The sequence below is a fragment of the Paenibacillus dendritiformis genome (assembly GCF_015845845.1).
GTDB lineage: Bacteria > Bacillota > Bacilli > Paenibacillales > Paenibacillaceae > Paenibacillus_B > Paenibacillus_B dendritiformis_C.
Map to the genome: position 1 here is coordinate 1 of NZ_LDIG01000103.1, position 47696 is coordinate 47696.

A 47696-nucleotide genomic window follows, 5' to 3' on the forward strand; every position below is an offset into this window, starting at 1 on the left:
TTCGAGAAGCATGCCAGCCTGAAGTATAAATATGGCAATCGGAAATTTTGGGCGGAGGGCTACTACGTCAGCACAGTAGGCTTAAACGAAGCAACTGTCGCAAAATATATACGTGAACAGGAAGCACATGACCAAGCAGTTGATAAACTGAGTGTGAAAGAGTATGAAGATCCGTTCAACAGAAACAGTAGCAAGAAGAAGTAAACCAGTTTAACTGGTAAGTGAAAGTGACAAGTTACACTGAGCCTGAACAATTTAATTGTCAGGCTAGCGTCTTTAGGCGCAGTTTGGCAACAGGGGGTTATACCCCAAGTGCAAACCACCCGTTGGACGGGTGGTTTTGATTGTGCGCCTTATTCCTTGCCTGTCTAGCCATGGTGTTGCAAAACAACGAGGGGGAGTGACAAAGCGGCGGGCCGCACTCGAAAGCGCGGCCCGCACCGTTGGTCCCAAGCCGGGGGAAATTATGATTATCCGGCTTAGGGAATTTATTTGCTCAAGGTGTCTGTCAGCACAGGCACGATTTGCTTCTTGCGGGATACGACGCCCTTCAGAAGCGCGGTGTTGTTTTCGAGGTTAACATTGTATGCCTTCTCGACGGCGTCCGCCTTGGAGCCGAGCGCAATGGCCACGGAATTGCTGTTTAAAATATCGGTCACGACGAACACGAACAGATCGAGGCCTTTCTTCGCGATAATGTCGGACAAGGCCGCTTCCACTTCCGCTTGGCGAGACAGCACATCGTTCACGTCCACCGCATTCACTTGCGCGATTTCCACCTTCGCGCTGCCCATGGTGAATTCCTTCGCGTCAAGCGAGAGCAGCTCCTCGATGCTCTTGTCGCTCAGGTTCGCGCCCGCTTTCAGCATTTCGAGGCCGTATTGCTCCGCATCGACGCCGGCGATGGCGGCCAGCTCGCGGGCAGCAGCCACGTCTTGCTCCGTGCAAGTCGGGGATTTGAACAGCAGCGAGTCGGAAATGATGGCAGACAGCATCAGGCCGGCAATATTTTTGCTGATCGTTTTCCCGTTCTCTTTATACATTTTATTCAAGATCGTAGCGGTGCAGCCAACCGGCTCCGCGCGATAGTACAGCGGACCGCTCGTCTCGAAGTTCGCGATGCGGTGATGGTCGATGACTTCCAGCACCTGAACCTGATCAATGTCGTTGGCGCTTTGCTGCCGTTCGTTGTGATCGACGAGAATAACGCCGTTCACTTCGTTCGCCACGGTCTCTACCAGGCGCGGCGCTTGCGCTTGGAACGTATCCAGCGCGAATTGCGTTTCCCCGTTGATGCTGCCGAGGCGAACCGGCTCGACATCGAAGCCCAATTGTGTTTTCAAATCTGCATACGCAATGGCGGAACAAATACTATCTGTGTCTGGATTTTTATGTCCGAAAATAAGAACTTTTTCCATGATGTTTACTCCCTTACATCTATATTCTGGCGAGAAAAGTATACCTTAGAATCCATTTAACAATCAAGGTTACAGCGAATGGCAGACGAGATAATACAATTTGGAAAGAGCCTGACCCCGGCGTACAATGATGTGTTGGCGGTATAGCAATCCTTTACCCCCCACCCAATGACGAATGAATCGAGCGGCCCAGACCAAAGCCGATGACAAGTAACAACCCAAATAACTATAGCTTGTTACAATCCATTCGCTTGTTGTTCTCCCCATTTATTATGAAATATTAGATTTTCAAGAGATTTTCGTTTTTCCCACTTCACTTGTTCTAAAATGGGAGCAGAGGGGTAGTCGTCCGTATATCCAATGGAAATTAAAGCAACAGGGTCAATGTGCGGAGGGATTTGCAAAATATCTCGAACATCATTTTTTTTGTAAAAACTTACCCATCCCATGGCTAAACCTTCTACACACGCCGCTAACCACATATTTTGGATTGCGCATGCTGTAGAAAGAATATCCGTCTCCGGAATCGAATTTCGTCCGAGTACATGCGAGCCCCCGCTTGTTGGATCACAGGTGACACAGATCGTTAAGGGCGCCTCTTTAATTCCTTCAATTTTTAAACTTAAAAATTGGGTAGCGCGCTCTTCTTCGTAATGAATCGCCAAAGCTCGTCTTTCTTTTTCTGTCGCCCAAGCTAATCTCTCTTTGACTTCCATAGAATCCACTATAATGAAATTCCATGGCTGCATAAATCCTACAGAGGGTGCATGGTGTGCCGCTTGTAAAATTCGGCCGATAATCTCTTTAGGTACAGGATTCGGAAGAAAATTCCGAACGTCTCTTCTTTTATAAATGACATTATAAACTGCTTCTTTTTCGATCTCATTAAACATGTGATGCGCCTCTTTCATTCTGTATCGTGTCTCCATCATCCACTGCAGCTATCCTTTGATAATGTGGATTTTTTCTTTCTCTACGTTGTTTTGAAATCGGAAACATCTCGAATTATCTACTCCTCGATCCGTTCACCCTCTAAAGATATCATAGATTCCACATATTCGACAAATTAGATCAATTTTCTACTTATTTTTGATTCTACATTTGAGTCGAGCGACGAGTAACGTCGTGTTTTCATGGACATTTTCATCACACTTCCCTTCGGTAACATTACGATGTAAATGAACGGTACTTCTTATTAGTAACATTTCAACTGAGTGATCGCGCCCTCTTGTCAATCCGCTTTTTTATGCTATAATGATGTCGAATGGACGCCCATTCACGTCATGCACAACAGAAGAAGTTATAGGCAATGGAAGTTTGGTGCAAATCCAACGCGGTCCCGCCACTGTGATAGACCGAATCGGTCTTAAGTCAGGTCTTTTGCCTAGTAACTTTGAAGGACCAGTCATTTCGAGGCGAAAGTGGCTGGTTTACAAGTCTAGTGACGATTACCGCCTCGCTAGGCTTTTTTTACGTTGCAGGAAGGCAGCCGACATTGCTGTCGGCACAGCCGGGTGGTCGCCGCCGAACAGATACGATGAAGTATAGCTTGGCAAGCAGGGACGTTCTTCAAGGCCGAAGAACGGATGCACAGCGGCGTGCAGGTCCCTTTTTTTACCGCCTGCCGATAGCGGCGCCGTGATCGGACGGGTTGACGAATGTCCGGTTTACGGTGTACAGTGTTGGTAGACAATTGAATGATGGCGAGTTGCACAATGGCGTGCACCTATATCATAAGCGAAGAGGCTTTTAAAGGAATCCGTTCTTTTAAAAGTCTCTTTTTTTATTGCCAACGACTTCATTGGAGGTGCCTGTTTATGGACAAAATATCGATGAACACCGACATTTATCTGGGGCGAGGCGCGCTGGATCGCCTGATGGAATGGCGGAACCAACGAATCTTTATCGTCACCGACCCGTTCATGGTCAAGTCGGGGATGATTAACATGCTGTTCGAACGGCTGCATGAGAGCAATGAGCAGTACATTTTCAGCAACATCGTGCCCGATCCGCCGATTGAAATCGTGACGGAGGGCGTTGAAGCGCTGGGCGCGTTCCAGGCCGATCGGATGATTGCGATTGGCGGCGGCTCCGCGATCGATGCGGCCAAGGCGATGAAGATTTTCGCCCAAAAAATATTGAATCAGCACGATATGCCGTTCGTGGCGATTCCGACGACGAGCGGAACAGGCTCGGAAGTGACGTCTTTCTCCGTGATCAGCGACAAGAAGAAAAATATCAAATACCCGCTCGTGTCCGATGACATGCTGCCGCAGGAAGCGATTTTGGACCCGGAATTGGTCAAGAGCGTGCCGGACTTCATTACCGCCGATACGGGAATGGACGTCCTGACCCACGCGATCGAGGCGTATGTCTCCACCAAAGCGAATGATATTTCCGACGCCTTGGCGGAGAAAGCGATTAAGCTGGTCTTTGCGTATTTGCCGAGAGCGTACAAGGACGGCAACGACCTGGAGGCGCGGGAGAAAATGCACAATGCCTCCTGTCTGGCGGGCATGGCCTTCAATATCGCGTCGCTCGGGCTCAATCACGGCATCGCCCATGTGGCCGGCGCGAAGTTCAAGATTGCGCACGGGCGCATGAATTCCTTGCTGCTGCCGCACGTGATTGAATTCAATGCCGACTACAAGCCGGGCTACGGCAAGGAGGAAAGCAATGCCGCGGCGGTCAGATACGCCGAAATCTCCAAGAGCCTGGGACTGTCGGCGCCGAATCCGAAGAGCGGCGTTCGCAGCCTGGTTCAGGCAATCAAGCAGCTCCAGAAGCAATTGCGCATGCCGCAGTCGCTGCGGGAATGCAATGTCGACGAAGCACTGCTCGGAGAAATGAGCGCCTCGATTGCCGAGGGAGCGCTCAAGGACGGCTGCACCGCCACGAATCCGCGCGTTCCGACTGTGTCGGATGTTGTCGAAATATTGAACAAAATGTTTCAATATTAAGTAATCAAATAAATACCATGCGCGTTCAGGTTGACAACGTTTGCAGCTACAAAGTATAGTAAAAGTAACACAAAGGCGTGTTGCATATCAGTCAAAGCAAAGAGGCTTCTTAAAAATTCCACGTGAACTTTTAAGGGGTCTTTATGTGTTTTTATGGCTAATCGATGTTTTATAGGTCCGTGTTCAAAAAGGTCGGTTTTCAGCACCGAGAAGGTTGCAAGAACTCGAAGCGGATCCTTTCGTAGCGAGTTTTGCTGCGCAAAACTTGTAAGGAGCAGCGGAGTGTAGGCGATTACATGAGCAGCTCAAATGTTTCCGCAGGAAACATACTTCGGAAGCATACGCTTTTCGAGAGTGAATGCAAGATTCGATGCCGAGTTCCTTCCTGAATCACTTCGTGATCAAAAGCGGACTTTTTGAACAACCTCTTTCCACGAAATGAGATGATGAGAGTATGGACCAACACAACGAAAAACAACGCGTCATTCAGGAGTACGTGCCAGGGAAGCAGGTCACGTTGGCGCATATTATCGCGAACCCGAACCCGGATATTTACAAGAAGCTGGGCCTGGGGAGCGATGCGCAGGATGCCATCGGCATCATGACCATCACGCCAAGCGAAGCCTCCATTATTGGCGCGGACATCGCGACCAAGGCGGCCGGCGTGCAGATCGGCTTCGTCGACCGCTTCAGCGGATCGCTCGTCATTACAGGCGATGTCTCATCCGTGGAATCGGCCGTGAATGAAGTTCTGCTGGGCCTGCAAAACATTCTCGGCTTCTCGGCTGCGAAGATTACGAGAACGTAGGAGAAGCGCTCATGAAGACCATTATTTTCGCCGGCAGCACCGGCTCGGGCAAGACGACGCTGTGCCAATGGCTGCACGGCCAGGAGATTGCCTACAAAAAGACGCAAGCGGTGGAGACCTTCGACCAAGCGATCGATACGCCGGGGGAGTGCATCGAGAATCGTTATTTGTACAAGATGCTGCTTGTCTCGAGCGTCGACGCCGATGTCATCGGCCTTGTGCAAGATTGCACAAAGGAAGAAAGCTATTTTCCGCCGGCCTTCGCGACAATGTTCGCCAAGCCGGTCATTGGAATTGTGACCAAAACCGAGCTCGCCCGTACTGAGGAGGATATCGCGCAAGCGAGAGCTTTTCTGCAAGCGGCGGGTGCAGAGCGCATTTTCGAGGTCTCAACGGTGGAGAACGTAGGAGTGGACGCTCTTCGGGCTTACTTGGAGGAGTAGGCGGTTGGTTAGCCGGATACAAGCAAATATCGACATAGAGGTGCATGACACATGAATGGAAAAATTGTAATAGTCGACGACGAACCTATTACAAGAATGGATATTCGTGAGATGCTGGAAGAGGCGGCCTACAACGTAGTAGGCGAAGCTTCTGATGGGTTTGAAGCCATCGAATTATGCAAAAAGCATCTGCCCGATCTGGTCATCCTGGATGTTCAAATGCCCATCCTGGATGGGTTGAAGGCGGGTAAACGAATCATTTCAGAGCAGCTGGCCGGCGGAGTTATTCTCCTGACCGCGTTCAGCGACAAGCAGACGATTGAAAAAGCAACCTCTATCGGTGCGCTTGGTTATCTGGTGAAGCCGCTAGACGAAAAGTCGTTCATTCCTATGGTCGAAGTGACCATCGCCAAAGGCAAGGAAATACGCAAGCTGGAACAAAATCTATCGAAGCTGTCGCAGAAGATGGAAGAGCGGAAAGCGGTCGAAAAGGCAAAAGGGATTCTGATGAAGGAAAATGGCTGCACCGAAGAAGAAGCCTACCAGACCTTGCGCAAACTTAGCATGGATCGACGGTGTCCGATGATCGAAATTGCAACAACCATCGTCATTTCCTATGATTGAGATCAAGGAACGGATTCGGCGGCTGTGCAAGCGGCACACGGCACTGACGGAGGCGGATATTATCCGGCTGACGGAGATTGCCGAGTCGTTCGAAATGTCCGAAGTGAAGGATGATGTGTTCATCGACGTCCTGTCCAGCATGGGCAATGAGGCGATCGTGGTGTATCACCGCCGTCCGGATGACGGCAAATCGCTCTACCAGCGCCCGGTCGAAGGCGAGAAGGCGCTGCGCGAGAACGAGCCCGGCGTCTTGCGGACGCTGGAGACCGGAATCATGTCGCAGGGTCTCATCGCCAATACGCAGGAAAATCATCTGGTTCGGCAGACGGTGTATCCGATCAAAAATCAAGACGGCGTCATTGCGGTCGTCATCTATGAAAAAGATGTGAGCGACAATATTCAAGCCCACTTCAATGTGACGGGATCGCAATACGAAGACGGCGAGATGTCCTCGATGCTGACCGCCATGCTGCGGTTCAAGGATTCGATCATCAACCAGCTTGAGGATGCCGTTCTCGTCTTCGACAAGCACGGGTTTTTGAAGCTGAAGAACAAGAAGGCGGACGCCTATTACCGGAAGCTTGGTTATCTGGAGGATATTCAGGGCCTGCATTATGACAACCTGTCGCTGGATCAGACGACGTTCTCCGACGTGATGAAGCAGTATTCCACCTCTCCTTCCTGCCCGTTGACGGCAGACGTGAAGGTGGCCGGATCCTACTATCAGGTGAAGCGGCTGTTCATTGCGGAGCGGGATCTGTGCATCGGCGTCATCCTGCATGACGTCACGGAGATCAAGCATAAGGAAGCGGAGATTGTCTCCAAGTCGGTGGCTATCCGCGAGATTCATCACCGGGTCAAGAACAATCTGCAGACCGTGGCGTCCCTGCTCCGCATTCAGTCGCGGCAGTGCGACAGCCCGGAAGCCAAAAAATGCTTGAACGACAGTGTCAGCCGCGTGCTTGCCATCGCGGCGACCCATGAGCTGCTGTCGACGGAGATCGATGCGCAGGTGGACTTGCTTGACGTCATTCGGCTTATCGCTTCGAATATCGAGCGCTGCTTCGTCGATTGCAGCAATGTCGCCATCCGGATCGAGGCTTCGCAGAGCATCTGCCTGGACAGCGACCGCACGGTCGCGATCGCGCTCATCGTGAGTGAGCTGCTCCATAACAGCTATGAGCACGCGTTCGGAGATTGCTCGTACGGCACGATTACGGTGAACGCGCAGCTGGATGGCGGATTGGTTACCGTGGTCGTGGCGGATGACGGCGTCGGCTTCCCCGTGAAGGACGTGTCCAACAAAAGCTTGGGCTTGTCCATCGTCCGCAGCTATGTGAAGGACAAGCTGAAGGGCAAGCTTGACATCGAATCCGGCCCGTCGAAGGGCACCATCGTGACGTTCACCTTCAAAAAATAAATACGAAACCGGGCTACAAGGATGTAGTTCTGTAAGCAAAGAGGCTTAAGGTTACCCATTCCCGTCCAAGCGGGAGGGGGATATAACTTTAAGCCTTTTTGCGTGCATATATGTGTATCAAGCGACGGGAGGGGAGAGACGTGAACGAGCAACTGCTAAGCGTAGGCATCGATATGGGAACCTCGACGACCCAGCTCGTGCTGTCGAAGCTGCATATTCAGAACCTGGCATCGTCCTTTTCGGTGCCCCGCTTGGTCATTACGGACAAAGAAGTAGTCTACCGGAGCGATATCTGCTTCACGCCGGTGCTGGCGGACAACCGGATCGACGCCGGGCAAATCCAGGCGTTCGTGCAGGAGCAGTACCGGAAAGCCGGCATCCGCAAGGAAGACATCCAGACCGGCGCCGTCATCATTACCGGCGAGACGGCCCGCAAGGACAATGCCAATGAAGTGCTGCAGTCGTTAAGCGGCTTCGCCGGAGATTTCGTGGTCGCCACCGCGGGCCCGGACCTGGAAAGCATCATTGCCGCCAAAGGCGCTGGGGCTCATACGTATTCCAAAGAGCACTCGACGTCCATCGTCAATATCGACATTGGCGGCGGGACCAGCAATCTGGCCTTGTTCGCCGACGGGGAGCTGCTGGACACGGGCTGTCTCGACATCGGGGGCCGCCTGATCAAGGTTGACCAACGGACGCGCGAGATTACGTATATCGCGCCGAAGATCAAGCAGCTTGCGGAGCGCAGGGGCATAACCCTCGCGCTTGGACAGCAGGTGACGCCGGCCGCGCTGGAGCCGATCATCGGGGAGATGGTGAAGCTGCTTGAGGAAAGCGTCGGTCTTCGGCCGCCAGGCGATTTCTACGACACGATCATCACCAACAAAGGGCTGAAGCTCGACCGGGACATTCCGTGCATCTCCTTCTCCGGAGGGGTGGCCGATTATGTGTACCAGGAAGCGGCGGGCGATGTGTTCCAGTATGGAGATATCGGGATTCTGCTGGGGAGAGCGATTGCCGCTTCCCCTTTGACGCAGCGGTTGACCGTGGCGCGCTCGGCCGAGACCATCCGGGCGACCGTAGTCGGAGCCGGCTCCCATACGACGGAGATTAGCGGAAGCACGATTACCTACACGGAAGAGAGCTTCCCGATCAAAAACATTCCGATTCTGAAGCTTGCGTCGGCGGATGAATCGGGGAGCGCCGAGGCGCTGGCCCAGGCTATCGCCGACAAATTGAACTGGTTCAAGCTCAACAATGATCTGCAGCGGGTCGCCATCGCCTTGGAAGGGAAAAAGAACCCAAGCTTCCATGAGGTGCAGAAGTATGCGCGCGGCTTGCGCGAAGGCATGGCGGAGCTGCTGGAAAGGGAGTACCCGCTTATCGTGATTGTCCACCACGATATGGCGAAGGTGCTGGGACAGACGCTGTACGCCCTGCTGGATTACAAGAAGGATGTCGTCTGCATCGACAGCGTGCAGGTCGACAACGGCGACTATATCGACATCGGCAAGCCGATTGCGGAGGGCAAGGTATTGCCTGTCGTCATCAAAACGCTTGTCTTCCATTAATCGAGGTTGAATCAATCCAAGGGGTCGCATTTGAAAGGAGGAGCTTTTGTGATTTTAAAAACGAGACTGTTCGGCCGCACCTATCAGTTCAAAACGCTGATGGAAGTGATGGCCAAAGCGAATGAAGAAAAATCGGGGGATATGCTGGCCGGACTCGGGGCCACGTCTTCGGAAGAGCGCGTAGCCGCCAAGGTGGTGCTGTCCCAGATTACGCTGAAGGACTTGCGCAACAATCCCGCCGTTCCTTATGAGCAGGACGAGGTTACCCGCATAATTCAGGACCAGGTGAACGAGCGCATTTACAGCGAGATTCAGAACTGGACCGTGGAAGAGCTGCGGGAGTGGATTCTGGACGATAACACGACCGAACAAGACATCAAGCGCGTCTCCCGCGGGCTGACCGCCGAGATGATCGCCGCGGTCGCCAAAATTATGTCCAACCTCGACCTGATGTACGGGGCGAAGAAGATTCGGGTGACGGCCCGGGCCAATACGACGATCGGCCGTCCAGGCACGTTGTCGGCCCGCCTGCAGCCGAACCACCCGACCGACGATCCGGACGGCATCATGGCTTCCCTGATGGAAGGCTTGACGTTCGGCATCGGGGACGCGGTATTGGGGCTGAATCCGGTCGACGACTCCGTCGAGAGCGTAACGCGCGTCCTGAAGCGGTTCGAGGAGTTCCGCCAGAAGTGGGAGATTCCGACGCAGACCTGCGTGCTGGCCCATGTCACCACCCAGATGGAAGCCGTCAAGCGCGGAGCGCCGACCGGCCTTATCTTCCAATCGATCGCCGGCTCGGAGAAAGGCAACGCGGCATTCGGCTTCAACGCAGCCACGATCGAGGAAGCGCAGCAGCTCGTGCTGAAGCATGGCCAAGTGTCCGGTCCGGACGTGATGTACTTCGAGACGGGCCAAGGCTCGGAGCTGTCTTCCGAAGCCCACCACGGAATCGACCAGGTGACGATGGAAGCGCGCTGCTACGGCTTCGCCAAGCGGTTCAATCCATTCCTCGTCAACACCGTCGTCGGGTTCATCGGGCCTGAATATTTGTACGACGCGAAGCAGGTTATCCGCGCCGGGCTGGAGGACCACTTCATGGGCAAGCTGACGGGCATCTCCATGGGCTGCGACGCTTGCTACACGAACCATATGAAGGCCGATCAGAACGACCTGGAAAATCTGGCGGTGCTGCTGACGACGGCAGGCTGCAACTTCTTCATGGGCATCCCGCACGGCGACGATGTCATGCTGAACTATCAGACGACCGGCTATCACGAGACCGCGACGCTGCGCGAATTGCTTGGCCTGCGTCCGATCCGGGAGTTCGAGCAGTGGATGGAGAAAATGGGCTTCATCGAAAATGGCAAGCTGACGAAAAAAGCCGGAGACGCGTCAGTGTTTCTCAAGTAAGGAAAGGGGGAAGCTCTCATGAATGAAAAAGACCTGAAATCGATGATTGAATCGATTCTGAACGAGATGGTAGGCAACCTGCCGCAGGAAGCCGCGAAGCCGGCCCAAGCCGAGGCGCCTGCCCAGCAGACCGCCCAGCCCGCACCTGCCCCGCAGACGGCAGTGTCCGAGCCGGTTCCGGCCGCGGCCATGCAGATGGCGCTGCCTGAGGAAGAGCCAGAGGACAGCGGCGAATGTCTGGACGATATTACGGAGATCGACCTGCGCAAGCAGTTGCTCGTTCCCGAACCGGCCGATCGCGAAGGCTACATGAAGATGAAGGAAAAGACGCCGGCCCGCCTTGGCGTATGGCGTGCGGGTCCGCGCTACAAAACCATTACGTCGCTGCGGTTCCGCGCTGACCACGCCGCCGCCCAGGATGCCGTATTCTCTTACGTGTCCGAGGATTTCGTGAAGGAAATGAATCTGGTGGCGATCGAGACGATGTGCCGGGACAAGGATGAATACATTACCCGGCCGGATCTGGGGCGCCAGTTCTCCGCAGAGACGATTGAATATATTAAGCAGCATACGGCCAAGGGCGCCAAGGTGCAGATTATGGTTGGCGACGGCCTGAGCTCGGCCGCGATCGAAGCCAATCTGCGCGACATCGTGCCGGCAATTACCCAAGGTCTCAAGATGTATGGGATCGAGACGGGCAATATTTTGTTCGTCAAGCACTGCCGCGTGCCGTCGATGGACGTCATCGGCGACGTCACCGAGGCTGACGTGGTCTGCCTCCTGGTCGGGGAGCGTCCGGGTCTTGTGACGGCGGAATCGATGAGCGCCTACATCGCCTATAAGCCGACGGTCGGCATGCCGGAAGCGCGGCGCACGGTCATTTCCAACATTCACTCGGGCGGAACGCCTGCGGTTGAAGCGGGCGCGCATATCGCCGAATTGATTAAGACGATGATTGACCGCAAAGCGTCGGGGATTGATCTGAAACTGTAGAGGTTGTTCAAATAAGTATTCGCAAGGAGGCTCGTATGAGAAACGATCCGATTCATGCCAAGGTGTTAGGCGTCAAGCTGATTCCCAACGTAAGTCCGGATCTGGCTGGCACGCTGGAGCTGAAGCCGCATCATAAAAGTCTGGGGATCCTGACCGCCGACATTGACGATGTCACCTATACGGCCCTGGACGAAGCGACCAAAGCGGCTGCCGTCGATGTCGTCTATGCGCGAAGCATGTACGCCGGTTCGGCCAATGCTTCGACGAAGCTGGCGGGCGAGGTCATCGGGATATTGGCCGGCCCCAGCCCGGAGGAAGTGCGCAGCGGCTTGAACGCCGCCGTTGATTACATCGAGAACGGCGCTCATTTCGTCAGCGCCAACGAGGATGACAGCATCACGTATTTCGCCCATTGCGTCTCCCGTACAGGAAGCTATTTGTCCCAGACCGCCAACATCAAGGAAGGGGAAGCGCTGGCGTATCTCATCGCTCCGCCGCTGGAAGCGATGTACGCGCTCGATGCGGCGCTGAAGGCCGCCGATGTATCGCTGGCCGCCTTCTTCGGCCCGCCTTCCGAGACCAACTTCGCCGGCGCCTTGCTGACGGGCAGCCAGTCTGCCTGCAAGGCGGCATGCGACGCGTTCGCGGATGCTGTCCAGTTCGTCGCCGACAACCCGGCGAGCTATTAAGGTAGCGGCCCATGAGACATAACGCGTTAGGGTTGGTGGAAGTCAGAGGCTATCTGGGAGCCATCGCCGCGGCGGATGCCGCCTTGAAAGCGGCGAGCGTCACCTGCATCGGCGCTGAGATCGTCAAGGGCGGATTGGTGACGGTCAAGCTGAGCGGCGACGTCGGCGCCGTGCAGTCCGCCGTGGAAGCGGGAGCCGAGGCGGCGAAGCAGTTGAACGTGCTGCTGACCAGACATGTCATTGCGCGTCTGCATGAAGAGACGGCCGCCATGGTGGCGGGCCCGATTGACGCAGACGCCAATGAACCGCAGGCTGCCGCCGACAAGGCAGCTCCCGCCGGAGGCGAAGCGCCGGCGGCCGGGCAAGCCGCGGCGGCGCCTGCAGCGGCTGAGGAAGCAGCGGAAGCTCCTGCCATGGCGGAAGTGAGCGCGGCTAAGGGCAAGGCTGAGGCAGAGTCCGAGGCGAGCGCCCCAGCGCCGGCAGGCAAGAACGCGGAGGTTAGTCCGGCGGAAGCCGCGGTCCAACCGGGTTCCGGCCGGATCGAGAGCGCATCTGCGGCCGCCGCCAAGCCCGAAGCTTCTGCGCCGGCTGCCGATATGAAGGCCGTTGGGCCAAACGCGCAGTCAAGCGCGCAGCCAAGCCGCAGCAATGCGCCCGCGCCGCGCAAAGAGACGGCCGCCGTGCCGGCAGCCAAACGAGCGAAGAAAACGAAGAAAGCCACCTCGTAATAAAAAAAGTAACGGAGAGAAGGAGTATTGATGGAAGCATTGGATAAAGACCTAAGATCCATTCAAGAAGTCCGCAATCTGATCAAAAAAGCCAAAGAGGCGCAAGCCCAGCTGGCCGCGATGTCGCAGGAGCAGATCGACGCGATTGTCAAAGCGATCGCCGATGCCGGCTATCAGAACCGCGAGAAGCTGGCGAAGATGGCCAATGAAGAAACGGGCTTCGGACGCTGGCAGGACAAGATCATCAAGAACGCATTCGCTTCGAAGCAAGTATATGAGTCGATTAAAGATATGAAGACGGTTGGCGTCCTCAAGGAGGACAAGGTCCACAAGGTGATGGAAGTGGCCGTGCCTGTCGGCGTCATTGCCGGCCTGATTCCATCCACCAACCCGACTTCGACGGTCATCTACAAAGCGCTCATCGCGCTGAAAGCCGGGAACAGCATTGTCTTCTCCCCGCATCCGAACGCGCTGAATTGCATTCTGGAGACGGTGAAGATTATTAGCGAGGCGGCTGTGCAGGCAGGTTGCCCGGAAGGCGCGATTGCGGCCATGACCGTTCCGACGATCCAAGGAACCGATCAATTGATGAAGCATGATGATGTATCCTTGATTCTCGCTACCGGCGGAACCGCTATGGTCAAAGCGGCTTACTCGTCCGGCACGCCGGCTATCGGCGTCGGTCCGGGCAACGGCCCTGCCTTCATCGAGAAGAGTGCGAACATTCCGCTTGCCGTCAAGCGCATCATGGACTCCAAGACCTTCGACAACGGCACAATCTGCGCTTCGGAGCAATCTGTCGTCGTTGAAGCCTGCAGCAAGGAGGCGGTAATCGCCGAATTCAAGAAGCAGGGCGCTTATTTCCTCTCCGCAGAGGAAGCCGCGCAGCTTGGCAAATTCATCATGCGGGCCAATGGCACGATGAACCCGCAAATCGTCGGCCGCAGCGTAGAGCATATCGCGAAGCTGGCGAACCTGGATATTCCGGCGGGCACTCGCGTCCTGATCGCCGAAGAGACCCGCGTCGGCCGCAACGTTCCGTATTCGCGCGAGAAGTTGGCCCCAATCCTGGCGTTCTACACGGAAGAGAACTGGGAAGCGGCGTGCGAGCGCTGCATCGAGATTTTGAACGGGGAAGGCGCCGGACATACGATGGTCATCCATTCCGAGAATGAAGAGATCGTCCGTGAGTTCGCTCTCAAGAAGCCGGTATCCCGCTTGTTGGTCAATACGCCGGGCACGCTTGGCGGCATTGGCGCGACGACGGCGATTGCCCCGGCGCTTACGCTCGGCTGCGGCGCTGTCGGCGGAAGCTCGACTTCCGACAACATCAGCCCGCTCAACCTGCTTAACATCCGCCGGGTCGCTTACGGGCTGAGAGAAATCGAAGACCTGACCGAGAAGCCGGCAGCTCAATCCGAAGCGGCAAGCATCGATCTGGGCGATAAAGAGCAGTTGATCAATTTGATCGTCAAACGCATCCTGGCAGAAATGTAATTCGAAAGGTAGTTCAATAAGCCGCTTTTGATCACGATGTGATACAGAAAGCAACGCGGCATCGAATCTTTTCGTTAACCCGGTTTTTCACAACATTTCATATAAACTATACAACTCATTAGGAGGAATTTAATCATGGCAAACGCAAACGCATTGGGAATGGTAGAAACAAAAGGTCTGGTAGGCGCAATCGAAGCGGCGGACGCAATGGTCAAAGCGGCTAACGTTACTTTGATCGGCAAAGAGCAAATCGGCGCAGGTCTCGTAACGGTCATGGTTCGCGGCGACGTAGGCGCGGTCAAGGCGGCAACGGATGCAGGCGCGGCTGCGGCTGAGCGCGTAGGCGAATTGCTGTCCGTACACGTTATCCCAAGACCGCACACGGAAGTGGATGCTATCCTTCCTAAGGCCAAAGCGGAATAATAAACGATTCCGGACAAGCCTGACGGGTAAGAGGGAGCGGAGATGCGGCGGGTGCCGCATCTTCTTCCCCGCCTGCCGGCCCATCGCCAGCGGCGCGGACGCCCGCGTGTAACCAAAGATGCACGCAATAAAAGGATGTGAAAACATGGCTGTGATTACGGAAAGCGAGCTGCGCAAGCACTTTCGGAATCAGAATCTGAAAGAGGTTGCCGTATATGAGGCTCCGGCGGGCGCGATTCTGACCCCTTCCGCCAAAAGCTTTTTGAGCGATCATCAGATTGAGCTTCGTTATGTGGGAGCCCCCGCTGCAGACAGCCCGGCGCCCAAAAAGGAAGTCAAACTTCAAATCACCAAAAACCTGGATACTCAGCAAGAACCGGCCGAAGGAAAAAAACGTTTCCGCACGCTGTACGGCGGTTTTCTGGAGACGAAGCCGGAGCATATGACCCATTTATATGGCAATATGCTTGTTTTTAAAGATCATCCTCGGATTTTATTCCGCGGGAAGCTGGATTCATTGGAAACCAAAATTTTAGAAGCGCAAATCAGCTGCTCCAAGCTGAACATGACCAAGCTGGTCGACGATTTGGAAGAGATTTTACAGTTCGTGCGAAAGATTGTGCGCTGTGAAGTGTTGAACGAAAGCATCGAGGAATTTCATTTGCTTGGGATGACACCGAAGGAATTGCGCGAGCAGTCCCATTTTCCCAAGAAATACTTTGGATTGGAACATTTTCAACCCAGCTATGATATGGGCGAAGCGGTTGTTGTCATAAATGCGTTGCGCACATTGACGAGGGAGACGGAGCTGCTGGCTTATCAAGCCTTCAAAACGGAGCACGGAGGCGCCGAGCGCGAGGACATCATTCGGACGCTGAACCGGCTGTCTTCATTGTTCTGGATCATCATGTTCCGAATCCGCGTAGGACAGTACAATTCTTGAGGTGAGAATGGTGGATAATCAACTGGTAGAAAGCATCGTGAACGAAGTGGTCAAGCGGGTGCGGGACGAAGCCTGCATCGAAATCGAGGCATCCGGCAAGCATGTGCACTTGAACCGGGAAGCGATTGATGCATTGTTCGGCCCAGGCTATCAACTGACGAAGGCGAAGGATCTGTCCCAGCCGGGTCAATACGCTTGCAAAGAGCGCGTCACGCTGATCGGGCCGAAGGGCGCTCTGCACAACGTCGTCGTGCTTGGGCCGGAACGCAAGGAATCGCAGGTGGAGGTCTCGCAGACGGATGCCGTCGTGCTGGGCATCCCGGTTCCCGTCAGAGAGAGCGGCAAGCTGGAAGGAACCCCGGGCATCGTCATCGCTTCGGGCAGCAACATGATTCGGCTGGAGCGGGGCTTGATCGCGGCGCAGCGCCATATTCACGTGAAGGCGGAAGACGCGGCCAAGTACAACGTGGAGAACGGCGAAATCGTGCAGGTGAAAGTGTACGGCAAGCGTCCGCTTATTTTCGACGACGTGCTGGTGCGGGTGAGCCCGAACTATGAAACGTATATGCATATCGACTATGACGAAGCGAATGCTTGCGGCTTTGTAAAAGGCACGAAGGGCAAGATTTTGAAAAAGACCAACTAAGACTGGGTCTAGGAGTGTGAAATAATGAACATGGAAGCTCCGGATCGGGCAGCGCTGATCGAAGCGGTCGCGGCCGAAGTGTTGAAAAGGCTGCGGCAGGCCGGCGAAGCCGGGACTGCCGCGTCCAGGAAGCAAGCGGTTCTGCTCGCTGCGGAACCGGTCCCGGCACTGGAGAGCGTCCTCCAGCCGCATTATGATGTGCGTTATTACGACGAGACGCTCCGGGATTGCGATCTGCTCCTCATTCCGAAGACATGCATCCAACTCCTGTCCAACCTGGCCCATGGCATCAGCGCGGGCCCGCGCGAGCGGTTCGTGCTGACGATGCTGCTGAAGGGAAGAAAGGTCGTCTTGCTGGAGGAGGGGCTGGCTTACCGGAAATACAAGCCGACAGCGCCTGTCCTGCTGTACAAGCTGTATGACGGCATGGTGGACAAGCTGCGCGGCTGCGGCATCCGTGTGGTCAAGCAGACGGAGCTGCCGGCGGCTTGCCTGGAAGACGGAGCAGCGGGAGCGGAGATTCTGTCCCCGAAGGGGAACGAGACCGCGTGTTCGGAGGCTGAGGTGCTTTCCCAGCCGAAAGCGCTGACCGGCAAAGTCATTACCGAAGCCGAGCTTAAAAAATGCCGTCTCCAAAACAAGACGGAAATCGTCATTGATCGGCGCGCGATTATTACGCCGCTGGCGCAGGATTACATGCGCACGCAGCAGATGCGGGTGCACAGAAGATAACGGGCGAGGTGAACCTATGATCGTGGGAAAAGTGGCGGGCAGCCTATGGGCTACCCGAAAAGACAATAAGCTGAGCGGGCTGACCTTTTTGGTGGTCAAGCCGTTATCGGTGGACGGCGCGCCGGTTCAGCGCGACCATTTCGTCGCCGCGGACAACGCGGGAGCAGGCATCGGCGACACGGTGCTCGTCACGACGGGAAGCGCTGCCCGGGCATCGATAGCCAATCCGGACGTGCCCGTTGACGCGGTCATCGTGGGCATCGTCGATTCGATCGAGGTGGCCCGTCATGAGTAGCGCGATTGGCGTAGTGGAGCTTCGCAGCATCAGCAAAGGATACGAAACGGCGGATCGCATGCTGAAGACCTCGCCCGTGGACGTGCATCATTTGAAGCCGATCTGTCCGGGCAAGTTCCTCATCATTATGAGCGGCGATACCGCTGACGTGCAGGCGGCGATGGATTCCGCGAAGGCGGAAGCGGGCGAATTCCGGATTAGCGATTTTATGCTGCGCGGCGTGCATCCCGGGCTCGTGGACGGCTTGAAGAAGCGCTATTCTTCCCAGCCCGTGGACGCCGTCGGCATTTTGGAGACGTCAACGGTCTCTTCCGGGATTTATGCCTTCAATGAGGCGTTGAAGCAGTGCGATATTTATGTGAAAAGGATGAACCTCGGCATGGCGATTGGCGGCAAGTTCCTCGCCGTGTTCACGGGAAGCGTGAGCGACGTGGAACAAGGGATGAAGGTGATCGCTTCCTCCATGGATGAAAAGCGGATTGTTCATTGCACCGTGCTTCGTTCCCCGAGCGAGGAAATCAAACAGCATTTCCGATAGGCAGTTCAAAAAGCCCGCTTTTGACATAAAAACCGCCTTTTTGAACATTTCCGATATATAGTTCGATACGAACGCTAACACGCATTTCAACACGCACAATAAGAATGGAGGAGCACGTTCGTGGAGATTAACGAAATCATCATTTACGGCATGGTTATTTTCATGATTCTCGGCGCCATCGACAAGTGCCTCGGTTACAAATTCGGGCTTGGCCATCAATTCGATGAAGGTCTTATGGCGATGGGCTCGCTCACGCTGGCGATGGTCGGAATCATCTCGCTGTCTCCCGTGCTGGCCAAGCTGTTAAGTCCGATTGTCGTCCCGCTGTACAGCGCGCTGGGGGCAGACCCCGCGATGTTCGCGACGACGCTGCTGGCCAACGACATGGGCGGATTTTCACTGGCGCAGGAATTGGCGCAGACGCCGGAAGCCGGTTTGTTCGCCGGTACGATTCTCGGCGCCATGCTCGGGCCGACTATCGTATTCATCATTCCGGTTGCGCTTGGCATCATTAAGAAGGAAGATCACAAATATTTGGCTACCGGCGTCTTGGCCGGCATTGTCACGATCCCGATCGGCTGCTTGCTCGGGGGATTGGCGGCAGGTTTTCCGATTATGATGATTGTGTCCAACCTGGTGCCGATTCTGCTGTTCGCCCTGCTGATCGTGCTTGGCTTGTGGAAGTTCCCGCAAGGCATGATCAAAGGCTTCACTATCTTTGGACAGTTCATCGTTATCGTCGCGACGCTGGGACTGGCGGCCGGCATTACGCAGCAGTTGACGGACATCACGATTATTCCCGGGCTCGCGCCGATTGAGGAAGGAATCAAGATTGTCGGCGACATTTCGATTGTACTGGCCGGCGCCTTCGCGATGGTCTTTGTCATCACGAAGGTATTCAACAAGCCGCTGATGAAGCTGGGCAAAATGCTCGGCATGAACGAGATTGCGGCGGCGGGCATGGTTGCCACGCTCGCCAACGTCATCCCGATGTTCGGGATGATGAAGGACATGGATGCCCGGGGCAAGGTGATCAACGTGGCCTTTGCCGTGTCCGCGGCATTCGTATTCGGCGATCACCTCGGCTTTACGGCCGGGGTCGCCAAGGACATGATCTTCCCGATGATCGTCGGGAAGCTGGTCGGCGGCATTACGGCCATCTTCGTCGCCGTATATTTGGCGAAGAAAATGGCGCCGGAACCGAACGAAGGGCAGCAGGAGGCCGCATAAAGGCCGGCTTGCCTGGCAAGCCGCTGCTCGGTAGTGCAACGTTTTCTCTCAATACTGAGCTCTCATATATATATTTGATGCCTCGCAGGCCGATCGATCGGCTGCGGGGCTTTTTTTGCATGGAAAATGAAAGGGAAATCCGCAGCAGTTGCAGTTCAACGCAAGCGGCCTGCTGCTCCGTCTCTTTTCGCATTGCAGCAATTCCGTGCCTCGAAACGATATTCATGAATATATAGGTCTTGGTACCTATGGAATATTGTAAAAAATATGAAATAATAAAAATGACTAAAATTATTAAATATTTACATAACGGAATGACTGCCACGCCTTGTACCTTGTACCTTGTACATCACCTCATTGCCATCCAAGAGCCAACTCCACCCCCTTTTCACGCTAATTACAGCATGCCAAGAGCCAACTGTTAGTGGCAAATTATGACCTTCCTGCATGAAGACAGACCAAAGCTTTTTTTCGACTGCCGGGATTGATATGAAATTCAGGACACGTGACGTTTGCGCAGCAAGCAGTGCATTGAAGATGGGTGACAGATTTTTTAGTTTCAAAACAATAATAAAAGGAGGAGTTTTTGAATGAGGAGTAAGTCGATAGTTGCTGTTTTCATGGTCATAACATTGCTTGCATCAGTTCTTTCGACCAGTGTATTTGCTGAAACGGCAGAGGTTGACAACGGATTAGCTGTAAGTTCAACAAAGCTACTTCCGCACAGCGATGTCATGAAGATCGTTGATATGAATCTGCAAGGATATTTAAGTACGGATATTCAGACACAAGGCAAGACTCTTACAGCTTCTGAAGATTTTATTCCACTGTATGATTTGCAAAATAATATGTTTGCATATATGGTTCCTCTTTTGGAAAACGGAGAGGATATCGGGTACATGACAGTAGGAGCTATTGAAGATGGATATGCCACCTACAATATTTTCATTGAAGATAATATTATTTCCAACATTCTCAGCGAGCTGAATGCAACGAACGCTTCCGACGCAGGCTCCGCTCAACTCGTATTTATACCGCCAATGCAGTACTTGATAAAAAGAGAACTGAATCAAACTGTGCAATATTTTGATATAACGAATATAAGGCAAATTCATGAAGTAACAACTATTATTGAGAAGAATCAATCCGTTATTCAAGATGCTTATAAAAACATCAGAAATGAAGAAAATAGAGAACATATGAGGAACTTGCAACAGGCAAGTCCGAGCTACTCGACGCTTGCAGCCAAAGAAGACGTCAGCTTATATTCGGAACGGACGTATGGAACTTTTGTACCGGTAGAGTTATCTAATCGTGTGTATAGTTATGGAGGCGACCAAAGGTGGTGGGCGGATACTAATAATGAACGAGCAGAACGGGGATGTGGTCCTGTCGCTGCAGCAAATATTACAAACTACTTAGCTAAATTCACAAACTCGTGGAGATACGGGAAATTATATGATGGATATACGTCATATACAGACTTTATGGAACATATGAATACTTTATACGATTATATCAATCCGGGTATGTTTGGTGAAGTGTCTGTTAAGGACTTTGCTTCTAAAGTGGAACGTTATGCCCAGGATAAAGGCGTTTCCTTGAGCCGGGTTACGGACAACTCTTCTTTTACATTAGATAATACGGCAAATTATATTAAAGCGGGGTTGTCGATTGATTCTCCGGTTGCGACACTGAATACAAAAAAATGGTCGAATTATGAATATGAATGGCATTGGATGACGATAACGAAATATTATAGAGATCCTAATGACAACCGATGGATTGCCGTGTCCACTTGGGGGGGACGTCGCAGTATCGATTACCGGGTTCATTTTGATGCAATGAAATACGGATGGTGGCAAGGCGGATTGATATACTTCGAATGACGCTTCTATGTAATGCCATGAAGGGTTGCAATGGCGAATGGAGGTGGATAATGAGAAAGTGGTGCTTGGTTTGCTCGCTCATTGTACTCACACTGTTAGTCGGATGCACCAGTTTCAAGAACGTAAATTCACCGCTTGTGGATGAATTCCGGCAGCGCATGCTTGCTCAATACAGTGAAATTGATCAGGTGAAAGTCAGTTCTGCTCCAATATTGATACATTTTTTATACACGATGAAGAAGCCACATAGTGCGAGCGAGACGAAAGAAATATTTCTGGAAACGAGGGAGTTTGTGAAAACTCCTGGTTTTGACAGCGAAGTCATACACGGGGAATACTTTAAAGCTTATAAAGGGGAACAAAATTACCCGCGAATCGTGATCAGCTTTGCTACCAAGGGGAATAAGGAGAGTGATTATGCATACCGTTCGGACTATGATGTGAAAACAACTTCTGGCCCGGAGCAAGACTCAACCGGTTATTCAACCTGGTATTACAATCCTAATAATGGAGAGATGCCTGTTGAAGTGCCTTAATTCAACGGCCCCTTCAATCGAATCGCAGCGATGAGCAGCACAAAAAAACACCCTTTTGGGGTGTTTTTTTGCTGCCCGATCCGTCCTGCAAGGCCGGCCTCCGAATTTGGTGCGGGGAGAGGGCGAGAGGCAGGAAGCTACGCTTTGCCAGCGGAGCCCAGTTCTTTTATCTTTTCTTTCACTTTGGCAACCAGCGCTTCCTTGGCAGGCATCATGATAGCTCTAGGCTCGCACAGAGACGGGTTCTCTTCCAGCACCGTTCTGATTGCTTCGGCCCAAGCCGTCACCAGCTCCGTATTGTAGTTCACTTTGGCGTGTCCCAGGTCAATCGCCCGCTTCAATTGCGGAAGGGGAATGCCGGATGCGCCGTGAAGCACGAGCGGAATGCGCACCGCTTCCGCAATGGCTTGCATCTCCTTGAAGCCGAGCACGGGCTCGCCTTGATATTTGCCGTGAACGGAGCCGAGCGCGGGGGCGAGGGCATCGACGCCGGCCTCTCTGACGAGGCGCTCGCATTCGGACAGATCGGCATATCGGATCCCACCGACGAGTCCGTCCTCCATTCCTCCGACCGAGCCGACCTCAGCCTCGACGGATACGCCGTGCGCATGGGCGTAAGCGGTTACTTTTTGCGTATTGGCAATATTGTCTTGAATCGGCAGTTGGGAGCCGTCATACATGACCGAGCTGAACCCGGCATCAATCGCTTGCACGCAGCGGGAGAAACTGGAGCCATGATCGAGATGAAGCGCGACCGGCACGGTAATCTCCAGCTCTTCCTTCACCGTCTTCACCATGGATGCGATGGTGGCGAATCCGCCGAGATACTCGATCAGTCGATCGGAGGCGGCCAGTATGACTGGAGAGCGCGCTTCCTCTGCCGCCTGCAAAATGGCTTGCACCCACAGCAGACCATTGATATTGAACTGCCCTACGGCATAGTTCTCCTTCAGAGCGCGTTGAAGCATCTCTGTCATCGGTACGAATGTCATTTTTGTTCCCCTCTTTGTCTATATATAGTCGACCCTTAAAAGAACATCCCCAGCACGAGCACGCTGCCCAATCCCGTTACGGAGAGGACGGTGGTCAGTACGGTCCATGTCGAGAACGTCTCCTTCATCGAGAGGCCGAAGTACTCCTTCACCATCCAGAAGCCGGCATCGTTCATATGGCAGGCGATGACGCTGCCCGCGCCGGTGGCCAGCACCATCAGGGCCGGGTTGACCGTGCTCGCGGCCATCATCGGGGCGACCAGCCCGGCGGTCGTAAGCGCCGCCACCGTGGCGGAGCCCAGACACAGCCGCAGGATGGCGGCGATAATCCACGCGACGAGCAATGGAGACATGCTCGTATTATTGAACAGGGTCGCTACATCGTCGCCGACGCCGTCATCGACCAGCACCTGCTTGAACGCGCCGCCGCCGCCGATAATGAGCAGCATCATCGCAATTTGCGAGATCGATTGGGTTAAGGTGTTGTCGCGATACCCATGAAAATGACAGGGAAGAGGGAAGTCAGCGCGCTGATGCCGAATCCCGGCGTCTCTTCGAGCTTGAATTCCTTTCGCGGACCCAAGGCGCTCAGATTCCCGTCACGTTGATAGACGCCCGGCATCCATTTCATCGCGAATTTATTGAAGACAGGTCCGGCTACAATGGTCGTCGGAATTCCGATAATGATGCCCAGCAGCAAGACTTGCCCGACATTGGCTCCATATGCGACCGAGATCGCGGTCGGAGCAGGATGGGGCGGCAGGAAGCCGTGGGTGACGTTCAAGGCCGCCGCCATCGGGATTCCGAGATACAGGAACGATACCTGCCGATAGCCACAATTACAATGGGCATAAGTCTACCTCCTGACAGAGCAAAGATGTCGATAATGTTAGGTAGATTTACTAAAATTAAAGCGTTTTCGCAAATCGAAAAGATGAATTATAGGAGGGCGTCGTTATCTTCGCCATTCCGGATCAAGCGGCAATGCCGGCAAGGAACCGGTTTGCCGCCGATCCGCAAGGCTCTTTCTGATTACGCGTTGGCACGGATAAGCGCTTCAATCTCCTCAACCGATGGCATCGCTTCGGAGGAACTGTGCCGGCTGACGACAATCGCTGCCGAAGCGCTGCCGTATTGGAGAGCGGTTTCAATATCTTTGCCGGACAGGAGGGCATAGAGGAAGGCCGCGGCATAGGAATCCCCTGCGCCGAATGTTTTCAGCACCTTGCTCTTATAGGCTCGTCCGCGGTACACCTCGCCGGATTTCGTATACGCATAGGAGCCTTCCACGCCGTGCTTGATGACGATCAGCTTCGGCTTGTGCCGGAACAGATATTGAACCGTCGCTTCATTCTCGCCCTTGCGGTTCTCCATTACGTCGAACTCGTCCCGCGTTCCGATGACGATATCCGCTTGCTCCGCGACCAGCGTATAGTACACGGATGTCTCGTGGACCGATGTCCAGGTATAAGGGCGGTAATCCAATTCGAAGATAATCTCAATCTCATGCTTTTTGGCATAATGAATCGCTTGCAGGACCGCTTCCCGGGACGGGCTTTGCGCAAGCGCGGTCCCGGATACCAGCAGCGTCTTCGCTTGCTGAATATAAGCTTCGCTCACTTCTTCGGGCTTCAAATACAAATCGGCCACGTTGTCGCGGTACATCAGGATGCTGCATTCTTCCGGGCTTTTAATCTCCGTGAAGGCCAGTCCGGCTTTGCGGCCTTCCGTATCGACCACCATATGGGAAGTGTCGACGCCCGCCCCGGACATGTAATTGCGAATGAACCGCCCATGCTGGTCGTCGGGAATTTTGCCGATGAACCCGGCCTTCAAGCCCAGTTTGGCGCTTCCGATCGCGATATTAGCGGGGGAGCCGCCGACATATTTGGAGAAGGTCATCGTCTCTTCCATCGGACGGTTATATTCCACTGCATTCAAATCAAGACAGGCGCGACCAATGGCGATAATATCGTACTTCTTGGTGTTATCCATGGCATGAGGCATAGCAAGGACTCCTTTTTTTGATCTTAAAATGCAGAACCGGCTTTATTCAAATGCAGGTTTTGGATATCGTGCCGTCACGACTTTCTTTCTCGTATAGAAATCGACGCTGTCCTTGCCGTTCGCGTGCAAGGTGCCGTAGAACGACGATTTCCAGCCCGAGAATGGGAAGAAGGCCATCGGCGCAGGGACGCCCAGATTGATTCCGAGCATGCCGGCATCGATATTTTCGCGGAAGTACCGGATGGCGGACGCATTGGTCGTGAACAGGCACGCCCCGTTGGCGAACTCCGATTGATTGGCGATCTCGATCGCTTCCTTTAAATTTTTGACGCGAATGATCGAGAGCACCGGAGCAAAAATCTCTTCCTTCCAAATCGTCATCTCGGTCGTAACTTGGTCGAAAATGGTCGGCCCGACAAAATAACCGTCCTCCGAAACCGATTCGCGGCCGTCGCACAGAAGGTTGGCGCCTTCCTCGATTCCTTTCTCGATATACTGATGGGTCCGCTTCAAATTTTCTTCGCGGATAACGGGTCCGAGGAACACGCCGTCATCGAGGCCGTTGCCGATTTTGATGCCGGCCGCGCGTTCGCGCAGCAGCGCGATGAACTCGTCGGCAATGTCCTCCTCGACCGTGACGACGGCGCAAGCCATGCATCGTTCGCCGGCCGATCCGAAGGCAGCGGAGATGACATTCGTCACGGTCTCTTCCAAATTCGCATCCTTCAGCACAATGGTATGGTTTTTCGCTCCGGTCAACGCTTGTACGCGCTTCAGGTTCTCGCTTCCTTTTTTATACACATATTCGCCTACCGGCTTGGAGCCGACGAAGGATACCGCTTTGACGTCAGGATGCTCCAGGATGCCGTTCACTACGTCATGAGCGCCATAGACAACGTTGAAGACGCCTTTTGGCAGTCCGGCTTCCGTGAACAGCTCGACCAGTTTCTCCGTCAGGAGCGGCGTTCTCTCGGAAGGCTTGAGGATGAACGTATTGCCAAGCGCGATCGCCATCGGGAACATCCAGCATGGCACCATCATCGGGAAGTTGAACGGAGCGATGCCGCCGATGACGCCGATCGGATACCGGTAGTTCGCCGCTTCTACATCCGTCGCAATAGAGGAAAGGGAATCTCCCATCATCAGCGTGGGCGCCCCGGCGGCGAACTCGACATTTTCAATGCCGCGCTGCACCTCGCCGCGCGCTTCCGTAAGGTTTTTGCCGTTTTCGATCGTAATCAGGCGCGCCAGCTCTTCCCGATGCTCCATGAGCAACTGTTGGTAGCGGAAAAGAATTCGGGCCCGGCGGGGAACGGCTACGTTTTTCCATTCTTCGAATGCCTTCGCCGCGGCGGCTGCCGCCGCATCCAATTCGGCTCTCGTCGACAGGGGAACCTGCGCTATCACTTCCTTGGTAGCCGGATTATATACGCTTTCATACTGGGCCGTGCTGCTTTCTACCCATTCGCCGTTGATGTAGTTCTTGATTCTTCGGATCTCGTTCATGGTGCTCCTCCTCCGTATAGCAGATCAAAGATATCCAAGAAACCGACAGCTCCATCAAATAAGAAGGCGCTTTCGAAATACGTGCAAAAAATGAAACAAATGCCTTTGTATTAAAGGCCTGTAAGTGTTGTTATGTTTTTGATGAACTCATATCATTTCTTGGTTATCTTTCGAGTACATATTAAGCCTGATATGGGTAGTTGTCAATCAATTTTTTGGTCATCTCATGATTACATTGAACCGTAAATCTATTTTAAAAGTGATTGTTTAGTATGTAATTTGGTAATTGTTGATTAACTTTTGGTTATGTGTTATATTTTTTTGTAAAAGAATAAGGGGGAGGAGCCGATGCGGGAGAAACGGCTGCAGGATATCGAAGACTATATCCATTCGGTGGGAACGGCTTCGTTGGACGAGCTGTGCGAGCACTTCAATGTTTCGAAAAACACGATTCGCCGTGATATTAACAATATTTTGGATAAGGGGACAATCCAGAAGGTCTATGGCGGCGTCACTTCGATGTCCAGCCATTTGGTTCCGTTTGAGAACCGGGATATTACGAATTCATCGGCGAAGACGGCCATTGCCAAATGCGCGGCTCAATTTGTGGAAGGAAATGAACTGATATATATCGATTCCGGCACGACGACGCGCAGTATCGTGGAGCATTTGCCGCGGGTGCCGAAGTTGACCATTTTGACGAACAGTCTTGACATTATCAATGCCGCAGCGAATCTGGAGCATATCACGCTCTTGACGGTCGGCAATTGCTATAAGCGGGATACGAAATCGTTCGTCGGCAACGACAGCCTTCATATTCTCGACAAATACAATATCAACAAGGCGTTTATGGCGGCTACAGGCGTTTCGATTGAGAGCGGATTGACGAACTCGGATATTTTGGAATACGAGATTAAGAAGAAGATCGTGGATAAGGCGCAACGGGTCTACTTGCTGGCCGATGCCTCCAAATTCGGGCGCTCGACGCTGTTGACCTATGCCCCGTTCGATCAAGTCGACACGCTGATCACGTCGGAGCCGCTGCCGAAGGAATATCAAGAGTATTGCGACGAACATGGAATTTCCGTCGTGACGGCGGAACAGGAATCGGGGACGAGGGGGATATAAGCTATGCCAATGCTGCGTTTTGATGTTATCGAGGGCCGGAACGAACAAGAATTGAGACAACTGCTGGATGCAGCCCATGAAGCGATGGTGGAGGCATTCGATGTGCCGTACAACGACCGTTACCAGATTGTGCATCAGCATCCTGCCCATGAGATGATTATCGAGGATACGGGCCTTGGCCTCAAGCGAACCAAGAATCTGGTCATTATCAGCCTCGTCAGCAAAGCGAGAACGAACGCCCAGAAGGAACGTTTATACGCGCTGCTAACGGAACGGCTAGAGTTGGCCTGTGGAATTTCGCCGGATGAGGTGATGATTTCCATTACGGAAAACGGACCGGCGGATTGGAGCTTTGGCCGCGGAGAAGCGCAATTTTTAACGGGTAAGCTGTAAACGAAAATGGAAAACGGGCCTTCAAGCAAAAAAACTCCGGTGACGGAGTTTTTTTTATTTTCCATATAGGTGTTCTGCAAGCAGATACCTCATTCTTTTACTTAGGAAAAGAGAAATGCAGCGCAAACCAAATAATAAAGATAAGGGAAACGCCCCATATCATAAACATGGCCAACAAATGAACCACTTGTTTGTCGCATTCGAGGATGGAGGCCTCGTCATCGCATTCCGACTTTGCTTTCAGCTTGAAGAGCGATCTGAATATCGTAACGCCCATAAATATATAGATCGTAATGAAAGCGACACTCAGTGCCGTATGCATTTTACTCATCCCCTTGACACATAATTGCTATTATTTTGGCCCAAGAAGGATGCGTTTATTCGCTGGAGCCCAGGAAAACATGTCTCCGATCATCAAAGCGGAGGGGGAGGAAGACATCCCCGCTAAGGCTTCCCGCATGGAGATGTCTGTCCCTTGCCGTACTACTCCTCGGCCAACTCGCGGAACGATTTCACTTTGCCGTGGGAGTGCGGAGTTTGTTTGCGGATTTTGTCCGCATTGACACGCCGGTGCTTCGGAGAGGTCATCGGCTCATCCTCCTTCATGATAATGGAACTATAAGGGCGATAACATACGTCATTCGATAGGCCGCTGCACAACCGTAGCGGCCTGCCCGCCATCTGTCGGACAGGCTTCTCCCCATCGAATGTGTCATTAATATGGTTCCGGACTCCTCGTCTTATCCCCGCCAAAGTCAGGAGATGCAGCAGGGGGAAGAACAGGTATAATAAGGTGTAGGAATCAAGGATCCATCCTTTGCGGCTCAATGAAGGGAGAGATGAGGACATGGTATATGAAGCAGACTCCAAGCGTTATGATGCGATGGTCTACCGGCGCTGCGGCCGTTCGGGCTTGAAGCTGCCCGCGATTTCGCTGGGGCTATGGCATAATTTCGGAGGCATCGATTCATTTGAGAACGGACGGGCCATGCTGCGGCGCGCGTTCGATCTGGGAATTACGCATTTTGATCTGGCGAACAACTATGGTCCGCCGGCCGGCTCCGCCGAGCTCATGTTCGGGCAAATGCTGAGGGAGGATTTTCGTCCGTACCGCGATCAGATGATCATCTCGACCAAAGCGGGCTATTACATGTGGGAAGGCCCTTACGGCGAATGGGGATCGAGAAAATATCTTATCGCCAGCCTTGATCAAAGCCTGAAGCGGATGGGATTGGACTATGTCGATATCTTCTATTCGCATCGTCCGGATCCGGATACGCCGCTGGAAGAGACGATGATGGCCCTAGACCAAGTTGTCCGCCAAGGAAAGGCGCTGTATGTGGGCATTTCCTCGTATGATGCGGAGCAGACCAGCGAAGCGATCCGGATTTTGCGGGAATTAGGCACCCCGCTCCTCATTCATCAACCATCTTACTCGATGCTGAACCGCTGGATCGAAGACGGACTCCAAGACGTGCTGGAGGAACATGGCGTTGGCAGCATCGCGTTCTGTCCCCTGCAGCAAGGTCTGTTAACGAATCGTTATCTTCACGGGATACCGGAGGATTCGAGAGCAAAAAAAGCTTCCGGATTTTTAAAAGAGGGAGAAGTGTCCGATCAAGTCATTGCCACGGTTCGCCGACTGCACGAGATCGCGGAACGTCGCGGCCAATCGTTGGCGCAGATGGCGCTTGCCTGGGTGCTGCGCGGCGGGAAGGTGACTTCCGCTCTCATTGGCGCAAGCCGGGTCAGCCAGATCGAAGAAAATGTGAAGGCACTGGAGCAACTAGCGTTCACGGCGGAAGAATTGACTGATATTGAACAAGTCTTGCAGTCATAACAGAGAGACGATACCCCATGTCTTCCTGTTTTCCGATTCCTTTGACACCCCAAGAAACGCTGTGCTATTGTTTTTTTTAGGCATTTATCGAAGTGGCAATGATTTATGTCGTTGCAGCTACATTTGAAAAGGTGCAGGGGGAGAAACTAATGGGAAGATCAAGTTGGAAATGGATGATCGCCGGTTGTCTGTTATTCGGAAGCCTGGCGCCGTTCGCGATGGCGCAAGAGGCGGGGGCGGCAACCGAATCGGCGGTGGAACTCGTGCCGCTGAGGCAGGCGGCGGAATCGATTGGAGCACTCGTTGAATGGAATCAACAGACGAAGAAGATCACCGTAACCTTTGGCGATCGGGTGTGGACGATTCATTCCGAAAGCGGCCGTTCCGAGGTGAACGGAACAGCCGTGACGCTCGACGCCGGCTCTTTGCAAGGCAAGGAGAAGGGGCTCCATTACATAGCTTGGGGAGCCATGAAGGAGGCGCTGCAGATCCAAGGGAAATGGGTGGACGGCAAGGTGCTGGCGGATAAGGCGGATTGGAAAACGCGTGCCGCTCAGTTTACGGTCCAGTGGGCGGCCCTGGCGGAAGCGCCGGAAGAGGAAGCACAGTTGGCCTCTCTCTTGACTTCGGAGCTGAAGGAAGCGACGAAGGTGGCGCACTTATCTAGCTTGGCGAAGCAGATCATCCCCATGGTCGGGAAACCGACGCAATTCGTTCAAGCATCCTCCGATAACGACGGCGTGCACCAGAACGTGCAGGTGCTGTTCAAGACGGATAAGGAACTGATGCTGTCACTTACACTTCGTTATAAGGAGAACGGCTTGTTGAACGATGTGTTTTACTCGTATCTCCCATCCGGGGACTATCAGCCGCCAGCTTATGACGACGCTTCTCTGTACAAGGAAGAGACCATTTTCATCGGTGAAGGGCAATTCAAGCTGCCGGGCACATTGACCCTGCCAACCGCAGCGAATGCGGCGGGCACCTATCCGGTGGTCGTGCTGGTTCACGGCTCGGGGGCCAATGACCGTGACGAGTCGATTGGCGCGGCCAAGACGTTCCGTGACATGGCGATTGGGCTCGCAAAGGAAGGGATTGCCACGATCCGCTATGAGAAGCGGACGCGGGAATATCCGGTTCAATCGGCGGCGATTCCGCGCTTCACCGTGAAGGAAGAAACGGTGGATGATGCGCTGCTGGCGGTGAACTGGGCTGGTCAAGACAAGCGGCTGAACAAGGAACGCATCTATGTGTTGGGCCATAGCCAGGGAGGGATGCTTATCCCGAATATCGTCAAGGCCGACAACGGAAATGCGATCCGCGGGGCTGTCATCGCGGCAGGGCCTTCCGGGCCAATCGAAGATTTAATGATTGAGCAGATGGAACGCCAGCTTCAATATGCCAAAGACAACGGCCAACCGGCGGAAGTCATCGCGGCAGCGGAGGGACAATTGAAGATGTGGCAGCAAATGGTTGCCATCATCAAGGATGAGCAATATACGCTCGACAATCTTCCGGCGAATTTCCCGCTGCCGAACGCTTCATGGTGGATAGATTTCCGCAACCACCACGGTGGAGAGATAGCCAAGGAGCAGAAGGTTCCGCTCTTCATTATCCAGGGGGATAATGATGCTCAGGTCGGCAAAGAGCACCTGGACGGCTGGAAGAAGGCGCTCCAAAGCCGCACCAACGTCCAATACAAGCTGTATCCGAAGCTCAACCACGTATTCGTAGAGAGCGACAAACCGTCCACAGGCCAGGAGTACGTCATTCCAGGCAACGTGCCGGAACAAGTCATGAAGGATATCGCAGCCTGGATTCGCAGTAACTAAATTACTACTCACGAAGAACCGTCCGCAGCGTAATGCTGCAGACGGTTTTTTTTGGGGCAGGTGAACCTGGTATATGTTGTCTGCCTCTTTACAGTCTCTATCCCAAGCAGTCAGGTGAATGTACATGTGTCTTGCCTCTTATGTTTGCTATCCCAAGCAGTCAGGTGAATGTCTATGTGACTTGCCTCACGTTTGCTATCCCAAGCAGTCAGTTGAATGTCTATGTGACTTGCCTCTTACGTTTGCTATCCCAAGTAGTCAGGTTAACATCTATGTGTCTTGCCTCTTACGTTTGCTATCCCAAGTAGTCAGTTGCATGTCTATATATCTTGCCTCTAACCGTCACTATCCTAACTAGTCAGGTGTAGCAAAGGATAGGGTCATACCTGACCAAATGGGATAACGATCAGAAGGAAGCAGAACAGGTCATATCAGACTGGATGGGATAGCGAGATCTGATCGCGCCAAGTGAATAAGATGACAATTGTCATGCGGACATCATGACAGTCCATACTAACCGGCCCGGACCCGAATCTTTATGATAAGGATAGAAGCAAGAAGTAAGGGGGACGCAAGGTGAATGCAGTGATTGAGATGCGCAATGTCACGAAAAGGTTCAAGAATAAAACGGCGGTGAACGGGGTGTCGCTCGACATTATGCGCGGTTCCGTTGTTGCCATCCTGGGGCCGAACGGCGCAGGGAAAACGACGACGATTTCGATACTGCTTGGCTTGATGGAACCGACCGAAGGAACGGTCAAGCTGTTCGGCAAGAACCCGAGTCATCTTCAAGTAAGGCAGCGGATTGGCGCTATGCTGCAGGAGGTCAGTATCATCGACCGGCTGAAGGTGCATGAGGTCATCGAGATGTTCCGGAGCTATTATCCGAAGCCGCTGGCGACGGAGCGGCTGATCGAGCTGACCGGCTTGAGCAAGCCGGAGCTCGAAATGTATGCGGAGAAGCTGTCCGGCGGGCAGAAGCGCAGAGCGGGCTTCGCGCTGGCGCTGGCCGGTAACCCGGACCTGGTCTTCTTCGACGAGCCGACGGTAGGTATGGACGTGGCAGCGCGGCGCCGCTTCTGGGAACAGGTTCGTGTGCTGGTATCCGAAGGCAAGACAGTGCTGTTCACGACGCATTATTTGCAGGAAGCGGATGATGCGGCCGACCGGATTATTTTATTCCATCAGGGGGAGATCGTGGAGGACGGCAAGCCGGAAGAGATTAAAGCACGGCTCCTGAAAAAATCCGTCTCTTTCCGGCTCGAAGGAGATACGGCGGCAGCTTGCGCCAGCATTCGCCTGTGGCCGAATGTGTCGGATTGCGAATTGATCGACGGGCGGATACATATCCGGACGGATGATACCGACGGCGTGCTGGCAGCGATGTTCGAGCGGCAGCTTCCGGCCCGGGATATTCGCATTGATCAAGGGCGTCTGGACGAGGCGTTCGAGCAATTGACTATGAGTTCGCAGGAGGTCGCCCACTGATGAAGCTGTTATTTGTCCAATTCAAGATAGAACTGCTGCGTGTCATCCGCAACCCGTATTTTGTGTTTTGGTCGCTGCTGATGCCGATGGCCTTCTATTTTATCTTTACTCGCATCGTCAATGTTGACGTTGAAAATAAGACATGGTGGCAGGCACATTATTTGATGTCGGTGACCGGATTCAGCGTTATGGGCTCTGCGATTATGACCTTGGGCATCCGCATCGTCCAGGAACGCGAGAACGGATGGACGACGTATATGCGGATTACGCCGTTGCCGGGCATTATCTATTTTGCGGGGAAAATGTTCGGTCAGTTCATGATGCATCTGTTTTCGATTATCGCGATTTTCCTATGCGGGTATTTAGTGAATGGAGTGTCTTTATCCTGGTCGGCCTGGCTTGGCTGCGGCCTGTGGCTGTTGCTCGGCTCGATCCCGTTCCTTGGGCTTGGCGCGCTCGTAGGGACGATGAAGCGGGTGGATACAGCGAGCGGCGTCAGCAACGCGATCTTTATGCTGCTCGCGATTACCGGAGGAATGTGGTTCCCGCTCGACATCTTGCCGAAGTTCATCCAGATGGCGGCGAAGGCGCTGCCGGCCTATCATTTCGGGGGCGGAGCTTGGGAGATTGTGCGCGGCGAGACGCCGCAATGGGAGCACGCACTGTTTTTGGCAGGCTATCTGCTTCTGTTTATGATACTATCTACGTATATCCGAAAAAAGCAGGAAGCGGTGTAAGTTCATGTCCCGGACGAAGTTCAGCTTGTTCCCCAGACAGTTTGGATTTTATCCTTATATATGGTTAATCTATATGACCCTCTTTATTTACAATATGCAATTCGAGCATGGAGTGAAGAAAATCATCGGCTACGCGATGATCGCCTTATTCGTCGTAACCTATCGGCAGCTTTATTTCGCTTCGGGCCGGGCCTATGACTTTTGGATTGCGCTGCAGATGCTGTTAAGCGCTATTCTGCTCACGTTCTATAATCCCAACTATTTGTTTCTTGGTTTTTATACAGCGAACTTCATCTCATTTTATGAGGACAGGCGAAAATTCAATATTGCGTACGGCGTGCTTGTCGCGTACATCCTGTTGCCGATGTTATTCCATTTGCGAGCCATTGATGTGTCGGAGTATATCTTTTTCATCCCGTTTATTGCCATCATGCTGGCATCGCCATTCGGCATGCGATCGATGCACCGGCGCCAGCAACTGGAGAAGGAGCTGGACCAGGCGAATGAGCAAATTCGGGAACTGGTGAAGCGGGAGGAACGGCTGCGCATTGCCCGCGATCTGCATGATACGCTCGGCCATACGCTCTCTCTTATTACGCTTAAGAGTCAATTGGTCGAAAAGCTGATTGCGAAGCAGGAGATGGATCGGGCTCGGGAGGAAGCGCGGGAGATTGGGCAGACCTCCCGGGCCGCGCTGCGGCAGGTGCGCGAGCTCGTCTCCGATATGCGGGCCGTCACGGTTGCTCAGGAGCTGGTGGAGTCCGAGCGAATGCTGGGGAGTGCCGGCATCGAGCTTCAGGTTCAAGGGGAACTGACATTGGAGGGAGTTCCAGACCTGACACAAAATATGCTCAGCCTGTGCATTCGGGAAGCGATGACCAATATTGTCAAGCACAGCCGGGCGAAGAGCTGCCTCATTCATATCGAGCGGACGAACGCGGAGATCCGGATTCGTTTGCAGGATGACGGTATCGGTTTACGCAGCGGAAGCGGCATGGGCAACGGTTTGAATGGCATGTCGGAACGGCTTGCCTTGATCGATGGAAGCTTGTCGCTGGATTCGGATGAGGGCGGAACACAATTGACGGTGACCGTTCCGCTTATCGTCAAGAACGGGAAAGACGGAGGAGGTGCGGCATGATCAGGATCGTTATCGCTGAAGATCAGCGAATGCTGCGCGGCGCACTCGCATCTCTCCTTGATTTAGAGGATGATATTGAAGTGGTTGGGCAGGCCGGCGACGGAGACGAGGCCCTGGAGCTGATCGCAAGGCTGGAGCCGGACGTATGTCTGATGGACATTGAGATGCCGGCCAAGAGCGGCCTGGATGTAGCCGAAGAGCTGAAGCGCCAGCGCTTGAATTGCCGGGTTATTATTTTGACGACCTTTGGCCGGCCGGGATATTTCGAGCGGGCCGTGAAGGCCGGGGTTCAAGGCTATCTGCTGAAGGATGAGCCGAGCGAGCGGCTTGCCGAGGCGATACGCAACGTGGTGCGGGGCGAGCGGGAGATTTCGCCGGAGCTCGCATTTGCTGTGGTTCATGAAGAAGATAACCCGCTGACCGAGCGGGAGCGGGAGATTTTGAAGCTTGCCGCCGAAGGGCGCACCGCGAATGAGATCGCGTCGGCACTGTATTTATCTTATGGCACCGTGCGCAATTACTTGTCCAGCATCATGAACAAGCTGGAGGCCAGGACACGCATCGAGGCCATCGAGAACGCAAGGTCCAAAGGATGGTTATAATCCCTTAGCAACAAGCCAGAGCCGCGTGCGGCTCTGGCTTGTCTCATTTTGGCCGGCACGGCCGGGGCTACGGCGTGCGTGCGTCGCTGACAAGCTTCATCAGCGCTTGGAAGCATTGTACGAGATCATGGGGATCCTTGTAGTCCGCTTCGAACATGAAGGGACCGCCGTAGCCGCTATCCATTAGCGCTTGAAGCACTTCCGCCCAATTCACGATGCCCCGGCCGGGAAGCCAGTGGCGCTCATCCACGCCGTCATAATCCGAGAGATGCAGGGTGGCGATGCGGTTCCCGAAGGAGCGGATGAAGGCTTCCGGCTTCTCCGTCAGCAGATGGTTCGTATCGAAGCAGACGACAGCGTGCGGCGCGCCGTCGATCAAGGCGGCGATCTCGGCGCTGTTCCGGCCGAGGCAGGAACGCGGCAGATCCTCGACGGCCAGCTTCAGGCCGCGCAGATGGGCCCGCTCGCTTAACTCGCGCACGGAGGCAGCCGCCAGCCTCAGCCGCCGTTCTCTTTGCTCATCGGGAATCGGCTCGAAGCTCGGATGAATGACGGCCAACCTGCGCGCCCCAGTCTCGCGCCCAATCCATCACGCGCGTGTGGGCCTCGATGATGGCGAGGCGCTCGGCGTCATCGGGTGCCGAGATGTCCCATGGGTTCCCGAACGGCAGATGAACCGACCAGATCTCGATGCCGGCCTTCCCGGCGGCATCCACGGCCTGCTGGTAACGTGTGTGCATGGCGGGAGTAAGCGCTTCCTCTGGGGGAACATAGTTATCCAGATTCAGCTCAATACAAGCGATGCCTGCTGCTTTTAACTGCTGAAGCGTTACCGATTCCTTGTCGTACCAATACGTGCCAAGTTTCCATGGAGAGTGGGCTTCGGACATAGGCTGCTCGCCTCCATTACGATGGGGATGGTTGCATAGGAACTTTCCCCTTACTCTATCATTGCAATCGGAAGGTGTAAATAAGGCCTGGCTCCTTCTCCCAAGGGTGATAGTGTCGAATTTCCTCCGGCTTTTTTATAGCGATTTTTAGTAGGATTCAAGGGAGGCAGGCAGCGGGTAATAGATAGGAAGAACTCTTTTTGCATCGGAAGCAGGAGAGGAATGAGCGAGAAGGATGTGTTATAGTATACATGAATTTAACATGAAAGGGAGGGATTAGGGAATGAAGTTGGTTAAAGATGAAATCCAGGCCGATGTCGTAATTATCGGCGGAGGATTGGGGGGCGTCGCGTCTGCCTTGTCCGCCGCTAGAATGGGACTGCGTGTGGTGATGACGGAAGAGACGGATTGGATCGGCGGTCAATTGACGTCGCAGGCGGTTCCTCCCGATGAGCACAAGGCAATTGAGACGATGGGCTGCACCCGTACATACCGGGAGCTACGCGAGCGGGTGCGGGCTTATTACCGGGCGAATTATCCGCTCACCGAGCAAGCGGCGAACAATCCCTTGCTCAACCCTGGGCGGGGATGGGTCAGCCGCCTCTGCCATGAGCCGAAGGTGGCGCTGCGCGTGCTGCATGACATGCTGGCGCCGTATACGAGCAGCGGCCGGATTGCGATTCTCTACGAGACGATTCCTGTCGAGGCGGAAACGGAGGGCGATATCGTCCGTTCGGTCACGGTATCGCATGTGCGCACGCAGCAGTTGACCCGCTTGACAGGTTCATATTTCCTCGACGCGACCGAATGCGGCAACCTGCTGCCGCTCGCCGGGGCGGAGCATGTGATCGGGGCCGAGTCCCGCGCGGAGACGGGCGAGCTGCATGCGTCAGAGAAGGCGAATCCGCTTGATATCCAGTCGTTCACGCATGTATTCGCCATCGATTATTTCCCGGAAGGGAACTTTACGATCGAGAAGCCGGAGCAATATGATTTCTGGCGGCAGTATGTTCCGGAGCCGTCCATCTATCCTCTGTTAAGCATGTATACGATCAATGTCAATGATCCGACCAAGTACCGCAAATTCAACCTGTTCTCCGACGGCAAGGATCCCATGCCGCTGTGGACGTACCGGCGGATTATCGACAAGGCCCTGTTCGAGCCGGGCTTCTACGATAGCGACATCACGCTGGTCAACTGGCCGCAGAACGATTACTACCTGGGCCCGATTATCGGCGTAAGCGAGGCGGAGAAGCAGAAGCATCTGGAGAATGCGAAGCAGTTGAGCTTCTCGCTTCTCTACTGGCTGCAGACGGAGATACCGCGGCCTGACGGCGGAAAGGGCTACCCGGGCTTTCGCTTGCGCACGGACGTGCTGGGCACGGAGGATGGCATGGCCAAGGCGCCGTACATTAGAGAATCGCGCCGGATCAAAGCGCGTTATACCATTACCGAAGCCGATGTCGGCAAGGAGATGCGGGGAGAGGCGGGAATTCGCCGCTATCCCGACAGCATCGGCGTGGGCAGCTATCATCTGGATCTTCATACGACAACGGTCTCGCACCGCAAGTTCTATCTGCCAAGCTATCCATATGAGATTCCGCTGGGCGCCTTGCTGCCTGTCCGGATGACCAATATATTGCCGGTATGCAAAAATATCGGTACGACTCAAGTGTCCAACGGCAGCTATCGGCTGCATCCGACGGAATGGAACATTGGCGAATCGGCAGGCTATCTGGTCGCCTATTCGCTGCAGCATCAGGTTACGCCGCATCAAGTGCATGAGGAGCCGTCCCATCTCGAATGCTTCCAGTCGCTTATTCAGGAGAAGGGCATTCAAATCCATTGGCCGGATGGTTTTGAGATGTAGTCTTTGCGGGACGGAAGAGGGGGCGCCGGCCCCCTTTTTCATGTTCGTCCCCCTGCCCGGGTTACGCCGTTGACCAAGCGCCACGCATGTGCCCGCCGAGGCCGGTTCGGGAACGGCACGGGAGAGGCCGCCGCTCAATAGGTCTTCATGCCGGTGCCAAGGACGGCGACACGCTTCGTTCCTTGTTCCTCAAGCACTTTGACGGTGATCTGAGCCCCCTCCTGGAAATTCGGAATGTTTATCATATGAATGGCCGTTTTGATCTCGATTGGAAACGATTCTCCGTTCGGCATCGCCACGTCCAATGCCAGCAGAACAACAGGTTGATCATCGATGTGGGTTGTTGTCGGCGACAGGGACATAATTGTGGCGGTGGCGGGGATGCCTCGCGTCATTACTTCATGCTCTTGTTGTCGCGCGCGCTTTTTGTTGCGCAAGATAGACGATACCACGCACAATACAATGATAATATCGATCACCAAAATTCCAATGATGATCCACAGCGTCGTGTTCTCCATTCGGATTCTCCTTCGTCTCGGACAGGATGCCGCCGGATCCTGCCCAGCAAGCGGCTGAGCGCAGGGCCCGGAGGGGCTTGGACCGCCATGTTGCTGTTAGCGGTATCCCATCTGCATCGTGTTGTGCCATCCCCTTCGCATAGGTTCAGGCATGGAGCGGGGCACGGGCCGCCGCTTCCGCTTCCGAACAATATACAGAAGAGGGGACTTCTATTGTATCAACCATTCATTTCCACCGTCCCGTGACTTTGGATTCATTTTGCGGCAATTCAGGCCCAAAATGTGGAATCGATACAGGACTTTTTCCCGGCATGTTGAAAAAGAATAGGTTGCCGTAACCGCTATAGGAACCAATATCGCCACGGGAGGGCTATCTATGATTGAAATTCGTTTATCGGTTGGCTATGAAGAATATGAAGACGGAGAGAGGATGTCTGCGCTGATCGAGAAGCTGGCAGCCGGAGAGCATAGCGAGCAACTTGTCAGCTTGATTATCGGCGATTGGGGACAGGCCTACGAGAATTCCCCCGACAGCTTCCTCGATACCTTGATTGCGAATCGGGAACGGTTCCCGAACTTGAAAAAGTTGTTCATCGGAGATATGGACTATGAAGATTGCGAGGTCTCCTGGATTATTCAGACGAACCTGTCTCCCTTGCTGAAGGCGTATCCGAATCTGGAATCATTCACGGTCAAAGGAAGCACCAGCCTGAGGCTGGATCCTTTGGAGCATGCGCGGCTGCAGGAACTGGTCATTATTTGCGGCGGACTGCCTGCAGAGGTGCTGGCCGACATCCGCAACGCGAAGCTGCCGGAGCTGCGGAAGCTGGAGCTGTATCTCGGCGTCGATGAATACGGCTTCTCCGGTTCGCTCGATGACGTGCTGTCCGTAACGGAACCCGGTTTATTTCCGAAGCTGACCTATCTCGGGTTGAAGGACAGCGAGATTCAGGACGAGATCGCGCAAGCGCTGGCCGATGCGCCGATTCCGGATCAACTGGAGACGCTTGATCTGTCCTACGGCACCTTGTCGGATGCAGGTGCGGAAGCGCTGCTCGCCGTCGAGCGGGAGCTGATCGCGCTCGGCGCCCTGAACGGATCCGCGGACGAGCAAGGGGCGCGGGCGCAAGAGAGCATTCCGGCGCAGGCGGCGCGGCGCCTTCCCGAAGAGCATGGGCGGATCCGCTATCCGGCTCAATGGTTCCGGGGATATTGCCGTTTGCTCGCCCGGCTTCGGCTGCAGGCGTCATCGCCGGCATCCCGGTGCGCTGGGTGAACGATCCCGCCGACATCGCGGTTATGTTCGACAAGCGGCGCTGCCGGGAGCATCTATCCCGGCATGGCGTACGCATGCCCGAACTCCCTGATCGGATGTGTACGAGCCTCCAGAGGCGCCCGAGATTGTCCTCCCGACGGACCGCTGCTCCATGGGTGCAGCTCGCCCTTAACCGGCTGAAGGAGCTGTCCTTGCTGACCTAGAAAGTCATGCTCAAGGCTCTTCGCCAGGCCGCGTGCATCCGAATTCTCGGACCGGAGACGGTGAGGGGCGGATAGTAGAGCGGCAAGGAAGCGGCCGGCCGTAGTGCTACTCCTGACCGGCTTCATTCAGATAAGGCCGAACATCTTCGATCGGGATGGCAAGTCCGACATCGATCGATTCCTCGCCCTGCTTCACGGTCGAGGTGGCGAAGACGACGGCGATGACGCGGCCTTGCTCGTTCAGGACCGGGCTCCCGCTGTTGCCCGAGTGGATCGGAGCCTGAAACATCAGCACGGGCCGCTCGCGGTCCTGCAGCGGGGTCAGACCGAGAATCTTGCCTTCGATCGCGATATGATAGAAGGCGAGCGGGTTGCCGATGATATGAACTTCGGCGCCTTCCCGCCACCCGGAGTCCGTCTCCAGCGGCAAGGCAGGCAAAGAACCGAGGTTGTCCCGCAGCTTCAAGACGGCTACATCCAGGGCGGCATCGCTTGCGATCACATCGGCGAGATACGTTTGATTATTTTGAAACGTGACCGATCCGGTCTTGTCCTCCCCCATCACATGTCGGTTCGTAATAATGATGCCTTGTGTGGCTACATTGAAGCCCGTGCCTTTTCGATCACGCGCATTGACGATGACGACCGCCTCCTTGTATTGCCGGATCTGTTCACTCTGCGACAATTCCTTGTCCGCATGGAGGAAGCGGAGGGCAGGGAGATTGTAGATCTGCGGCCAGAATGCGATCACATTGCCGAACAGGATCAGGGCCAACAGTACCGTGATCGATTTTGCCATCCATTTTCTCCGCGGACCAGGATCCGGATCTTCCTCACCGTCTTCGTCCTCCCGAATCCACTGCTCGAATTCTGCTGCGGTTAACGGTTCGAAATGGCTGTGCTCCGGCCATTCGCCGGGCCGCTGCCCCATGGCGGAAGGCTCCCGTTCGCCGGAGGCTTCCGTAAATCCGGCTTGGGCCTGTTCCTTGCCCGCCTCTTCTTCCCGGAGGGTGTTGCCTTCGCTGGCGTCCCGATCTTCTATCGTCTCCTTGCCGGCGGCTGAGGCATCTCGTACATCCCCGCTCTCGATTACGGAGCTCCCGGGAACGGACCGCTGTGCCGATTCCTCGGCCGGGGCCGGATTGGACGCTTCCCTCGCCTCCTCGTTCGGCTTGCCAGGATTCATCGCTTTATCCTCCTCGCATCAGATTCGTGGAGAGAACCTGGAATGTGTCATGCCCTTGCTGCAGGGCTTACACGGATATTATAGCAAATCGCCTTCCGGCAACGGAGCAATCGGCTGTCTGAAAGGCGGGACGGGGTGCAAAGCGCGGCGTGAAATAGTAGAATGAGGATGAATCTTGTTGCCGCCGGCCGATCCTGATTGAAACGGGATCTTGGCGGGTACTTATTGTCGGGAGGAGCGTTCGATGCCTGCAGAAGGAGAGATTAAGCAAGCTTACTCGCTCTCTTCGTCAGGCAAAGGGTGGTTCCCCCAAAGCTGATCATGAAGAGGAGGAATCCCCGATGTTATGGGATGTTCGAATCAATGTGCACCGCTACGATCCTTATCATTCCTGGTATGCGCACCCTGGCGCGAGACCGGCGAATCGGAGAGGCCGCTCCCACTGCAAGCCCAGCTTTTATGACATTCTGCATGAGAAGCGGAAGCGGGCCGGCCACCGGGAGCGACAAGCATACCGGCAGGCCAAGCCGGGGAAGGAGCATGCCATCGTTGCCCGGCTAGCTCGGCTCCAGCCTCCGCTCGGGTAGCGACCGCTGCAGCCCGGAACGCACCGCCCGCGTGTTATCGCGACCCGTATTCCGCTGCAGACGGGTGCCGCCATTTACGCGCGCGCGACACATTATCCGAGATGTTCGAGAATGGTCCGGTATGCCGTGACCGCCTCGAAGTCATGAACATTGAAGACGGCCGGATCGACGCCGGACTTGACGAAGACGGCATGATGCCGACGATTGATATAGATCTGTTGCCCGTAAATGCCGCGGGCCATCACCTCCGAGCCGTCGCTGCCGAGCGGTGTCCACCACTGATACTGATAGCCGAAGCAATCCTCGGCTTGCCCCGCCTGCAGGTCGGACCGATCAGGAATGACCGATTCCTTCATCCATTTCTCCGAAATGATCTGCCGGCCGTTCCAGGCTCCCTGGTGCAGGACAAGGCGGCCGAATTTCGCGTAGTCCCGCAAAGCGGCATTCAAGAACGCGAATGCAATCTCATTGCCGTGCAGGTCGGTGTTCCAATAGGCATCGTATTCCATGCCAAGCGGCTGCCACAGCTTTTCCTCCAAATAAGCCGATAACTTTTTCCCGGTCGTCCGCTCCAGCAGCATACATAGCACTTGGGTATCCACGCTCTTGTATTGGTAATGTCCCGGCGGCTGCAAGCGCGTCAGCTTGCGCACGTACTGTGAGATCGGCATCGCCGACTCCCCGAAGACATCGTTCATAAAGGTATAAATCTCCGCATCGGGATCGGCGTAGTCTTCATTGAAGCGAACGCCGGAGGACATTTGCAGCACATCCTTGATGGTTGCTCCTTCATAGCCGCTTCCGGCCAGCTCCGGCAAGTACCGCGTTACCGGATCATGGACGTCCCGCATCGAGCCTTCGTCGAAGGCGATGCCCATCAGGGCCGAGATGAACGATTTGGCGACCGACATCGACGTGGCGGTCGATTCCCGCGTATATCCGTTATAATAACGCTCCGTTAAGATGGTATCATCTTTGATGACCAGCCAACCGGTAGCTTTCACCTTGTCCATATATTCGCCGACGGTGGATGCTTGTCCGTTGTAGCTGTAGCGGACATCGTCCAGATTTTGCAAGTTCTCGGAGAACCGGAACTTGTCCGCCGGCGCGTGAATATCGCGCTTCGGCAAAATATGGTCCATATTGCGGAAATTCCAGGCAATATGATCCTCGTGCAGCAGCGTATCCAGCTTGGAGAGATCGTAGTGGGGCTGGCATGCCCCGGTTTGCGCGGCTGTCTTCATCGTTCTTCAAGCCTCCTATATTCAATCTGTGCGTCTGCGCAGCACTTCCTTCATTGTACTGTATCCTGCGGATGAGAACAAATTTTACCATGAATTCAAGGGGACGGAACAGGAATTGTCCGCTGTGTGTTGAAGTGTTGGGAGAAGGTATTGTTAAGGAACCATTTATAAAAGGTCAGGACCCGGTGCCAAGCGGGCAGATTTAGTATGCGGAAACACGGCTGCCGATGCTGGTTCGGCGCATAGCTTTTTCCGGGTAAGTGGGGTCGGAAAATGGGATCGGTAAATCGGAAGGAGGCATTAACGTGGACACGAGGAGCAGATGCCAAGAGCTGCTGCACAGACAAAAACTTTCGCAGAAAAACGCCGCTGCCCATGTCATGGAGCTGCTGGAACACGAGTTCGGAATTCAATCGCAGATTTTCAGCCATTCCTTACTGGCGGTACAGTGCAGAATGCAGAACAAGGTCTCCTTGCATGATATCCAGTCCTTAATCGCGGACGAGAAAAAATTAATCAGGACGTGGTCGCTCAGAGGGACGCTGCATCTGATGCGAACAGCGGATGCCGCTGTGATGTGGAGCGGGCTCGGCACGGAATGGGCGGCCCGATGGGGAACGTATCTGAATCAGCATGTCACGGAATATGAGAAGCAGCTTGTCTCCGAGGCGGTGCTCTCCTCCTTATCCGATGGACCGAAAACGCGAGAGCAGTTAAAAGCCGAACTGAAGCAATCGTTGACCCTCGAGCCTGCTCTCATAGACTATTTACTGTCTTCGTGGGGCGGCATCCTTAAGGACTTGTCTTATCGGCGGATGGTGATGCACGGGAACCCGTTTGATCCGGAAATCGCATTCCATCTTACAAGCTCGTGGCTGCGGGACCGCCCCGACGTCTATCATACGTATGATCAGGTAGAAGCGCTTGGCCTCATTCTGTTGCGCTATTTACAGGCTTATGGTCCGGCAAGGGCCGAGGATTTTGCGTACTGGTCGGGGGTTACGGTCACGCTGGCGAAAAAAATCTTCAAAAATAGAAGTGCCGACCTCATTTCGATTGGCGACCTGTACGATAACAGAAATATCTATAGAACGATCGCTACGGCCGACGTTCCGACAGTGAAGCTGCTGCCGAAGTTCGATCCTCTGTTATTGGGGCATAAAGAAAAGTTTTATATGGAAAGCGAGCATTATAAAAAGGTTTATGGCGCTGCGGGCCATGTCCATGCGGCTGTCATGCTAAACGGCATGATAGCGGGAACATGGAGAGTCAAAGGTAAAAAAGTGGACATGCGCCTGTTTGGGGATGCAGATGAAGGTTTGCGGGCCGAACTCCGCCGCGAAGCGGAGATAACAGCCTCTTTTTTTAATCAAAGCTCTCGGCTGCATCATGCTGACGGCTAACCCTTCTTCCGTGTTTTCCGAACCTCGAATGCGCCGCTGATTGTCACGCCCGCCGCGTTCGAAGCGGGAGCAGAAACCGAAGCTGCATCCCGACCGGGGCTGCAGCTTTTTGTGCGCAGCGGCACGGCGCTTCACGCCGAGGGCTCGCTATGAATCGCCGGTGGCGAATGAAGCGCGGCGAACAGCGAATAAAAGCCATGCCCAGCGCATCTCTATGTGCCTGAAGGACGTTGCACGCTGCACGGCGGTACCAATCCTGCAAATTTGCAGGATTTACTGCCTTGAGAGGCGCATTCTTGTGCTGATTCCTGCAAAACTACAGCATTTCCCTCCATTAACCTTGCATTCAAGCCGATACGGATGATAATCCTGCCTTTTTGCAGGATTCTCTTTTCCAGCAAAGGGTGCAGGCGAAATTGCTGCATATTTGCAGGATTCCCTTTTTCAACAATCCCTACAGGCGAAAATCCTGCACTTTTCCAGCAATGAGGAGCAGATTCTGGCGGTCCCCGCGAAAGGGGGAGTAGTTTGATCATAAATATTTACGATTTTATATGGTGAAAGTGATTACTTTCACTAATAAGCAAGAATTCCTGTGCTATCATAATGATGTAGTGCACAGTACTGTATCGCTGCAAGACAAATACAACACAAGAGAAGACAAGGGGTTTAAGCGAGATGAAGAGGATGAAGAAAGCGGGACTAATGATGCTTGTCCTGTGTATGGTCGCGATGCTGGCGGCATGCGGAAGCGGGACCAAAGACGGCAAGGAGGCCGGTAATGGAGGGGGGATCGTAACATCCATCGGGGAAGGCGATGGGAAGCACGGTACGATTAAGGTAGAGGTCACGTTTGAGAACAATGAGATTAAAGATATTAAAGTGCTCGAGCAGAAAGAAAACGAGGTATTGGCCGAGCCTGTGTATAAAGAACTGAAAGAGATTATGATCGCTTCGAACAGCGCGGAGGCGGATGCGATCAGCGGCTCGACGGTCACAAGCCAAGGCTACATCGATGCGGTGAAGGATGCGGTAGCGAAGGCGGGCTTGACGCTCGTCGCGAAGCAGGCAACTGGAAAAAGCCAGACAGACGAGCCGGCCGAGCAAACATATGATGTGGTTATTATCGGGGCTGGCGGCGCCGGTTTCAGTGCGGCGTTGGAAGCGAAGCAGGCGGGCGCTTCGGTGGTCCTGCTGGAGAAAATGCCTAGCGTAGGCGGCAACACGCTGATTTCGGGCGGTGAGATGAATGCGGCCAACACGTGGGTGCAGAAAAACTTGGGCATTGAAGACAGCACCGAGCTGTTCATTGAAGATACGCTCAAAGGCGGAGATAATGTCGGCGATCCGGAAATGGTCCGCGTGCTGGCCGAGAACGCGACCGCGGCGGCAGAATGGCTGAAGGATAAAGTGAAGGTGAACTTCCTGGAGGATCACCTATTCCAGTTCGGCGGCCATTCCGTCAAGCGCGCGCTCATTCCGGAAGGGCATACGGGCGCCGAGCTGATTACGAAGCTGAAAAAGCAGTTAGACGCGAATGGTATCGATCTGAAGACGAACACGAAGGCCGAGAAGCTGCTTACGGATGAGAGCGGCAAGGTGATCGGCGTCGAAGCAACCGGAGCGAACGGCGGCACCATCACTTTCCATGCCAACAAAGGCGTCATTATCGCGACAGGCGGCTTCGGCTCCAATGTCGAAATGAGAAAGCAATACAATCCGGAATACGATGAAAAATATATGACGACGGATGCGCCGGGCACAACGGGAGACGGAATTGTGATGGCGCAGGCAGTCGGCGCCGCCCTGACCAATATGGAGAGCATTCAGACTTATCCGGTGTGCAATCCGAAGACCGGCGTTATCTCGCTCGTGGCGGACAGCCGTTTTGACGGGGCGATTCTCGTGAACCAGAGCGGCCAGCGCTTCGTCGAAGAGCTGGAACGCCGCGATGTCATCTCCAAAGCGATTTTGGCTCAGGAAGGCGGCTATGCCTACCAGTTGTGGAATCAGGAAATTGGGGATATCAGCAAGACTGTCGACACGCATAAAGACGAATATGAAATGCTCGTCAAAGACGGTCTCTTGTACAAAGCGGATACGCTGAAAGAAGCTGCCGAATTTTTCAAGATCGATCCGGAAGCGCTGCAGGCGACAATCGACCGCGTCAACAAATTCGCCAAGTCCGGAAAAGACGAGGACTTCAACCATCGCGCAGGATTGAAGGATATGAGCAAAGGGCCTTACTATATTCAAAAAGCGGTGCCTTCCGTTCACCATACGATGGGCGGACTTGTGATCAATAAGACGACACAGGTGATGAACGAGCAAGGCCAGCCGATTCCGGGCCTGTTCGCCGCAGGCGAGGTCACGGGCGTCATTCACGGCAAGAACCGGCTTGGCGGAAATGCGATTGCCGATGCCATCACCTTCGGGCGCATCGCCGGCCAGCAAGCGGCCAAATAAATAGCAAAGGGAAAGAAGCCGAAGCGAAGCCGCAGCATCAAGCTGCGGCTTTCAGATTGAGACAAACTCCCGCGAAATACTGCAACCGCGGGAGTTCTTTACGTTTTTTATCGCTATTTACAAATACGAAATTTTCTATATTATACCATATTAATGCGGTGAATGATTGAAATTATCTCATAAAAAACAGACTGTCGACAATGGCTTTGCCGAGATAGGCCGCCTTGTACACGGTGTCATTCGTCAATTCCCTGATAGGCGGTCGATTCAATTCCGTAGAACCAACTCCTTGTCAGACAACTCTTGCTTGGCCAGCAGCCTCATCTCCTGCGCAAGCATGTCCCGCAAGTACACCGGATTCGGAGAGATCCCCATGAACTCCTCCAATATTCGGCGGTCCCGATGCAAAGGGAGCCCCAGCGGAGCGGCCAGTTCGGCGTGAAGCACCTCCTCGATATGGTCATGCGGATAGAAATGAAGCGGTATGAAGTCCGGCAAACACGGATTGCTGCGGCAGAACGCAAAAAATTCATCATTCAGCCGCGGCGAGCGGATGGTGATGATCCGCCCTGGCGCGCAGCCGCTCCGAAA

The 47696-nt window shown here is 54.2% G+C and carries 47 protein-coding genes, 2 pseudogenes and 1 riboswitch; of the genes and pseudogenes, 34 read left to right on the plus strand and 15 right to left on the minus strand.

The window, feature by feature from the left end; genetic code table 11:
- On the plus strand, positions 1-204 hold a 204-nt coding region (locus ABD76_RS08620; RefSeq protein WP_197254502.1), incomplete at its 5' end, for a transposase.
- 284 nt (positions 205-488) lie between these two features.
- Here the strand turns inward: ABD76_RS08620 and ABD76_RS08625 are convergent.
- Both ABD76_RS08625 and bluB read right to left on the minus strand, forming a co-directional pair.
- Complete coding sequence (locus ABD76_RS08625; protein WP_197256019.1) at positions 489-1418, minus strand: manganese-dependent inorganic pyrophosphatase; 930 nt, start codon at positions 1416-1418, stop codon at positions 489-491.
- Positions 1419-1654: 236 nt separating this feature from the next.
- Positions 1655-2311 (minus strand): 5,6-dimethylbenzimidazole synthase, encoded by a 657-nt coding sequence (gene bluB, locus ABD76_RS08630; RefSeq protein WP_197256027.1) that lies wholly within the window; start codon positions 2309-2311, stop codon positions 1655-1657.
- A gap of 392 nt (positions 2312-2703) precedes the next feature.
- A riboswitch (adenosylcobalamin (AdoCbl) riboswitch) is annotated at positions 2704-2852 on the plus strand.
- Positions 2853-3235: 383 nt separating this feature from the next.
- On the opposite strand from bluB, the gene ABD76_RS08635 reads away from it, so the two are divergent.
- The 20 genes from ABD76_RS08635 (at position 3236) to ABD76_RS08730 (ending at position 21796) form a co-directional block, all read left to right on the plus strand.
- Positions 3236-4378: a 1-propanol dehydrogenase PduQ gene (locus ABD76_RS08635; protein ID WP_197256029.1), complete on the plus strand. Its 1143-nt coding sequence runs from the start codon at positions 3236-3238 to the stop codon at positions 4376-4378.
- Positions 4379-4832: 454 nt separating this feature from the next.
- The gene (locus ABD76_RS08640) at positions 4833-5186 is read left to right on the plus strand and encodes a BMC domain-containing protein (protein WP_006676856.1); all 354 of its coding nucleotides are present in this window, start codon (positions 4833-4835) and stop codon (positions 5184-5186) included.
- Between the two features lie 11 nt (positions 5187-5197).
- On the plus strand, positions 5198-5629 hold the full coding sequence (locus tag ABD76_RS08645; protein WP_197256030.1) for a EutP/PduV family microcompartment system protein: 432 nt from the start codon (positions 5198-5200) through the stop codon (positions 5627-5629).
- A 51-nt stretch (positions 5630-5680) separates the two neighbouring features.
- The gene (locus tag ABD76_RS08650; protein WP_197256032.1) at positions 5681-6253 is read left to right on the plus strand and encodes an ANTAR domain-containing response regulator; all 573 of its coding nucleotides are present in this window, start codon (positions 5681-5683) and stop codon (positions 6251-6253) included.
- 1 nt (position 6254) lies between these two features.
- Positions 6255-7673 carry a sensor histidine kinase gene (locus ABD76_RS08655; RefSeq protein WP_420901932.1) on the plus strand — a complete coding sequence of 473 codons (1419 nt, stop codon included), beginning with the start codon at positions 6255-6257 and terminating at the stop codon, positions 7671-7673.
- A 140-nt stretch (positions 7674-7813) separates the two neighbouring features.
- Positions 7814-9244: an ethanolamine ammonia-lyase reactivating factor EutA gene (gene eutA, locus ABD76_RS08660; protein WP_197256036.1), complete on the plus strand. Its 1431-nt coding sequence runs from the start codon at positions 7814-7816 to the stop codon at positions 9242-9244.
- 48 nt (positions 9245-9292) lie between these two features.
- Positions 9293-10657: an ethanolamine ammonia-lyase subunit EutB gene (locus ABD76_RS08665; protein ID WP_197256038.1), complete on the plus strand. Its 1365-nt coding sequence runs from the start codon at positions 9293-9295 to the stop codon at positions 10655-10657.
- An 18-nt stretch (positions 10658-10675) separates the two neighbouring features.
- Positions 10676-11650, plus strand: a complete 975-nt coding sequence (gene eutC / locus ABD76_RS08670; RefSeq protein WP_197256040.1) for an ethanolamine ammonia-lyase subunit EutC — start codon at positions 10676-10678, stop codon at positions 11648-11650.
- A gap of 35 nt (positions 11651-11685) precedes the next feature.
- Positions 11686-12339 carry an ethanolamine utilization microcompartment protein EutL gene (eutL, locus tag ABD76_RS08675; protein WP_197256042.1) on the plus strand — a complete coding sequence of 218 codons (654 nt, stop codon included), beginning with the start codon at positions 11686-11688 and terminating at the stop codon, positions 12337-12339.
- Between the two features lie 11 nt (positions 12340-12350).
- The gene (locus tag ABD76_RS08680; RefSeq protein WP_197256044.1) at positions 12351-13067 is read left to right on the plus strand and encodes a BMC domain-containing protein; all 717 of its coding nucleotides are present in this window, start codon (positions 12351-12353) and stop codon (positions 13065-13067) included.
- Positions 13068-13097: 30 nt separating this feature from the next.
- Positions 13098-14564: an acetaldehyde dehydrogenase (acetylating) gene (locus tag ABD76_RS08685; RefSeq protein WP_197256046.1), complete on the plus strand. Its 1467-nt coding sequence runs from the start codon at positions 13098-13100 to the stop codon at positions 14562-14564.
- Positions 14565-14699: 135 nt separating this feature from the next.
- Positions 14700-14987: a propanediol utilization microcompartment protein PduA gene (gene pduA / locus ABD76_RS08690; RefSeq protein WP_197256049.1), complete on the plus strand. Its 288-nt coding sequence runs from the start codon at positions 14700-14702 to the stop codon at positions 14985-14987.
- A gap of 145 nt (positions 14988-15132) precedes the next feature.
- Positions 15133-15930 carry a cobalamin adenosyltransferase gene (locus ABD76_RS08695; RefSeq protein ID WP_197256051.1) on the plus strand — a complete coding sequence of 266 codons (798 nt, stop codon included), beginning with the start codon at positions 15133-15135 and terminating at the stop codon, positions 15928-15930.
- 10 nt (positions 15931-15940) lie between these two features.
- Positions 15941-16576 (plus strand): ethanolamine utilization phosphate acetyltransferase EutD, encoded by a 636-nt coding sequence (gene eutD, locus ABD76_RS08700; protein ID WP_006676868.1) that lies wholly within the window; start codon positions 15941-15943, stop codon positions 16574-16576.
- 24 nt (positions 16577-16600) lie between these two features.
- Positions 16601-17308, plus strand: coding sequence for an ethanolamine utilization protein (locus ABD76_RS08705; RefSeq protein ID WP_197256053.1), 708 nt, complete (start codon positions 16601-16603; stop codon positions 17306-17308).
- Between the two features lie 16 nt (positions 17309-17324).
- Positions 17325-17603, plus strand: coding sequence for a EutN/CcmL family microcompartment protein (locus ABD76_RS08710; protein WP_172879043.1), 279 nt, complete (start codon positions 17325-17327; stop codon positions 17601-17603).
- Complete coding sequence (locus ABD76_RS08715) at positions 17596-18141, plus strand: BMC domain-containing protein (RefSeq protein ID WP_197256055.1); 546 nt, start codon at positions 17596-17598, stop codon at positions 18139-18141. Before ABD76_RS08710 ends, ABD76_RS08715 begins: the two co-directional genes overlap by 8 nt.
- Positions 18142-18261: 120 nt before the next feature.
- Complete coding sequence (gene eutH / locus ABD76_RS08720; protein ID WP_197256057.1) at positions 18262-19371, plus strand: ethanolamine utilization protein EutH; 1110 nt, start codon at positions 18262-18264, stop codon at positions 19369-19371.
- Between the two features lie 590 nt (positions 19372-19961).
- Positions 19962-21260 carry a hypothetical protein gene (locus ABD76_RS08725; RefSeq protein ID WP_197256059.1) on the plus strand — a complete coding sequence of 433 codons (1299 nt, stop codon included), beginning with the start codon at positions 19962-19964 and terminating at the stop codon, positions 21258-21260.
- A gap of 50 nt (positions 21261-21310) precedes the next feature.
- Entirely contained in the window at positions 21311-21796 is a 486-nt protein-coding gene (locus ABD76_RS08730; protein WP_242069463.1) for a hypothetical protein, read from the plus strand.
- Positions 21797-21933: 137 nt separating this feature from the next.
- On the opposite strand, the gene fba is transcribed toward ABD76_RS08730, so the two are convergent.
- The 4 genes and pseudogenes from fba to iolA all read right to left on the minus strand — a co-directional run bounded on the left by fba (position 21934) and on the right by iolA (position 26301).
- Positions 21934-22788, minus strand: a complete 855-nt coding sequence (gene fba / locus ABD76_RS08735) for a class II fructose-1,6-bisphosphate aldolase (protein WP_197256061.1) — start codon at positions 22786-22788, stop codon at positions 21934-21936.
- Positions 22789-22823: 35 nt separating this feature from the next.
- Positions 22824-23614, minus strand: a pseudogene (locus ABD76_RS29390) (GntT/GntP/DsdX family permease); the annotation flags it as partial.
- A 206-nt stretch (positions 23615-23820) separates the two neighbouring features.
- On the minus strand, positions 23821-24795 hold the full coding sequence (gene iolC, locus ABD76_RS08750) for a 5-dehydro-2-deoxygluconokinase (protein ID WP_197256065.1): 975 nt from the start codon (positions 24793-24795) through the stop codon (positions 23821-23823).
- Positions 24796-24837: 42 nt separating this feature from the next.
- Positions 24838-26301, minus strand: coding sequence for a methylmalonate-semialdehyde dehydrogenase (iolA, locus tag ABD76_RS08755; protein ID WP_168181929.1), 1464 nt, complete (start codon positions 26299-26301; stop codon positions 24838-24840).
- 348 nt (positions 26302-26649) lie between these two features.
- On the opposite strand from iolA, the gene ABD76_RS08760 reads away from it, so the two are divergent.
- Together ABD76_RS08760 and ABD76_RS08765 are read left to right on the plus strand one after the other, a co-directional pair.
- Positions 26650-27429, plus strand: a complete 780-nt coding sequence (locus ABD76_RS08760) for a DeoR/GlpR family DNA-binding transcription regulator (protein WP_197256067.1) — start codon at positions 26650-26652, stop codon at positions 27427-27429.
- A gap of 3 nt (positions 27430-27432) precedes the next feature.
- Positions 27433-27822 (plus strand): tautomerase family protein, encoded by a 390-nt coding sequence (locus tag ABD76_RS08765; protein ID WP_197256070.1) that lies wholly within the window; start codon positions 27433-27435, stop codon positions 27820-27822.
- A 97-nt stretch (positions 27823-27919) separates the two neighbouring features.
- Here the strand turns inward: ABD76_RS08765 and ABD76_RS08770 are convergent, their stop codons facing one another.
- Together ABD76_RS08770 and ABD76_RS29395 are read right to left on the minus strand one after the other, a co-directional pair.
- Positions 27920-28144: a hypothetical protein gene (locus tag ABD76_RS08770; RefSeq protein WP_197256071.1), complete on the minus strand. Its 225-nt coding sequence runs from the start codon at positions 28142-28144 to the stop codon at positions 27920-27922.
- Positions 28145-28305: 161 nt separating this feature from the next.
- The gene (locus ABD76_RS29395; protein ID WP_220084708.1) at positions 28306-28410 is read right to left on the minus strand and encodes a DUF6254 family protein; all 105 of its coding nucleotides are present in this window, start codon (positions 28408-28410) and stop codon (positions 28306-28308) included.
- 259 nt (positions 28411-28669) lie between these two features.
- Here ABD76_RS29395 and mgrA point away from each other — a divergent pair, with 259 nt between their 5' ends.
- The 6 genes from mgrA to ABD76_RS08800 all read left to right on the plus strand — a co-directional run bounded on the left by mgrA (position 28670) and on the right by ABD76_RS08800 (position 35462).
- Positions 28670-29662, plus strand: coding sequence for an L-glyceraldehyde 3-phosphate reductase (mgrA, locus tag ABD76_RS08775; RefSeq protein WP_197256073.1), 993 nt, complete (start codon positions 28670-28672; stop codon positions 29660-29662).
- Positions 29663-29811: 149 nt separating this feature from the next.
- The gene (locus ABD76_RS08780) at positions 29812-31494 is read left to right on the plus strand and encodes an alpha/beta hydrolase family protein (RefSeq protein ID WP_197256075.1); all 1683 of its coding nucleotides are present in this window, start codon (positions 29812-29814) and stop codon (positions 31492-31494) included.
- Positions 31495-32070: 576 nt separating this feature from the next.
- Positions 32071-32982, plus strand: coding sequence for an ATP-binding cassette domain-containing protein (locus tag ABD76_RS08785; RefSeq protein WP_197256077.1), 912 nt, complete (start codon positions 32071-32073; stop codon positions 32980-32982).
- Positions 32982-33719, plus strand: a complete 738-nt coding sequence (locus ABD76_RS08790) for an ABC transporter permease (protein ID WP_197256079.1) — start codon at positions 32982-32984, stop codon at positions 33717-33719. Before ABD76_RS08785 ends, ABD76_RS08790 begins: the two co-directional genes overlap by 1 nt.
- Before the next feature lie 4 nt (positions 33720-33723).
- Positions 33724-34860, plus strand: coding sequence for a sensor histidine kinase (locus ABD76_RS08795; protein WP_197256081.1), 1137 nt, complete (start codon positions 33724-33726; stop codon positions 34858-34860).
- On the plus strand, positions 34857-35462 hold the full coding sequence (locus ABD76_RS08800; RefSeq protein ID WP_197256083.1) for a response regulator transcription factor: 606 nt from the start codon (positions 34857-34859) through the stop codon (positions 35460-35462). Before ABD76_RS08795 ends, ABD76_RS08800 begins: the two co-directional genes overlap by 4 nt.
- Before the next feature lie 67 nt (positions 35463-35529).
- Here ABD76_RS08800 and ABD76_RS29400 read toward each other — a convergent pair whose 3' ends face one another.
- Together ABD76_RS29400 and ABD76_RS29405 are read right to left on the minus strand one after the other, a co-directional pair.
- Positions 35530-36021: a sugar phosphate isomerase/epimerase family protein gene (locus ABD76_RS29400; RefSeq protein WP_242069464.1), complete on the minus strand. Its 492-nt coding sequence runs from the start codon at positions 36019-36021 to the stop codon at positions 35530-35532.
- On the minus strand, positions 35981-36352 hold the full coding sequence (locus ABD76_RS29405) for an apurinic/apyrimidinic endonuclease family protein (RefSeq protein ID WP_242069465.1): 372 nt from the start codon (positions 36350-36352) through the stop codon (positions 35981-35983). The genes ABD76_RS29400 and ABD76_RS29405 overlap by 41 nt, the downstream gene beginning before the upstream one ends.
- Before the next feature lie 283 nt (positions 36353-36635).
- On the opposite strand from ABD76_RS29405, the gene ABD76_RS08810 reads away from it, so the two are divergent.
- Positions 36636-38222 carry an FAD-dependent oxidoreductase gene (locus ABD76_RS08810; protein WP_197256085.1) on the plus strand — a complete coding sequence of 529 codons (1587 nt, stop codon included), beginning with the start codon at positions 36636-36638 and terminating at the stop codon, positions 38220-38222.
- A 134-nt stretch (positions 38223-38356) separates the two neighbouring features.
- Here ABD76_RS08810 and ABD76_RS08815 read toward each other — a convergent pair whose 3' ends face one another.
- Positions 38357-38740, minus strand: coding sequence for a hypothetical protein (locus tag ABD76_RS08815; RefSeq protein ID WP_197256086.1), 384 nt, complete (start codon positions 38738-38740; stop codon positions 38357-38359).
- Positions 38741-39119: 379 nt separating this feature from the next.
- On the opposite strand from ABD76_RS08815, the gene ABD76_RS08820 reads away from it, so the two are divergent.
- Complete coding sequence (locus ABD76_RS08820; RefSeq protein ID WP_338125082.1) at positions 39120-40016, plus strand: STM4015 family protein; 897 nt, start codon at positions 39120-39122, stop codon at positions 40014-40016.
- 309 nt (positions 40017-40325) lie between these two features.
- On the opposite strand, the gene ABD76_RS08825 is transcribed toward ABD76_RS08820, so the two are convergent.
- Positions 40326-41405: a S1 family peptidase gene (locus tag ABD76_RS08825; protein WP_197256088.1), complete on the minus strand. Its 1080-nt coding sequence runs from the start codon at positions 41403-41405 to the stop codon at positions 40326-40328.
- A 341-nt stretch (positions 41406-41746) separates the two neighbouring features.
- Here ABD76_RS08825 and ABD76_RS08830 point away from each other — a divergent pair, with 341 nt between their 5' ends.
- Entirely contained in the window at positions 41747-41992 is a 246-nt protein-coding gene (locus tag ABD76_RS08830; protein ID WP_197256090.1) for a hypothetical protein, read from the plus strand.
- 92 nt (positions 41993-42084) lie between these two features.
- Here the strand turns inward: ABD76_RS08830 and ABD76_RS08835 are convergent, their stop codons facing one another.
- Positions 42085-43236 carry a serine hydrolase domain-containing protein gene (locus ABD76_RS08835; protein WP_197256092.1) on the minus strand — a complete coding sequence of 384 codons (1152 nt, stop codon included), beginning with the start codon at positions 43234-43236 and terminating at the stop codon, positions 42085-42087.
- 305 nt (positions 43237-43541) lie between these two features.
- On the opposite strand from ABD76_RS08835, the gene ABD76_RS08840 reads away from it, so the two are divergent.
- Entirely contained in the window at positions 43542-44639 is a 1098-nt protein-coding gene (locus ABD76_RS08840; protein ID WP_197256094.1) for a DNA glycosylase AlkZ-like family protein, read from the plus strand.
- A 212-nt stretch (positions 44640-44851) separates the two neighbouring features.
- Here the strand turns inward: ABD76_RS08840 and ABD76_RS08845 are convergent, their stop codons facing one another.
- Positions 44852-45064 (minus strand): hypothetical protein, encoded by a 213-nt coding sequence (locus ABD76_RS08845; protein ID WP_197256096.1) that lies wholly within the window; start codon positions 45062-45064, stop codon positions 44852-44854.
- Positions 45065-45317: 253 nt separating this feature from the next.
- On the opposite strand from ABD76_RS08845, the gene ABD76_RS08850 reads away from it, so the two are divergent.
- A complete protein-coding gene (locus ABD76_RS08850; protein WP_197256097.1) occupies positions 45318-47105 on the plus strand; it encodes a flavocytochrome c in 1788 nt (595 codons plus the stop codon).
- A gap of 267 nt (positions 47106-47372) precedes the next feature.
- Here ABD76_RS08850 and ABD76_RS08855 read toward each other — a convergent pair.
- Positions 47373-47696: pseudogene (locus ABD76_RS08855) on the minus strand (GH39 family glycosyl hydrolase); the annotation flags it as partial.

Bases quoted from the DNA above. Each gene is read 5' to 3' on its own strand.
- ABD76_RS08680 (WP_197256044.1), top strand. From the start codon at position 12,351: ATGAGACATAACGCGTTAGGGTTGGTGGAAGTCAGAGGCTATCTGGGA.
- ABD76_RS08625 (WP_197256019.1), bottom strand. From the start codon at position 1,418: ATGGAAAAAGTTCTTATTTTCGGACATAAAAATCCAGACACAGATAGT.
- ABD76_RS29395 (WP_220084708.1), bottom strand. From the start codon at position 28,410: ATGACCTCTCCGAAGCACCGGCGTGTCAATGCGGACAAAATCCGCAAA.
- ABD76_RS08835 (WP_197256092.1), bottom strand. From the start codon at position 43,236: ATGAAGACAGCCGCGCAAACCGGGGCATGCCAGCCCCACTACGATCTC.
- ABD76_RS08790 (WP_197256079.1), top strand. From the start codon at position 32,982: ATGAAGCTGTTATTTGTCCAATTCAAGATAGAACTGCTGCGTGTCATC.
- ABD76_RS08650 (WP_197256032.1), top strand. From the start codon at position 5,681: ATGAATGGAAAAATTGTAATAGTCGACGACGAACCTATTACAAGAATG.
- ABD76_RS08705 (WP_197256053.1), top strand. From the start codon at position 16,601: ATGAACATGGAAGCTCCGGATCGGGCAGCGCTGATCGAAGCGGTCGCG.
- ABD76_RS08695 (WP_197256051.1), top strand. From the start codon at position 15,133: ATGGCTGTGATTACGGAAAGCGAGCTGCGCAAGCACTTTCGGAATCAG.
- fba (WP_197256061.1), bottom strand. From the start codon at position 22,788: ATGACATTCGTACCGATGACAGAGATGCTTCAACGCGCTCTGAAGGAG.
- ABD76_RS08765 (WP_197256070.1), top strand. From the start codon at position 27,433: ATGCCAATGCTGCGTTTTGATGTTATCGAGGGCCGGAACGAACAAGAA.
- pduA (WP_197256049.1), top strand. From the start codon at position 14,700: ATGGCAAACGCAAACGCATTGGGAATGGTAGAAACAAAAGGTCTGGTA.
- ABD76_RS08800 (WP_197256083.1), top strand. From the start codon at position 34,857: ATGATCAGGATCGTTATCGCTGAAGATCAGCGAATGCTGCGCGGCGCA.
- ABD76_RS08640 (WP_006676856.1), top strand. From the start codon at position 4,833: ATGGACCAACACAACGAAAAACAACGCGTCATTCAGGAGTACGTGCCA.
- ABD76_RS08780 (WP_197256075.1), top strand. From the start codon at position 29,812: ATGGGAAGATCAAGTTGGAAATGGATGATCGCCGGTTGTCTGTTATTC.
- ABD76_RS08710 (WP_172879043.1), top strand. From the start codon at position 17,325: ATGATCGTGGGAAAAGTGGCGGGCAGCCTATGGGCTACCCGAAAAGAC.
- ABD76_RS08810 (WP_197256085.1), top strand. From the start codon at position 36,636: ATGAAGTTGGTTAAAGATGAAATCCAGGCCGATGTCGTAATTATCGGC.
- ABD76_RS08645 (WP_197256030.1), top strand. From the start codon at position 5,198: ATGAAGACCATTATTTTCGCCGGCAGCACCGGCTCGGGCAAGACGACG.
- ABD76_RS29405 (WP_242069465.1), bottom strand. From the start codon at position 36,352: ATGTCCGAAGCCCACTCTCCATGGAAACTTGGCACGTATTGGTACGAC.
- ABD76_RS08725 (WP_197256059.1), top strand. From the start codon at position 19,962: ATGAGGAGTAAGTCGATAGTTGCTGTTTTCATGGTCATAACATTGCTT.
- eutL (WP_197256042.1), top strand. From the start codon at position 11,686: ATGAGAAACGATCCGATTCATGCCAAGGTGTTAGGCGTCAAGCTGATT.
- mgrA (WP_197256073.1), top strand. From the start codon at position 28,670: ATGGTATATGAAGCAGACTCCAAGCGTTATGATGCGATGGTCTACCGG.
- ABD76_RS08830 (WP_197256090.1), top strand. From the start codon at position 41,747: ATGTTATGGGATGTTCGAATCAATGTGCACCGCTACGATCCTTATCAT.
- ABD76_RS08770 (WP_197256071.1), bottom strand. From the start codon at position 28,144: ATGCATACGGCACTGAGTGTCGCTTTCATTACGATCTATATATTTATG.
- iolC (WP_197256065.1), bottom strand. From the start codon at position 24,795: ATGCCTCATGCCATGGATAACACCAAGAAGTACGATATTATCGCCATT.
- ABD76_RS08845 (WP_197256096.1), bottom strand. From the start codon at position 45,064: ATGCAGCAATTTCGCCTGCACCCTTTGCTGGAAAAGAGAATCCTGCAA.
- ABD76_RS08795 (WP_197256081.1), top strand. From the start codon at position 33,724: ATGTCCCGGACGAAGTTCAGCTTGTTCCCCAGACAGTTTGGATTTTAT.
- ABD76_RS08760 (WP_197256067.1), top strand. From the start codon at position 26,650: ATGCGGGAGAAACGGCTGCAGGATATCGAAGACTATATCCATTCGGTG.
- ABD76_RS08825 (WP_197256088.1), bottom strand. From the start codon at position 41,405: ATGAATCCTGGCAAGCCGAACGAGGAGGCGAGGGAAGCGTCCAATCCG.
- iolA (WP_168181929.1), bottom strand. From the start codon at position 26,301: ATGAACGAGATCCGAAGAATCAAGAACTACATCAACGGCGAATGGGTA.
- eutC (WP_197256040.1), top strand. From the start codon at position 10,676: ATGAATGAAAAAGACCTGAAATCGATGATTGAATCGATTCTGAACGAG.
- ABD76_RS08730 (WP_242069463.1), top strand. From the start codon at position 21,311: ATGAGAAAGTGGTGCTTGGTTTGCTCGCTCATTGTACTCACACTGTTA.
- bluB (WP_197256027.1), bottom strand. From the start codon at position 2,311: ATGTTTAATGAGATCGAAAAAGAAGCAGTTTATAATGTCATTTATAAA.
- ABD76_RS08715 (WP_197256055.1), top strand. From the start codon at position 17,596: ATGAGTAGCGCGATTGGCGTAGTGGAGCTTCGCAGCATCAGCAAAGGA.
- ABD76_RS08850 (WP_197256097.1), top strand. From the start codon at position 45,318: ATGAAGAGGATGAAGAAAGCGGGACTAATGATGCTTGTCCTGTGTATG.
- ABD76_RS08685 (WP_197256046.1), top strand. From the start codon at position 13,098: ATGGAAGCATTGGATAAAGACCTAAGATCCATTCAAGAAGTCCGCAAT.
- ABD76_RS08635 (WP_197256029.1), top strand. From the start codon at position 3,236: ATGGACAAAATATCGATGAACACCGACATTTATCTGGGGCGAGGCGCG.
- ABD76_RS08815 (WP_197256086.1), bottom strand. From the start codon at position 38,740: ATGGAGAACACGACGCTGTGGATCATCATTGGAATTTTGGTGATCGAT.